Below are 54690 nucleotides of genomic sequence, written 5' to 3' on the forward strand. Positions count from 1 at the left end.
AAGGTCGTCGTCATCACCAAGGTCGGTTCGGACATGGGGCAGGGCAAGAGGGACCTGTCCGCCGCCTATATCGAAAAGGCCGTCGACGCCTCCCTGAAGCGGCTGCAGGTCGATACCGTCGATCTCTATCTGTCGCATTGGCCCGACCCGGCGACGCCGTATGAGGAAACGCTAGGCGCTTATCAGAAACTGCTCGACAAGGGCAAAATCCGCTATGCCGGTGCCTCCAACCTCGACGCCGCCCAACTGCGCGCCGCACTCGACGTAGCAAGCCTGCGCGGCCTGCCGCGCTACGAGGTGCTGCAGCCGGAATACAACCTCTACGACCGCTCGTCCTTCGATGGTCCGCTGCGCGATCTGTGCGTGGCCGAGGACATCGGCGTCATCACCTACTTCAGCCTCGCCAAGGGATTTTTGAGCGGCAAGTACCGCAGCGAGTCCGACCTCGGCAAAAGCCCGCGCGGTGGCGGTGTGAAAGGCTATCTCAACACGCGCGGCATGCGCATCCTCTCAGCGCTCGATGCCGTGTCGGCCAGACATTCGGCCAGGCCGGCGGAAGTGGCGCTGGCTTGGGTGATGGCGCGGCCCGGCGTCACCGCTCCGATCGCCAGCGCGACGACGCTCGACCAGCTCGACAGCCTGGTGCGGGCCGCGTCGTTGCAGCTCAGCCCGGACGATATCGCCGAGCTCGACAAGGGCAGCGCATAGCCGCGCACGATCGTTCAAGACCGGCGCCGCTGCCTTGCCCTACCGTCCCTGCATCGTCACAGGATGCAGGGACGTCGCATGGCCGGACAGGGTCTTCTCGATCAGCAGCTATGGCAGCAATTGCTGGCGCTTGTGCTGGGATCGGCCATCGTTATGGGCAGTCCGGGGCCGGCGACGATAAGTGTCACCGCGATCGGCGCCGCGTTCGGCCTGCGCGATTCGCTCCGTTATGCCTCGGGAATCGTTGTCGGCACGGTCCTCGTGCTTTTGGTGGTGGCGACGGGCATCATGGCCGTTCTCACCGCGCTGCCGAAGCTCGCAGCGCTGTTGGCGGTCGCCTCGGCAGCCTACATCCTCTATCTGGCGTTCAAGATAGCGACGGCGCCGCCACTGGCGGCACGCGTCGGTAGGGCAGCGCTTCCCACTTTCCTTGGCGGGTTCCTTCTGGCCATTGCCAATCCGAAAGCCTATGTGGCGATTGCCGCCGTGTTTGCTGGCGCGTCGCCCGGCACCGGCGGTCTTGCTATTTCAGCCAAGCTGGCGGTCCTCGCCTTGATGATCGTTGCCATTCATCTCTTGTGGCTTCTCGCCGGCACGGCTTTTGCACGTTTGCTGCGCAAACCGCTGGCGTCGCGGATCATCAATCTGGTGTTTGCCGTGACGCTGATTGCAACAGCCGCCCTGGCTGCCTTACCGTGAGCCCTTCTGGCGTTCGCGGCGGGGTGTCTCAGCCTTTCAATTCACGTTTCGCGTCCAGCTCACCAAGCCTTTTCACCGCCGTCGGCGGCATCGGCGGCGGGTTCGGCGTCTGCGACGCCTCGACGAGGAGCTGGTCGCAGGCGGCTTCCGTCTCCCCGATCAACCGGTGCATGAATTCTTCCTTGCCGAGGCCCGGCGGAATCGGCGGCAGGAAGCGCGCCTTGATCGTACCGGGATAGCGCAGGAATTTGCGGCGCGGCCAATAGAGGCCGGCGACGTGAGCGACGGGCACTACTGGAATGCCAAGTTGCGCATAAAGTTCGACGATGCCGTATTTGTAGACCGGTTCGTCACCCGGCGCACGGCGCGTGCCCTCGGGATAGATGATGAGCTGGCGCGGATTGCGCGCCAATTCCTGTTTGGTCGCGGCGATCACCATCTTCAATGCCTTCGAGCGGCTGCCGCGATCGACCGGAATCATCCGCATCTTCAAGATGTACCAACCGAAGAACGGGATCCAGGTCAGCTCCCGCTTCAATATGTAAACGGGATCGTCGAGATACGACAGGAAAGCGATCGTGTCCCAGAAGGACTGATGCTTCGGCGCCAGGATGAAGGAGCCTTCAGGCAGGTTTTCCTGGCCGGTGATCTCACTTCTGGTGCCGGCGACCTTGTCGTAGAGCCACATGCTGGTGCGCGACCAGAATTTCGGCACAAACCAGGCGCGATGGCGCGGCGACAGAAAATAATACGGAGTCCAGAGGATCATCTGGACGATCAAGTTGAGGTAGAAGGCGAGATTGAACGCCAGCGAGCGGAAATAGAGCATACAGCAAGTGCCCGGTGAGGAGGTGTGCGTTGGTTACACCAAGCGCCGGCAAAAAGGAAACGCTGCGAGGCGGGCAATGAGCCGGTGTCCGCTCCTTTGCTCTGGATTTACCACGTCGACTGTGCCAGCCGCTCCTTCAGGCGCGGGGCGGCGAAATCGAGAAACGCACGCAGTTTCACTGGCAGCAGACCCTGGCCGGCATGCACGAGGCTCACCGGCCATGGGTCCGGCTCAAACTCCTGCAACACCGGGCGCAGCGTACCCGACCGGACGGCGGGGGCGATCTGGTAGGAAAGCAGCCTCGTCACGCCGACGCCGGCAATCGCCGCATCGATTGCTGCCTCAGCCGTGTTGACCCGTAACCTGGAGCGGACCGGCACGCTGAATTCAGTCTTGCCGGTGGCGAAGCTCCAACTGGCGGCGGTGAGCCCTTCGAAGGTGATTGCACTGTGTCCTGCAAGGTCTTGCGGCGTTTTCGGTGTGCCGTGCTCGGCGAGATAGGCCGGGCTCGCGCAAACGACGCGGCGGATTGAACCCAGGCGGGTGGCGATCAGGCTCGAATCGGCAAGCTCGCCGATGCGGATGGCGAGGTCGACGTGCTCTTCGACCAGCTGGGTTATCCGGTCGGCGAGTGTAAGCCGCACACTTACCTCGGGATAGACGGAGAGGAAGCCGGTGACGACCGGCAGCACATGCAGGCGGCCGAAGACTATCGGCGCAGTGACGATCAGTTCGCCGGTCGGGGCGCTGTATTCGCCGGCGGCCATTCGCTCGGCCTCGCCGATCTCATCGAGAATGCGACGACAGGCGGCGAGATAGGCGTGGCCTGCATCGGTCAGCGACAGCTGCCGTGCCGAGCGGTTCAACAGCCGTGCCTTCAGGTGCTTTTCCAGGTCCGAAACCTTGCGGCTGACCGTCGTCAGCGGAATGCCGAAGCGACGCCCGGCAGCCGAGAGGCTGCCTGTCTCCGCCGCGGCAACGAAAAGCGACATGGACTGGAGGCGATCCATAGCTCTACCGAAAAATTGCCCTTCCGAAAAACGGAAGGATAGGTTGCACATATGGCGTCTGCATCTCGAAGACGGAAGGCCCTATTCTCGTAGGCGAACAATGCAGCGCAACGCGGCGCCTAAGGAGATCTTCATGAACGCTCACACCAGCGATGTCGCCTTCACCCCGACGGTGAAGGCGATCCAGGCCCGCAAGGGCTCGCGCCAGGCCTATGCCCGTGTCGAGGAGCGTGGCGGCTGGCAGGCGGCAATCACGCCCGATCTCGCCGCCTTCATCGAGGCGCAGACCAGCGTCTTTCTGTCGACCGCCAATGCGGACGGGCAGCCTTACATCCAGCATCGCGGCGGGCCTGCCGGTTTCCTCAAGGTGCTCGACGAACGGACGATCGGCTTTGCCGATTTTTCCGGCAACAGGCAGTTCATCACCCAGGGCAACCTCAGCGACAACCCACAGGCTTTCCTGTTTCTGATCGATTATGCGCACCGGCAGCGCATCAAGATCTGGGGCAAAGCGCAAGTCGTCGAGGGCGATGCCGAGCTGACGGCAAAGCTGATGCCGCAAGACTATAAGGCGCGACCCGAGCAGGTCATCCTGTTTACGGTTTCGGCTTGGGATTCAAATTGCTCGCAGCACATCCCGCAGCGTTTCGAAGCGGCCGACGTGGCGGCGGCGCTGGGCGAACGCGACAAGCGCATCGAACGGCTCGAACAGGAGATCGCACGCTTGCGATCGGATGCAGCAGCCAGGGAATAAGAGCTAGGGAATAAAAAGTGCCGGTGCCGTTCAGCTTCCGCCTGCGGCGTCGGCCAGCGCGACGCTCTCGGTTTGCTTCACCGGCATGATGCCGCGCGCCAGCGCCAGCAGGTATTTGTTATATTCGGTGAACAGCACACGCAGCGCTTCCGGCTTGGTCAGCCAGCCGCCATTCTCGAGGTTGGTGTTGACCACCGGATAGGGCTCGAGCCTTGCGCCGTGCAGCAGCCGGCCCATTTCCAGCAGGCTGCGCGGCATGTGATAATTGTTGGTGACGAGAATGACGGTGCCGTAGGCATGGTCCTCGACCCATTTGGCGCTTTCCTCGGCATTGCCGATCGTGTCGAGCGCAGCGCGGTCGATGTCGACGCAGCATGAAAACAGCCTCTTGTCGCCACCGGTCGCGGCTTGAAGCTGGCGGCGGCTGGCGGAAGGATGGACGCCGCTGATCAGCAGCCGCTCGCCCTTGCCTGACGCAAGCAGGCCCATAGCAGCGTCGAGTCGCGACTGGCCGCCGGTCAGCACGATGATAGCGTCGGCCCTTGCCGGATTGGCGGGCGTCGTCAGACGGCTGACGGTATTGGCGAACCAGCCGAAGCCGGCGACAAACAACGCCACAAGGGCGAGCAGAAGGAGAGCCGAGAGGCGCAAGGAGCGGGCTGCCAGCAGCCGCCCATGTTTGGCGGATTGATCCGGCTTGGCAAATTCATCAGGCCCGGCGAATTCATGCGGACGCGCAACCAGCACTGGCATGCACCCAGCGGTATCGGTCGAGTCCCGAACGTCCATCATGAAATGGTTAATCCCGAAATACGGCCTTTGGTAGGAAAAAAATGCAATTTTCGTGACGAGGCGTTTTCATCCGTGATCGATCTTTCCTTTAGCCGGCGTCCGGCTGGCGAATATCGATGTCGCTGAGATAGGTAACCACGGTGAAATGGGAGGTTGCCGCCGTCAGCGCGCCGATCACCAGCACCATGACAGCGACCCCGAGATAACCCGCCGAGCCGATGGCGAAATTGCCGAACAGGGCGGTCGCCTGGTCGGCCTGCGGTGTCGCCATATTGCGTGACGACCACCAGGAGAAGACGATGAAGACGAGGATCGCCGCGGCGCCGCCTGCCGCGGCGCCCTTCATGCCGGTGACCAGAAAATGCCGGCGGAATTCGCGCGCGATGAAGCGCGCCTCGGCGCCGACGAAATGCAGCACCTCGATGATGTGGCCGTTGCCGGCCATGGCGCCGCGCGTCGCGAATACAACGGTCAGCACCGTCGCAGACAGCATCAGCGCCAGCACTGCGATACCGATCGTTACCGTGGTGCGGGCCATAGCAACCAGCCGGTCGACCCAGGTGCGATGATCGTCGAGCGAGGCGCTCGGCAGCTTCGGCGTGATTGCCGCACGCAGTGCGGCGAAATCGGGCGGACTGTTCTCGTCAATGGTGATGATGATCAGGCGCGGCACCGGCAGCTCATCGATGTTCAGGCCCGAGCCCAGCCAAGGCTCGAGCAGTCGGGCCGTTGCTTCGCGATCGACGATCCTGGCGCTTTTCACGCCAGGGAACTCGCCGGCGATCTGCGAGGCAAGCGCAAGTGCGGCCTCCATGTCGAGGCCATCGACCGGCTTGATCTGGATGGTCGCTTCGCGCGAGATCTGGTTCTCCCAGACGGAGGCGGTGTCACGCACCAGCGTGACTGCGCCAAACGTCAGGCAGGACAGAAACGTCATGATGGCGATGACCAGCACCAGCGCCCGGCCGGCGATGTTCTGCGCCGGCACGATCGGCGCCATCTTGCGCTGGACGCGGGGCTTTGCTGCCGCGGCGTCCTGACCCTCGAAATGTTCGACGGAGAGCTCAGTCATAGATGTCCAGCCTTCCGCCGGCCAGGATCATTCGCCGTGCGTCGACCTGTTCCATCAGGCCGAGGTCGTGTGTGGCGATCACCACGGCGGTCCCCAGCCGGTTGAGCTCGATGAACAATCGCAGCAAGCGTCGCGCCAGCGGCGGGTCGACATTGCCGGTCGGCTCGTCGGCGAGCAGGATCTCGGGCTGCTCGATCAACGCGCGGGCGATGGCGGCGCGCTGCTTCTCGCCGCCAGACAGCACCGGCGGCAGCACATGCATGCGCTCGCCGAGGCCGACCCATTTCAGCAGCTCGGTGACGTCGGTGCGGTAGGTCGCTTCCTCGCGGCCGCGTACGCGTAGCGGCAAGGCCACGTTCTCATAGGTGGTCATATGGTCGAGCAGACGAAAATCCTGGAACACCACGCCGATGCGCCGTCTCAGATGCGGCAATTCGGTGCGCGAGATGCGCGAACGGTCCTTGCCGAAAATGGTGATCAGGCCGCGCGTCGGCTTCAGCGACATGAACAAAAGCCGCAGCAACGTCGTCTTGCCGGCGCCTGAAGGTCCGCTCAGGAACTGAAAGGAGCGCTCCGGAATGTGCAAGGAGATGTCGCGGAGAATCTCCGGACCCATGCCATAGCGGAGGCCGACATTTTCGAAGCGGATCACTTTCGACGACCTGAAATTCTTGGCGGCAAGATGCCAGCCCTTTCTGTGGTAAGACCATCGGCCGGCATGGTTAACCGACGGTTAATTTGGCGGCTTTTCGAGCGAGTCCCAGGGGTTCCGGTGGGGAAGCGTTAACCATTTCCGTTTACCCAAAAGAAACGAACAGCGAACAGGTGCTGTAGTGTCAGGCCATGATGGCTGAGGATCGAACCGCGCGCCCGGTTTCCGGCGAAATCATGACCGATCCGGCCGCCGGGCCGGAACGCATCATGCATGACGTGACCGCCGACGTCATCGATGCCGACTATGAGGTGCTGCCCCGCCATTTTACACGTCCAGACTTTGCGCCGCCGCCTGCCCGCATGATTTCCACGCCTTCCATCGAAGGCATGGACATGTTGCGCAAGCCCGAAACCGCCGTCGAACGGCCGTTGTGGGTGCACGGTGGGCCGATCTTCTGGATTGTCGGCGTCGGTGCCGCCTTTGCCGCCTTCTGGATGTCGGGCGGCCATGCGCTGATTCGTTAGAACGGCGCCGGAAAATCAACGGGTCACCAAGTAAACGATTCGCGACGCGCTGGGGCATCCGACCGTTCGCGGGCGTCCTGCGAAAGATTGGCCTTGCCAGCCGGCTCGACATGCCTAGAAACGGGGTTGAAGACCGTTTCGGTCGGCTTCGCCTACAAGGCGATCATTTCTGGAAGGGCAGCCAATGCCAGTCGTGCGCGGCAAGGACATCGAAGTCCTGTTTTCAGCGTCCGCCATTGCGCGGCGGAACCTGGAACTTGCCAAGGAGATCGCCGGGCACGACTACCACGACCTTCTGGTAATCTCGGTGCTGAAAGGATCATTCATCTTCGCCGCCGATCTTATCCGTGCCATGCACGATGTCGGCCTGTCGCCGGAGGTCGAGTTCATCTTCATCTCCAGCTATGGCGCCGGCACGACCAGCGGTGAGGTGAGGGTGCTGCGCGACATCGACAACGAGGTCGCCGGCCGCGACGTGCTTCTCATCGACGACATTCTGGAATCCGGCAAAACGCTGAGTTTCACCCGCGACCTCATGCTGTCGCGCGGCGCGAGGAGCTGTGCCATCGCCGTGCTGCTCGACAAGCGCATGCGCCGCCAGACCACGCTCAACGCCGACTATGTCGGCTTCGACTGCCCCGATTATTTCGTCGTCGGTTATGGCATGGACGTCGCCCACGCGTTTCGCGAATTGCCGTTCGTCGGCATCGTCAAGGGCGACGCTTGAGGTCTTTTGATAATTCTACTCCGGCGGCCACCTGACGCAGTTTTGAGCGCTTCCGGTGCTCTCGGAGTCGACAGTCCGCTCCGCTCCGGTTCTCGAAAACCACGCCATCTGACTCGCCAGAGCGAATTCTGAAAAGGCCTCATCGACCCTCAGCGCCTTCAGGAAACATCAACTTTTCCTCGCCAAATATCCTGCCCATGGCAAAGCTCCTGATCGTCGAGGACGATGAATCCGTCCGCAGCCTCGCCGCCCGTGCGCTCGAACGCGCCGGGCATAATGTCACTGTTGCCGCCGATGGCGCGCACGGTCTTTCTCTGATCGGGGCGGCGCAGGGGGGCTACGACCTTGTGCTGTCCGACATCCGCATGCCGGAGATGGACGGCATCGAGATGGCCAAGGCGGCAGCGGCGCTGTTCCCGGCGGTGAAGATCGTGCTGATGACCGGCTATGCCGACCAACGCGAGCGCGCCGAGGAATTGGACGGCATTATTCTCGACGTCGTGCAAAAACCGTTCGCGCTGGCTGAAATCCGCGCCCGCGTCGAACAGGCGCTCGCCTGCTTCGCCTAAAGCCCAAGGTCAACCGCCTTCAGGCAGGGTCGCAGGTCGCCGCAATGGCTGGCTCGCCGCTCCGGCGCCGGCCGGCATTGAGCGCAAAAAGCCCGGCGCCGATGATGAGGGCTGCGCCGGCCGCCGTCGCTGGTCGCGGCATTTCGGCAAAGAACAGAAAACCCCATAGCGGCGACCAGATGATACCGGTGTATTCGAAGGTGGCGACGCTGTTGGCGGGCGCCAGCCGGTAGGCCTGCGACAACAGGATCATTCCGGCCGAGGCAACGAAGCCGCATGCCCCCATCTTGAGGAGATCCGGCGTCGCCGGCCAGGCCCATGGCCGGACGAGGAACTCGAGGCTCGGATGCACGGCGTGGTCAATGCCTGCCAGCCAAAACAATGCCGCTACCAAGGCCGCGCCGACCAGATAGGCGCCGTTCTGATAGAACGCCATGACGGTCGAGGATTCGGTGTCGCCGATCTTGCGCGCCATCAGCTGCGAGAAACCGTAGAGCAGAGCCGAACCTAGCGACAGCAGCGCCGCCCAGTCGAACAAGCCGGCGCCTGGGCGCACCATCACCAGCACGCCGAGCATGCCGACCAGGACGGTGGCGAGCGCCTGCCAGGACACGCGTTCGCCGAGATAGGGGCCGGCCAGCGCCATGATGAACAGCGGCGCCATGAAATAGAGCGCCACCGCGTCAGCCAGCGGCAGGGCGGCGATTGCCAGATAGTAGGCCGTGTAGGAGGTGAACTGGATGAAGGCGCGCATCGTCAGCATGCCGAACCGCTTCGACAGGATTGCCTGCAATCCGACATCGGCGTGGACGAGGAAAACCAGGATCGGCAGGGCGACGATCGAGCGGATCGCCATCACCTCGGTGACCGGATAGTGGCTCGACACCGCCTTGACCAGCGGGTCCTGCAGCGAAAAGACCAGTACGCCGAGACAGAGGCTGAGGATGCCGAGCACAAGCCGATTCTGCATAGGCGCTCCTGTCCCCGCGTGCGCGGCCGAACACAGGCCTGCATCCGGGTAAAAAGAACCCGCCGCCATTTCGGGCAGCGGGTACGAGTGAGGACTTTTGATTGGTCCGCGGCCGATTTCGCGGCCGCATATCCAATGGGTAAGGCGAACTATTGTCCGCCGTTTGACATGTTGCAAACGAATTGGAATGATGCCAGCAATCAGATTTTCTTATGGCGGGCACATGCGACCCAATCTCGACAGCGACCTGTTGCGAACCTTCGTGGCGGTCGCCGACAGTGGTAATTTCACCAAGGCGGCGGAGCGGGCCGGGCGCACCCAGTCGGCGGTCTCGATGCAGATGAAGAAGCTTGAAGGCATGATCGGCGACAGCCTGTTCGAGCGCGGCTCGCGCGGTGTGGCGCTGACACGGCGCGGCGGCGAGCTCATCGCCAACGCCAGGCGCATCGTTTCACTGCTCGACGAGACGGCGGCATCGATGGTCGCGGCGCCGCTTGGCGGGCCGGTGCGCATCGGTATCCCGGAGGAATATGGCCACGCGATCCTGTCGCGCGCGCTCGGCGCCTTTGCCAAGCGCCATCCTCAGGTCGACATCACCGTCCGCTACGCGCATTCCGGTGCGCAGATCGCGGCGCTCGCCGCTGGCGAGCTCGATCTGGCGGTGGTGTTCGAATGGCAGGATCTGTCGGGCGGTGAGGTGCTGATGCATGACCCGACCGTATGGGTGACGTCAGAGCTGCATCACATGCATGAGGAGCGGCCGGTGCCGATCGCGCTCTACAACCGTGCCGGTTGGTGCAAGGATTTCGCGATAAAGTCGCTGGAACAGCGCGATCTCGCCTATCGTGTCGCCTACACCAGCGATACCAATGGCGGCCTGCGGCTCGCCGTCACCTCCGGGCTGGCGATTGCGCCGATCTCGCGCAGCAACATTCCGGCCGGCTGCCGCGAGCTTACGACCGCCGACGGGTTCGGCGACATCGATTCCTCGAACGTGGTGCTGCGGCGCAACCCGAACGCTTCCGGCGAGGCCATCGACGGCATGGAAGAGGCGATCCGCGAGGCGTTCACCAACCGTTAAAGAATGCCGCTCAGTCCGGCGGTGGCGGCCACCACGGACCGCGCGCGGCGATCTTCCGAATACAGGCAGCCTTACTTCAGCTCCAGCAGCCGCTCCAGATAGCTGCGCTCGATATCGGGGCTGAGTGCATTGCCGAGCCGCTTGCGGATCGCTTCGAGGATTTGGCGGGCACGCTGCACGTCGATCTCGTCAGGCACTCTCACCGAACTCCCGTCATCGGGACCCTCGCTGGTGCGGGGCCGCCCGAGCGGGTCACGGTCGGCATTCTGCTGTCGTCCGCCCTGGCCGTTGCCGCCCTGGTCGCCTTGCATCGCCTGCAATTGCTTCATCATGTCCTTGGCGCCCCTGCGCAAGGCTTCCAATGCGCGGCCCTGGTGACCGACGGCCTGGTCGCCTTCGCCCTCGCCGAGCGCCTGTTCGGCATTGCCCATGGATTTGCCGGCCTCGCCAAACCCCTCATTGGGGTCGAGGCCCATGCCTTCGAGGCTCTTCCTCAATTGATCGAGCTCGCTCTGCAGCTTGCCCTGGCCTTCCTGCAACTGCTTCATCGCATCGGCGAATTCCTGCGGCGTCATCTGCCCCGGCCGGCCGAGCGGATCGCGGTCGTCGCCCAGGCCGGGCTTGCCCTGTTCGTCCATCGGGCCCGGCTCACCGTTCTCGCCGAGCTGCTCGTCGCGGTTCTGCCCGCGCTGTTGCTGGCCACGCTGCATCTGGTCCATGCGGAAGGTGTCGTTCATCATCTCCTGCTGGCGCCGCATGATCTCGCCCAGCTTATCCATCTGCTGACGCATCTCGCTGTCCTGCTGACCGCCTTGTTGCTGGCGGCCTGCCTGCAGATTGTTCATCATGTCCTGCAGCTCAGACAGCAATTGCTGCGCCTGGTCGCGATTGCCGGATTTCGCCAGGTTCTCGATCTGGTCCATCATGCGGTCGATGTCGCTCTGGCGCAGTTCCCGGCCGTTCTGCTGCATCTGTGGCGCATTCGGATTCTGCTGCGCCCGCGCCGCGAATTCCTGCAGGAACTGGTTCATCGCCTCGCGCAGTTCCTTCATCGCCTTCTCGATCTCCTGGTCGCTGGCGCCGTTCTTGATCGCATCCTGCAGCGCCTGCTGCGCCTGGCGCAGCCGCTTCTCGGCCGCCGACAGATTGCCTTCCTCGATGCCGAGCGCGATCTCCCAGAGGTAAGCGACCTCGTCGCGCAATTGGTCGTCGCTGTCAGCCATCTTCAGCCGGGTGCGGGCGCTCATGATGGCGAGGTAGTGCGTCATGTTGTCGAACGTGTCTTCGGGCCTGAGCGTGATCGCATCCATTAGGTCGAGCACCCGGTCCTTGGCATAGGCGTCGAGCGCCAGCATGCGGCGCTGCTCGACAACAGCCCGCGCCAACGGGTTGGAGAATGGCCGCTCCGGCATCACCAGCGTCTTGGTTTCGCTGGTCGCCGTGTGTCCGGCACCGTCGGTGGCGACAAGCGACAGCTTGACGTTACCACCGGCCCAGACATGGTCGGTCAGGTCCTTCGTCGTCTTAGCGGCATTCGCCTTCCCGCCGCGGCGCGGCAACGTCAGCGGCATTTCCGGCGGGCCATAGAGCGGATGCGCGTTGGGTGCCTGCGGATCGGCCAATGCGAAAACGGCCTTGGCGGAGGCCGCGCCATAGTCATCGTCAATCTGGTAGTTGAGTTCGAAGGCGCCGTTGACGGCGCGCTTCGGCTCGCCGACAAAGCGGATCTGCGGCGGCTTGTCGGGAATTATGGCGAAGGCCCAGCGGCCGAGCTCGCCGTCGCCGGACTGCAGCGTCAGCGTGCCGTCGGCCGTCAACTTGCCGCTGAACTGGCGCACGGTGGAAGGCGTTGCCGGAGCTGCCTCAGTCTTGGCGGCTTGCGGCCCGGTCGGATCGATGGCGCGGGTGTTGCCGCCGGTGTCGGCGTAACTCAGCGTTTCCTCGCCCGAACCGCCGGTGACGCGCAGCGACACATCGCTGCCCTCCGGAACGGTGAAGGTCGGCGCCGTTTGAGTGGCGTTGTTGGCAAGGACTGGGACGTTCAGGAATATCGGCGGCCTGCCGGTATAGGCCGGCGGCGTCACCCAGGCATCAATGCGCGGCGGCACGACGTCGCGGGCGGCACGGGCAACAAAGCCGTCGCCCAGCCTGCCGCCCGACGGCCCGAAGGAGAAGGCAAAGGCAGTGACCAACAAAAGCGCGGCAACGGCGCGCAACGCCCACGGGTCGCGTTCCGGCACGCGTGTGCGCGGCACGTCGCCGCCAAGCTCGCCCAGCCGGTCCGCCATGCGCCGCTGATGCTCGCGCCACAGGGCTTGCGAAAAAATGCTTTCCTTGCCGCTCGGGCGATCGGTCTGGACCTGCACCGGGCTGTGCAGCAATCGGTTGGCCGCCTCGATGCGGCGGTCGACCTCGGCACTGGATGGCGTGCGGAAGAAACGCAGCGGATAGAGTGCGGCAAGCGCTGCGACGCCGAATGCCGTGATAAGACCGATCCGCGCCAGATCGGGCAAAAATGGGAACAGGCCGAGCCACGAAATGCTGAGGAACAGGCTGGCGACGATGATCAGCGGCAGCACCAATGGCCAGCCGCGTTCGACGATTATCGAGACCTGCGTCCCCAGCCGGCTCAAGGCAAGGCGCCTGGCCAGACTGCGATCGCTGGTGAAAATGGGTCGTTGCGTCATCGGCCCTTCCTGGCCGGGCGGGATAGCCCAGGCCTCACGAGTCTATCGCATGGGCCCGAAAAGTCGATTTCCGGGAAGCACGATGCGAAGACCTAAAATCTTAGCGCGTACTTCGTGCGTCCAAGCGGATGCACATCGCCCTAAGGATACCAACAAACACGGCGAAGGCGAGGCGGTTCCCCAAAACGTGAACAATAATGCCCCGGATATTGTCAGAATTTCGCCGGATTGGCGTTTGCGCCGCAGATCAGTACGGCAACGCGCTCGCCTGCAACCGGTGCGTAGCGGCCGGACAGGAGCGCCGCGAAGGCGGCCGCACCGCCCGGCTCGGAGATGATTCGCACGCGGTCCCACAGCGCCGCCTGGGCGGCGATAATGTCGTCGTCGCCGACCAGGATCGAGCGCTCGACGAATGCCTCGGCGATAGGAAACATCATTTCGCCGACACGCTTTGGCGCGAGCGAATCGGCGGCGACGCCCTCAGCCGGCGCGTCGACGGGTCGGCCCGCCGCGAACGCGCGATGAAGCGTCGGCGCACCCTCCGGCTCGACCGCGATGATCCTGATGCGGCCGGAAAACCAGGCGGCGATGCCGCCGATCAGGCCGCCGCCGCCGACAGCAACCAGCAGGGTGTCGAGCTTCGGCAGGTCGGCCTCGATTTCGAGGCCGAGCGTGCCCTGCCCGACCAGCGTCTCCTCCTGGTTGAAGGCGTGGATCTGCAGCGCGCCGGATTTTTCGGCGAAGCTCTCGCTGGCGGCCAGCGCCTCGGCATAACGGGCGCCGCCGACGACCAGCTCGGCGCCGTAGCCACGGATGCGGTCCAGCTTGGCCTGCGGGCTCACTTCGGGAACAAAGATGGTCGCCTTGTGGCCGAGTCGCATGGCGGCATAGGCGACGGCGGCGCCGTGATTGCCGCCCGATGCGGCAACGACGCCGGCCGCAGGAACCGGCCGTTCGAGGAGATTGGTGAACGCACCACGCGCCTTGAACGAGCCGGAATGCTGCAAGCACTCAAGCTTCAGGTCGACCGGCAGAGCCGGGCGGCCGAAATCGGCCATGTCGACGCGCAGCACCGGCGTGTGGCGCACGAAGGGCCGGATGCGGGGTTCCATCGCCGCAATGCGCTCGCGTGTGATCGTGTGGCCGTGCAGCATGCTTTCACTCCCAGAGCTGACATTCAGAGTTGACATTACTTAGTAACTTGGCAAAGTAGCTAAATGCAAGAGGTCGACGTCTTCAAAGCGATTGCCAACGAGCGTAGGCTGCAGATCCTCGATTGGCTCAAGGACCCGCGCTCGCATTTTCCGCCGCAGGCGGACGGCGATCTGGTCGACGACGGAGTCTGCGCGCTGCTGATCGCGGAAAAGCTGGGGATCACCCAGGCGACGCTCAGCGAACATATGCGCGTGCTCACCCAGGCAGGGCTTTTGCGCAGCAAGCGCATCAAGCAGTGGACATTCTATCGCCGGAACGAGAACAGGATCGCCGAAACCAGGGCGCTCATTCAGCACCGCCTGTAGCTGCAGAGTTCTACTCCAACCAGTCCGGCACCGAATCCAGTCCGATCAGCTCGTCATAGGTCTGGCGCGGGCGCACAACGTGGAAGCGGTCGCCGTCGACCAGCACTTCCGGTACCAGCAGCCTGGTATTGTAGGTGCCGGCCTGGACGGCGCCATAGGCGCCGGCGGTGGCGACAGCGATCAGGTCGCCGGATTTCAGCCGGGGCAGGTCACGGTCGAGCCCGAGATAGTCACCGGTCTCGCAAACCGGGCCGACGACGTCGACCTTCATGCGCGGTGCTGCGGCCGGCTGCTGCGCCACCGGCTTGATGTCGTGGAAAGCGTCGTAAAGCGTCGGCCGGATCAGGTCGTTCATCGCGGCGTCGACGACGAGGAAGTTCTTGGCGTCGCCCTCCTTCACGAAGATTACCTCCGAGACCAGGATGCCGGCATTGCCGACGATCAGCCGGCCTGGCTCGAACATCACTTTCAGCCCGAGTTCGGCGACGACATGCTTTCTGACGATCCGGGCATAGGCATCGGGCAAAGGCGGCGGGTTGTTGTCGACGCGGTAGGGAATGCCAAGGCCGCCACCGACATCGATGTGCTCGATGGCATGACCGTCGGAGCGCAAGGCGCCGACCAGCTCCACCAGCAGCGCAAAGGCCTCGTCGAAGGGCTGCAATTCGGTGATCTGGCTGCCGATATGGGTGTCTATGCCGGTGACCTTGATGCCCGGCAGCTCAGCCGCGCGCGCATAAACCTTTCGTGCCTGCTGCCAGGGAATGCCGAACTTGTTCTCGGCCTTCCCAGTCGAAATCTTGTTGTGCGTCCTGGCGTCGACATCCGGATTGATGCGCAGCGAGATCGGCGCGATCTTGCCCAGCGCGGTCGCGCGGGCCGACAGCAGCTCCAGCTCCGGTTCGGATTCGACGTTGAAACAGAGAATGCCGGCCGAGAGCGCAAAATCCATTTCGCGCGCGGTCTTGCCGACGCCCGAAAACAGGATCTTGCTTGCCGGAATGCCGGCCGCCAAAGCGCGGCGCAATTCGCCCTCCGAGACCACGTCGGCGCCGGCGCCGAGTCTTGCCAACACCTTCAGCACGGCCTGGTTCGAATTCGCCTTCATGGCATAGCAGACGAGGGCGTCGAGCCCGGCAAAGGCCTCTGTGAAGACGCGAAAATGCCTGGTCAGCGTCGCCGTCGAATAACAATAGAACGGCGTGCCGACGCTGGCGGCGATGTCTGATATCGCCACGTCCTCGGCATGCAGCGCGCCGTCGCGGTAGTCGAAATGGTTCACGAGATTGGTCCGAAAAATCAGAGCAGCGGGTCGAGGATGAATTTCTTGTCCTCAACAGGTTTTTCCGGCTCCGGCGGCAAAGGTTGCTTGGCCTTCTCGGCGTCCTTGCGGGCCTGCACGGCGGCCGCGTAGGGCGTATCAAGCGCAGCCTTCCTGCCGCAGGCCGCAACGGTGGCCATTGCTGCCAACAGCGTCAGCGTCACCAAAATCCTGCTTCCGGTCATCGTGCCATCCGTCCGAAACTTTTGCCCGCAGCCGCTTCTAGCCGAGTTTTGCGGCCATTGCACCCCGCGTCTTACGCCTTGGCGAGCCGCTTTTTCCAGTAGCGGATCTGCTTGCGCACCTCGGACGGCGCGGTGCCGCCGAAGCTCGTGCGGCTCTTTACAGAATTCTGCACGGCAAGGACCGAAAACACGTCGGCGCTGATACCGGGGTGAATGGACTGCAGATCCTCCAGCGAAAGCCTGTCGAGCCCGATCTTCCTGTCCTCGGCCAGCGCCACCGCCCGGCCAGTGATATGGTGCGCCTCGCGGAACGGCAGGCCGAGCGTGCGCACCAGCCAGTCGGCGAGGTCGGTCGCAGTCGAATAGCCGGCGCCGGCGGCCTTTTTCATCGCCGCGGTGTTCACCGTCATGTCGCGCACCATGCCGGTCATTGCCGCCAGCATCAGGTCGAGCGTCTCGGCCGCGTCGAAGACGGATTCCTTGTCTTCCTGCATGTCCTTGCCATAGGTCAGCGGCATGCCCTTCATTACTGTCAGCAAGCCGACGAGGTGCCCGGTGACGCGGCCGGTCTTGCCGCGCACCAGTTCGGCAGCGTCGGGATTCTTCTTCTGCGGCATGATCGACGAACCCGTCGAGAAACTATCCGACAGCCTGACGAAGCCGAATTGCGGCGTCGACCAGATGATGATCTCTTCAGCCAGTCGCGACAGATGCGTCGCGCAGATCGCTGCTACGCCCAGGAACTCGAGCGCGAAATCGCGATCCGAAACGCTGTCGAGCGAATTGCGCATCGGCTCGCGGAAGCCAAGCGCCTTCGCTGTCTCGTGCCTGTCAATCGGAAAGCTGGTGCCGGCAAGGGCGGCAGCGCCGAGCGGGCTTTCATCCATACGCTCAATCGCATCGCGGACGCGAGACAGGTCGCGCGCAAACATCTCGACATAGGCCATGCAGTGGTGGCCGAAGGTCACCGGCTGCGCCGCCTGCATGTGGGTGAAGCCCGGCATCACCGTTGCCGCATGCTCCTCGGCGCGATCTAGGAACGCCGTGATCAGCCCCTTCAGCGCCTCGGCGACGCGAAAGCACTCGTCCTTGACCCACAGCCTGAGGTCGACCGCCACCTGGTCATTGCGCGAGCGGGCGGTATGCAGGCGGCCAGCTGCGGGCCCGATCAAATCGGCCAGACGGGCCTCGATATTCATGTGGATGTCTTCCAGCCTGGTGGAGAACTCGAATGTGCCGGCCTCGATCTCTGCCAGGATCGTGTTCAGCCCGTGAGTGATTTTTTCTTGATCGGCCGCCGAAATAATGCCCGTTTGCGCCAGCATCTGGCAATGGGCGATCGAGCCGCGAATATCCTGCGCATAGAGTTTGCGGTCGAACGAGATCGACGCGTTGATCGCTTCCATGATTGCGGCCGGACCCGAGGCAAAACGTCCGCCCCACATCTGGTTGCTGGCCTTCTTGTCGTTCATCGCTATAACCCGTGCTCCGGAGCAGTTTTTCAAAAATGGCAGACGGCAATAGATTTTTCCCGGCTTTGCGTCTCATCCTCGCCGCTTTGGTTGCGGGCGTGCTGGCCGGCGCGGTCGCGGTATATGTCAGGGAAAGCAGTTCTGGCAACAAGGCGCCCGCGCCAGTGGCCGCCGGCGGCGGCAAGGACGACGCCGCCTGCGTCGCCAAGACCGACCGTGCCAAGAAGATCGCCGCCGCTGCTACCGGCCAGGTTGCCGCGCTTTTGCCGGCGGATCCGCCGCAATCGCTGAAAAGCCTTGCCTTCAACGGCCCCGACGGGGAGCCGACGATGATCGCCGATCATGCCGGCAAGACGGTGCTGCTCAATCTGTGGGCGACATGGTGTGCGCCTTGCCGCGCCGAAATGCCGGCGCTCGATGCGCTGCAGAAGGAGATGGGCAGCGATGCGTTTCAGGTTGTTGCCGTCAACGTCGATGCCGGCGACGATGCCAAACCGAAGAAATTCCTGGAGGACACCGGCGTCAAGTCGCTCGGCTACTATCGCGATGCCACGATGGCGCTGTTCAACGACGTCAAGACGCGCGGCCTGGCGCTAGGTCTGCCCGTCACCATGCTGATCGATGGGCAAGGCTGCCTCATCGCCCATATGAACGGCCCGGCCGAATGGTCGGGGCCGGATGCCAAGCGTCTGGTCGAGGCGGCGCTTCAGCCGGGATAGGCTCAGACCGTGCGCAGGCGCGGCTTGAGCACGGCAATGCTTGCGCCGCGTCGGCTGGCTGTGCGGATTGCCGGAGCAGCCACGCCCGTCAGTTCGCCGAACGTCTCGATCGGAGCCGGTTTGCCGAGGTAATAGCCTTGCCCGATCTCGCAAGCCTCGGCATCCAAGAACTGCAATTCACCCGGCGTCTCGATGCCCTCCGCAAGGACCGGTAGGCCGAGACCGCGTCCAAGCCCCAGCACGGCGCGGACGATCGCCGCGAACTGGGCGTTCTTGTCGACCGATTTGATGAACGACCCGTCGATCTTGATCTTGTCGAAGGGAAAGGCGCTAAGGTTGGACAGCGAAGAGTAGCCGGTGCCAAAATCGTCCATCGCTACATGCACGCCAAGCGCCTTGACCTGCCTCAAGGCCGCCAGCGCGCGGGGCATATCCTTCACCAGGGCTGTTTCGGTGATCTCCAGTTCCAGCCTGCCGGGTGCCAGGCCGGACCTCGCCAGTGCATCATGCACCTTGCGGCTGAAGTTCGGATTGTGAAACTGCACGGCGGAGACGTTGACGGCGACCATCAGCGGATTTGTCCAGCGAGCAGCATCGTTACAAGCCGTCGTCAGCACCCAGTCGCCGATCTGGGCGATCGCGCCACTGTCCTCGGCCACGGGGATGAAAACAGCCGGAGAAATATCACCCCGCTCAGGGTGCTGCCACCGGACCAGGGCTTCGAAGCCGATCATCCTGCCGCCGCGGATTTCCTTCTGAGGCTGGTAGACGAGGTGGAACTCCTTGCGGGCGATGGCCTGGCGCAATTCATGCTCCATCACGCGCTTGTCGCGGGCCGCGGTGCCCATGGCTATCTCGAAAAACCGGTAAGTGTCCCTGCCTTCGGTTTTGGCGCGATGGAGTGCCGTGTCGGCATGGCTGATCAGGCCGGCCTGGTCTTCGGCATCCAGCGGAAAGAAGGCGATGCCGATGCTGGCCGAGACGAGGCCGGAGCCGACCGAAACCCTGTTTTCCTCGCGGATCGCCGCCAGCAAGTCCTCGGCTATCCGGCCTGCGGCCAAGGGGTCGGGGAGGTTCGGAGCTATGATGGCAAATTCGTCACCGCCGAGACGCGCGAGCATCTGTCCGTTGCGCGGGATGCCGGAGATGCAGTGCGCGAGCTTCTGCAGCATCGCGTCACCGGCGCTGTGGCCGTAGAGGTCGTTGACTTGCTTGAACCGGTCGAGGTCAAGCAGCAGGAGCGCCAGATATCCATCCTTGCCGCCACGATCCATCGAGGCGACTTCTGCTTCCAGCCGGGAAGAAAAGCTCCGCCGATTGGCAAGCCCGGTAAGCGGATCGAAATGCGCGAGGCGGAGAATCTCTTCTTCTGCCTTCTTGCGCTCACGGATGTCGCGAACGGCAAGCACCGTATGAGGCCTGCCGCAGTAGGTGATCTTCCTGGCGATCAGCTCGACAGGAATTCTCGCGCCGTCGCTGCCCCTTAATTTCGCTTCCTGCGCCTGTTCGCCGAAGCCGGACATAGCGGCTGCGCTCTGTCCGTCGAAAAGCTCGCCGAGTTGCATCGTGTTCAGGGTGGCTGTCGCTGTTCCGGTCAGCTTCGCCATACTGTCATTGGCGCTGACGATGCGGGTGCCATCGCAAACGATCAGACCTTCCACCGCCGCATTGGCGAGATCGTGCATGCGCTCGGCCTCGAGCTTCTGGTGGCGAAAGCGCAGATCGATCCACAGCGCGGCACCTGACAGCACAAGGATTACAAGGCTGGCGACCGCTGCGGCAAAGGCCTGGGAAATGGGCTCGATGGAATGTTCGGATATTTCAATCGAGGAATCCGGAATGATCGACACCGCGGCCATCGCGATGAAATGCAAGCTGCAAATGGCCAGCGTCAAAAGCGCGGCGCCGCCGAGAGTCGCGACTGCTGACGGGCGGCGCAAAACGACCAGGAGTGCCAGTGCCGCAAGGGTCACGCCGGCCAGAAGCGACATCGCGACAAGGAGCAGGTTCCATACGACCCGGCCTTCGACCTCGAAAGCCGCCATGCCGATGTAGTGCATCGTCGCGATGGCGCCGCCCAGAATGGCACCACCGACGAGGAAATGGTCGATGCCGCGGCGCAAGGTGGCGACCCACATCCCAAGCGCGGTCAGGATGACGGCGGCGGCAAGCGAAAAGGCGGATAATCCCGGATTGTATGCGTTCGGTATTCCCGGCGTAAACGCGGTCATGGCGATGAAATGCGTCGCCCATATGCCGAACCCGGTCGAGGCCGCGGCGATCATCAGCCAGACAAGCCGGTTTCGCTCGGTCGATCGGCCGACATGCTTAAGGAGATTAACTGCTGAGAAACAAGAAATTCCACAGACGAGTGCGGCGAGCGCAACCAGTCTCAGGTCGTGCTGATTTACGATACAATTATAGACCGTCAGCATCCTGGTTCACTCGGTCAAAACTAACAGGGGAGGTGTGACGGATTAGCTCTTGGAGATTTTAACGAATAGTTAACCCGTAGGCCATGAGGCGGGTCTTTTCGGGGGAAAACCGATGCCGCTGCGCCGAAAAGGCGGTGATGTCGTTTCTGACGCCCGGTTTCGGTAGCGAGTGCACTTTAGGAAGGAATGGTGTTCATTGATCGGCAACAAAACCGTTGTCCGATTGTCATCAGCGCCACATATTGCCTTTGCGGAGGTGCCCCTTTCGCCAATGACAAACGGGAGATGAAACATGAAGTTCTTCGGCTTTGCGGCCGGTATCGCCGCCACCGTGACCCTGCTTTCCACCACCTCCGCCTTCGCCGTCACGCAGATCAGCTGGTGGCACGCCATGACCGGCGCCAACGCCGAGGTCGTCGCCAAGATCTCCAAGGATTTCAACGCCAGCCAGAGCGAATATGAGCTCGTTCCGGTGTTCAAGGGCACCTATCCGGAGACGCTGAATGCCGGCATCGCTGCCTTTCGTGCCGGGCAAGCGCCCGATATCCTCCAGGTGTTCGACGTCGGCACCGGCGTGATGATGGCGGCCGAGGGTGCGATAAAGCCGGTGGCCGATGTGATGACCGGCGCCGGGATGACTTTCGACAAGAGCCAGTATCTGCCCGGCATCGTCGGCTATTATTCCAAGCCGGACGGCACCATGCTGTCCTTCCCCTACAACTCCTCCTCGCCGATCCTCTACTACAACAAGGACATCTTCCAGAAGGCAGGCCTCGACGTGAACACTCCGCCCAAGACCTGGAACGAGGTTTGGGAAGCCGCCAAGAAGATCAAAACGAGCGGCGCCGCCTCTTGCGGCTATACCTCGACCTGGCTGACCTGGATCCATCTGGAGAATTTCGCGGCGTGGAATGACGTGCCTTGGGCCACCCAGCAGAATGGCCTGGCCGGCGGCGACGTCGAACTCAAGATCAATGCGCCGATTTTCGTCAACCACTTCCAGGCGCTCGCCGACCTGGCCAAGGACGGCACGTTCAAATATGGCGGACGCACCTCCGAAGCCAAGCAGATATTCCTCGCCGGCGAATGCGGCATCTTCACCGAATCGTCGGGCGGCCTCGGCGATATCGTCAAGTCCGGCATGAACTATGGCATCGGCCAGCTTCCCTACGACAGTGACGCCAAGGGTGCCCCGCAGAACACGACGCCGGGCGGTGCCAGCCTATGGGTGTTCGGCAACAAGTCGGACGAGGAATACAAGGGCGTTGCCGCCTTCTTTGCCTATCTGTCCAAGACCGATGTACAGGAATACCTGCACCAGAAGTCGGGATACCTGCCTGTGACGCTCGCCGCGTACGAGGCGACCAAGAAATCAGGCTTCTATGACAAGAACCCCGGCCGCGAGACACCCATCCTGCAGATGATCGGCAAGTCGCCGACCGACAATTCGAAGGGCGTGCGTCTGCCCAATCTGCCGCAGGTGCGTGATATCCAGAACGAGGAGCTGGAGAAGATGCTGGCCGGCCAGCAAACCGCCCAGCAGGCGCTCGACAATGCGGTCGCGCGCGGCAACGCCGCGATCAAGGAAGCCCTGGACAACTAACGAGATCGTCTCGGTCAGTCGGTTGGAATATCGCCCACGCGAGCGCGCGTGGGCGATGCCTGGATAGCGAGGGAAATCAGCCTGTCTCCACGCGTCGTCTTTCCCAACAAGATCCTGCCCTACCTGCTGGTGGCGCCACAGCTCGCCATAACCCTGGTTTTCTTCTACTGGCCGGCTGGTCAGGCGCTTTACCAGTCGATGCTCAGGCAAGACCCGTTCGGACTGAAGAGCAGGTTCGTCTGGTTTGCCAATTTCCGGAAGGTGCTGGCCGATCCGGCCTACCTCAACTCGATCAAGGTCACGGTGGTGTTCTCGCTTGCGACCGCGATCGTTGCCATGGTTGTGGCCCTGCTGCTCGCGGTCATGGCCGAGAAGGCCGTGCGCGGCAAAGGCCTCTACCGCACACTGTTGATATGGCCTTATGCCGTGGCGCCGGCGATCGCCGGCATGCTGTGGCTGTTTCTGTTCAACCCTTCGATAGGCTCGTTGGCCTATTTGCTGAGAAGCCTCGGCATCGCATGGGACCCACTGCTCAACGGCACCCACGCCATGATCCTGCTGGTGTCGGCGGCTGCCTGGAAGCAGATCAGCTACAATTTCCTGTTCTTCGTCGCCGGCCTGCAGGCGGTGCCGAAAACGCTGATCGAAGCGGCGGCCATGGACGGCGCCGGCGAAACCAAGCGCTTCTGGACCATCGTCTTCCCGCTGCTTGCGCCGACAACGTTTTTCCTGCTGGTCGTCAACACCGTCTATGCCCTGTTCGACACGTTCGGCATCGTTCATGCCGTCACCGGCGGCGGGCCTGGCAAGACGACCGAGACGCTGGTCTACAAGGTCTACAATGACGGCTTCGTCAATCTGATCCTGGGCGACTCGGCGGCGCAGTCGGTCATCCTGATGGCCATCGTCATCGCGCTCACAGCGATCCAGTTCCACTATGTGGAACGCAAAGTCCACTACGGCTGAGGGCAGCGATGATCGGCCAGTCCCCGCTCCGCACCTTCATCGCCCATGCCGTGCTCATCCTCGGCATATTGATCGTGGCTTTTCCGATCTACTACACCTTCGTTGCCTCGACGCACACGCTGCAAACGATCCTCAGGCCGCCGCTGCCGCTCTTGCCGGGCGGCCAGCTATGGAACAACTACAGCGAGGGGCTGTTCGGCGGCATCGGCCGTATCGGCGGGGTCAGCGTCGGCAAGCTGCTCCTCAACACCACGATCATGGCGCTCGGCGTTGCGGTCGGAAAGATCTTCATCTCGATCCTGTCGGCCTACGCGATCGTGTTCTTTCGCTTTCCGCTGCGCATGACCTTCTTCTGGCTGATCTTCATCACCTTGATGCTTCCAGTCGAGGTGCGCATCCTGCCGACCTACAAGGTGATGGTCGATCTCGGCATGATCGATACCTATGCCGGCCTGATCGTCCCGCTGATCGCCTCAGCCACTGCAACGCTGCTGTTTCGCCAGTTCTTCATGACCATACCGGGCGAATTGGTCGAGGCGGCGCGTGTCGACGGTGCCGGGCCATGGCGCTTCTTCTTTGATATCCTCCTGCCGCTGTCGCGGACAAACATCGCCGCGCTGTTCGTGATCCTCTTCATCTATGGCTGGACGCAGTATCTTTGGCCGCTGCTCGTCACCAACAGCAGCGACATGAACACCATCGTCATCGCGCTGAGAAAGATGGTTTCCTTCGCCGATGCCGACACCCAATGGCACCTCGTGATGGTCACGGCAATGCTGGCTATCGTGCCGCCGATTCTCGTCGTGGTGATGATGCAACGCTGGTTCGTGCGCGGCCTGGTCGAATCCGAAAAGTGAGACTCTGATGGCGACCGTCGATCTGAAGGACGTGAAGAAGGTCTATCCCAGCGGCGTCGAAGCCGTGAAGGGCGTCTCCATCGCCATTCCCGACAAGGAGCTTTGCGTGCTGGTCGGGCCGTCAGGTTGCGGTAAGTCCACGCTGCTGAGGATGATCGCCGGGTTGGAGACCATTTCGGCCGGTACAGTCGCCATCGACGGCAAGGTGGTCAACGCCATCGGCCCGACCGAGCGCGACATCGCCATGGTGTTCCAGAATTACGCGCTCTACCCACATATGAAGGTCTATGACAACATGGCCTATGGCCTGCGCAACCGCGGCACGCCGAAGGACGAGATCGATAGCAGGGTACGCTCGACGGCCAAGGTGCTGGAGCTTTCGGCGCTGCTCGACCGGCGCCCGCGCGAGCTTTCAGGCGGTCAGCGCCAGCGCGTCGCCATGGGTCGCGCCATCGTGCGCAACCCGAAGGTCTTCCTGTTCGACGAACCACTGTCCAACCTCGATGCGAAATTGCGCGGGCAGATGCGCATCGAGATCAAGAATCTGCAGCGCTCGCTTGGCGTCACCTCGGTTTATGTCACGCACGACCAGCTTGAGGCGATGACGCTGGCCGACATCCTCGTCGTCATGAACGCCGGACTGGTCGAGCAGACCGGCGCGCCGCTTGATGTGTACGAGAAACCGGCCTCGACCTTCGTCGCTTCGTTCATAGGCGCACCGCCGATGAATCTGCTGGCGCTCACAGGGGCCTCCCCAAGCTTGGTATTGGCCGACGGTACGGTGATTGGCTTGGCGCCTCGACAGGGCAAGGCGGTGACACTGGGCTTTCGTCCGGAGGACGCCGATATCACCTTCGCGGCAGAGGCGCCGGCCGGCGCGCTCGCGCTGCCGGCGACAGTGGAAGCGGTCGAACCGGTCGGTGCCGAAAGCTTTCTCCATTGCGTGGCAGCCGGCAGCCGCATCGTGGTGCGCGTCTCAGGCCGCGCCAGCGCCAAGCCAGGCGACCGATTGCGCGTCGTGGCCAGGTCCGAAAAGCTGCATTGGTTCGATCAAGCGGGCAAACGGGTCGATTGAAATCGGCCTTGCGCAAAACCGTTCAGGCAAACACATGCGCCTTGCCCGACACGGTCAGCCGCACGATCTCGCCGACCGCAGGCGCGTCCATGCCCGGCTTGCGCAGGATCAATGGCGTGTTGCCGATGGCGGCGGCGTCGGGCGGATCTGGGCTGTTCAAGAGACGTACGGCGATCGTGCACATCGAGCCCGCGAATTCGGATTCCGTGACCTCGCCGAACAGCATGTCCGGCGTGCCGGACATGCCTTCACGCGAGGTTCGTTTCAGCAGCACCTGCTCGGGCCGCAGCATGATACGGGCGATGTCGCGCCGCTCGGTGCTGTCGACGGCGATGCGGCCGAGCGGCGAGGTGGCGAAGCCATCAGCGATCCGGGCCGGCAAGACGATGGCGTCGCCGAGGAACTCGGCGATCATCCTGTCCTTCGGCCTGAAATAGAGCTCGCGCGGCGTGCCGACCTGCGAGAATTTGCCGTCGCGCATCACCGCGACCTGGCCGGCGAATGACAGCGCCTCGGCCTGATCATGGGTGACCAGGATGGTGGTGATGCCGGCGGTTTCAAGGAGCTCGGCCACGGCCTTGCGCATCGAGGCGCGCAGGCCGGTGTCGAGCGCCGAGAACGGCTCGTCGAGCAGCATCAGCCGCGGCTTCATGGCCATGGCGCGGGCGAGCGCGACGCGCTGCTGCTGGCCGCCGGAGAGCTCATGCGGGCGGCGCCTCAGGATTCCTTTGTCCAGTCCGACGACATAGGCGAGCTCGGCGATGCGCTCACTGCGCTTTTCCTCGTGACGCCCCATGCCGAAGCCGATATTGGCGGCGATGCTCAGATGCGGGAACAGAGCGCCGTCCTGCGCCACCAGCCCGATGCCGCGGCGATGCGCCGGCACGGCCGTGTCGCCATCGGCCAGCACCTCGCCATCGAGCACGATGCGGCCCTGGTCCGGCGCCTCGAAGCCGGCGATCAGCCGCAGCAAGGTGGTCTTGCCGCAACCGGATGGCCCGACGATTGCCGTACGGCTGCCGCTGACCACGCTGAGGTCGACGCCGGCAAGTGCTGCGACAGGCCCGTAGTGCTTGTGGATGCCGCTCAGCTCGAGAAAGCTCATCGCCCGGCCATCCGCTTCGACTGGACGTAGAGCAGCCAGGTCAAAGGCAGCGACATCGCTACCATGATCAGGGCATAAGGCGCCGCCGACGCATAGTCGATCTCGCCGCTATAGGACCAGAACGCCATGGCCAGCGTGCGGGTGCCGTTGGGTGCCAGCATCTGGGTTGCGGTCAATTCGTTCATGATACCCAGCGCGACCAACGCCATGCCGGCTGCGGCGCCCGGCGCCGACAGGCGGATGGTCGTCGACCACAGCGCCTTGAGCGGCGACCGGCCTAGGCTCGAGGCGGCGCGTTCGAGCTCGACTGGCGCCTGTGCGATCGACGCCCTGAGGCTAATCAGGGCGCGCGGCAGGAACATCAGCGCATAGGCGACCAGGATGGTGAACAGGGTCTGGTAGAGCGGCATGGCGATACGCACGGCGATGGTGACCAGCGCCAGCGCGATGACGACGCCAGGCAACGCGCCGACGATATAGTTGCAGCCCTCCAGGACGCGTTGCAGCCTTCCCGGCGCGCGGATCGAGATCCACGCCATCGGCATTGCCGCGACGGTGGCGAGCAGCGCGCCGGCAATCGCCAGGAACAGCGTCTGGCCAAGCGCCAGACCGATCTCGTCGAGCCGCCAGACATTGGCGCCGCCGGCCACGAGCCAGCGGCCGATGGTGGCGAACGGCACGCCGAGCGCCAGCAGCGTGGTAATGGCGGGCAGCAGCAGGCAAGGAATGGTGGCGCGCCCAAGGCCCGTGCGCTGCTGCTGGCGCGCAGCACCCGAACCGACGCGGGCATAGCGCTCTTCGCCGCGCACCAGCACCTCCAGACCGAGCAGCACAAGGCAGCAAGTCACCAGCACGCCGGCCAGCATGTTGGCGGCGGGACCGTTGAAGGTCGACTGAAACTGGTCGACGATCGCGGTGGTGAAGGTGTCGAAGCGGATGAAAACGTAAAGGCCGTATTCGGCCAGGAGGTGCAGGCCGACCAGCAGCGAGCCGCCGCAAATGGCGAGTCGGAGCTGCGGCAGCACGACACGCCGGAACACGCGCCATGGGCCAAGCCCGAGGGCCGCTGCTGCATCTTCGAGAGCGGGATCGAGCCGGCGCAAAGCTGCCGCTATCGGCAGATAGAGGAACGGGAAATAAGCGATGACGGATACAAGCACGCCGGCCCACAGGCCGTGCAGTCTGGGCGCCATGGTGATCCAGGCGTAACTGTGGACGAAGGCGGGAATGGCGAGCGGCGCCACCGACAACCAGGCCCATAGGCGGGCCCCCGGCAGATCGCTGCGCTCGGTGAGCCAGGCCAGCGCCACCGACAGCACGATCGAAATCGGCACGGTCAGCACCACCAGCAGACTGGTGTTGACCAGAAGTTCGCCGACGCGCGGCCTGAACACCAGCGCCGCCACGGTTTCCCAGCCAGTCTGAACCGCCACCCAGACGATGAAGGCAAGTGGCAGCAGCGCGAAAAGCGAGACAAAGACGGCAGCCAGCGCAATCCATGAGACCGACCAACGACGTGCCCGCACGGCCGTGGTATCGGCTGGCAAGCCTGAAGGTGCGAGATCGATCGCCGACTGCATCAGATCAGACGTTGTGCCGTTTCCGCCCGAAGGCGGAAACAATCGTCGGCGAATGCGGCGAGCAGCTTGTGGTCATGGACAAATGCCATCTTGAAAACAGAGCGCTCCCGCGGAAAGCGAATTCCCACAGGAGCGCAGTCGGTTGCCCTTTTAGGATGAACGCCGGCTAAAGCAAGCCGGCCGCCGTCATCAGGTCGGTCACCTTCTTCGAGTTCAGCGTCGTCGGGTCGACTTTCGGCGCCTGCAGATCGGCCAGCGGCACCAGCTTCGGATTGGACTCGGCGCCCTTGCCGACTGCGTATTCGAACGAATCGCCTGTCTTCAGTACGTCCTGGCCGCCCTTGCCGGTGACCCATTTCAGGAAAGCCTGCGCTTCCTTCGGGTGCTTGCTCGAGGCCAGCACGCCACCGCCGGAAACTGAGACGAAAGCGCCGGGATCCTGGTGCTTGAAATAGTGCAGCTCGACGTTCTTGCTGTTCTCGCCGGTCTTGGCCTGATCGCCGTAATAGTAATAGTGATAGATCACGCCGCCTTCGACCTCGCCGGCATTGACCGCCTTCATCACCGTGCTGTTGCCCTTATAGGCGGTAAAATTCTCCTTCATCGCCTTTAGCCATTCGGCCGTCGCTGCCTCACCCTTGAGCTGCAGAAACGCGCTGACGATCGCCTGGAAATCGGCGCCGGAGGGCGATGCGGCCCAACGGCCCTTCCAGCTCGGATCGGCGAGATCGAGAAGCGATTTGGGCAGCTGGTCGGCGGCCAGCTTGGTCTTGTTGTAGGCAAAGACCGTGCTGCGCGCGGCGACGCCGACCCATTTGCCGCTCGCCGGCTGGTACTCCTGCGGAACCTGGGCCAGCGTCTCGGTGTCGACCGGTGCGAACAGGCCGGCCGCCTCGACTAATGCCATGGCCGGCGAATTCTCCGTCAGGAATACATCGGCGGGCGAAGCGGTGCCTTCCGCAACGATCTGATTGGAGAAATCGCTGTCGCCGCCATTGCGGACGGTAACCTTGATGCCGGTTTCCTTGGTGAATCCCTCCGCCCAGGCTTTGGTCAGGTTTTCGTGCTGGGCGTTGTAGACGACGATGCCCTCGTCCTCTGCTATTGCCGGGCCGGCGATCAGGCTGATTGCAAGTGCTGTCGCACCGGCAAGGGCGGAAAGAGCATATTTCATGGCGTCGTCCTCGATTTCGATGGTCGTTGGCTTGGCACGCTGCACCTACCAATACATGACTAGCGCAGTCAACATTGCTGGCCCACTCAATTGCTCAAAAGGGCAAACTTTCGTGATGCTCAGCTAATTTGCCTTGGACATTATTTCGCCGGCCCCGTAACAAATCAGCGCCGAGACGCGAATATCGGGGAGTGAACTCTTGTGAGCGGCAAGGACGAAGCCGAGCTTTCACGGCTGCTGCGGGCCGCGATCGCTGGAGACGAAAGGGCCTATGCCGACTTTCTGCACCGGATCGCCGCGCTCGTTCGTGGCTTTGCCCGGCGCAAGATCGTGCAGGGTGGGGTGGATCCCGAGGATATCGTGCAGGAAACCTTGCTGGCCATTCATGTGAAACGACACACCTGGCGCCATAATGCGCCGGTGCTGCCTTGGGTCTATGCAATAGCCCGCTTCAAGCTGATCGACGCGTTCCGGCGGCGCGGCCGGCGGATCGAGGTCGAGATCGACGAAATCGCCGAGACCTTCGCCGAGCCGGAAGCGGAGACGGTAAGCGAGCGCGACGTCAACCGGGCGCTCGACAGCCTGTCGCCGGCACAGCGTTCCGTCGTCTCGGCCGTATCGGTCGAAGGCCGTTCGATCGGTGAGACGGCGGCCAAATTCGGCATCAGCGAGACGGCTGTGCGGGTGTCACTGCACCGCGGGCTTGCCGCCATTGCCAAACGGTTCGGGGCGAGGCGGGAACAAAAATGAGGACCGAAGATCTCATCAAGGCGCTCGACGCCGATGCCCGCAGCAAGGCGCTGCCGCTAGGCGCCGCCTGGTGGCTTGCCGCCGGTGCGGCCATGGTGATCGCGGCCGCGGTTTTCTGGCTGACGATCGGCCCGCGCCCCGACATTGCGATCGCCATGCACACGATGCGGTTCCTGTCCAAATTCGTCTTCACGATCGCTCTTGCCGCCAGCGCCTTTGTCCTGGTGCGTGCGCTGTCGATGCCCGGTGCATCGACGGGCCGGGCGGCGAGCTGGATGGTCGCCGCGCCGCTGCTGGTGATTGTGGCCGTGATTCTCGAACTCTTCACCGTGCCTGCGTCGGACTGGGGCACACGCCTGGTCGGGACGAACATGGTCATCTGCCTGATCTTCATTCCGTTGATCGGGATCGGCCCGCTTGCCGTCTTTCTCGCGGTCCTGCGCCATGGCGCGCCGACAAGGCCGGTGCTTGCCGGTGCGGCCGCGGGCCTGCTTGCCGGCGGGCTGGCGGCGACCTTGTATGCGGCGCATTGCTTCGACGATTCGCCGCTTTTCGTCGGCACCTGGTACACGATTGCGGTCGCCATCCTTGCCGTGCTCGGGGCGCTCGGCGGACGACTTTTTGTGCGCTGGTAGCGATAAGAATCAGCGTGTCGGAACGGGATGCTCGCCGCGATAGTCGTAAAAGCCGCGCCCGGTCTTGCGTCCGAGCCAGCCGGCCTCGACATATTTGACCAGCAGCGGGCAGGGGCGGTATTTCGAATCCGACAGTCCGTCATGCAGCACCTGCATGATCGACAGGCAGGTATCGAGCCCGATGAAATCGGCAAGCTGCAGCGGCCCCATCGGATGGTTGGCGCCGAGCTTCATGGCGGTATCGATGGCGTCGACCGAGCCGACACCTTCATAGAGCGTGTAGATCGCCTCGTTGATCATCGGCAGCAGGATGCGGTTGACGATGAAGGCCGGGAAATCCTCCGAGACGGTGATCGTCTTGTCGAGCTGCTTCACATAGGTTTTTGCCGCCTCGAAGGTCTGGTCCTCGGTGGCGATGCCGCGCACCAGTTCGACCAGCTTCATCACCGGAACGGGATTCATGAAATGTATGCCGATGAAGCGTTCCGGCCGGTCGGTCTGCGAAGCCAGCCGTGTGATCGAGATCGATGACGTGTTCGTCGCCAGGATGGCCTCGGGGTTGAGCTGCGGGCAGAGCTGGGCATAAATCTTGCGTTTGACCGTCTCGTCCTCGGTCGCTGCTTCGATCACCAGATCGGCGCCCGCAAGGTCGGCCATGGCCGGCGCCGCCGAAATGCGCGCCATCGCTTCATTGCGCAGCGTTTCCTCGAGTTTGCCGGAGCCGACCTGACGGGCCATGTTGCCGCTGATCGTAGCGATGCCCTTTTCGATGCGGTCGGGCGAAATATCGTAAACCAGCACCTTATAGCCCGCCAGCGCCGACACATGGGCGATGCCGCCGCCCATCTGGCCCGCGCCGATGATGCCGATCGTCTCGATCTTGCTCATTACCCGATCCCGTCGAGGCCTTTGCGGCCCGTTTTTTGTGCAGTGCAAACTAAAAGGGCGGGGCGACTTCGTCTACCCCACCCCTCGGAATTTAATACGCTTTGGCAGAAGGCGTCAAAGCGCCTTTTGCAGTTCCGGCAGAATGACGAAGAGATCGCCGACGAGACCGTAGTCGGCGACCTGGAAGATCGGCGCCTCCTCGTCCTTGTTGATGGCAACGATCACCTTCGAATCCTTCATGCCGGCAAGGTGCTGGATGGCACCGGAGATGCCGACGGCAATATAAAGGTCGGGCGCTACAACCTTGCCGGTCTGGCCGACCTGCCAGTCGTTCGGCGCATAGCCGGCATCGACGGCGGCGCGAGATGCGCCAACCGCCGCACCGAGCTTGTCGGCGACCGGCAGGATGACCTCCTGGAACTTTTCGGAGGAGCCCAGCGCACGGCCACCCGAGATGATGATCTTGGCCGAGGTCAGCTCTGGACGGTCGGTCTCGGAGAGCTTGTTCTCGACAAAGCTCGACAGGCCGGGATTGGCCGCCGCCTGAACCGTCTCGACCGGCGCGGAACCACCCTCGGGTGCTGCCTGGAAGGAAGCGGTGCGCACCGTGATGACCTTCTTGGCGTCACTCGACTGCACCGTCTGGATGGCGTTGCCGGCATAGATCGGCCGCTTGAAGGTGTCGGGCGACAAGACTTCGATGATTTCCGATATCTGGGCGACATCGAGCAGCGCCGCCACGCGGGGCGCGACATTCTTGCCCGACGAGGTCGCCGGCGCGATGATTGTCTCGTATGGCTCAGCAAGCGAAACGACGAGTGCCGCCAGCGGTTCGGCGAGACGCTCGGTCAGTTCGTCAGCGTCGGCGAGCAGCACCTTGGTAACGCCCTTGAGCTTGGCGGCTGCGTCCGCTGCCGGCTTGGCATCTTTACCGGCAACCAGCACATGCACGTCCGAACCGATCTGCAGCGCCGCCGAAAGCGCCTTGGCGGTCTGGTCGGAAAGCGCAGCGTTGTCGTGTTCGGCAATCAGAAGAATAGCCATGATGTTTTCCTGACTTTCGTCTTCGAGGCTCCTGAAATCCGGTCAGGCCGAGTCGAAAACGGTTGGTTTCGAGAACCGGAGCGGAGCGTACTTCAGTACGTGGGCGCCGGAAGCGGAGACACCGGCCGTTTGCCGGCCGGCCTCATCGGAATTCCTTAGAGCACGCCGGCTTCGTTCTTCAGCTTGTCGACCAGTTCGGCGACGGTCTTGACCTTGACGCCCGCCTTGCGGCCGCCCGGCTCCTCGGTTTTGATCACCTTCAGCCGCGGCTTGACGTCGGCGCCGTAGTCGGCAGGGCTCTTCTCGTCGAGCGGCTTCTTCTTGGCCTTCATGATGTTGGGCAGCGACGCGTAGCGTGGCTGGTTCAGCCGCAAATCGGCGGTGACGATTGCGGGCATCTTCAGTTCCAGCGTCTGCAGGCCGCCATCGACCTCGCGCGTCACCGTGGCCTTGTCACCGTCGAGCACGATCTTGGATGCGAAGGTGCCCTGCGCCCAGCCGAGAAGTGCGGCCAGCATCTGGCCGGTCTGGTTGGAATCGTCGTCGATCGCCTGCTTGCCGAGAATGACAAGGCCGGGCTGTTCTGCCTCGACGACGCCCTTCAGCACCTTGGCGACGCCCAGCGGCTCAGTCTGCTCGTCGGTCTTGACCAGGATGGCGCGGTCGGCGCCCATGGCGAGCGCCGTGCGCAAGGTCTCCTGTGCCTGCTGCGGCCCGATCGACACGACGATGATCTCTTCGGCCTTACCAGCTTCCTTCAGCCGGATCGCCTCTTCCACCGCGATCTCGTCGAACGGGTTCATCGCCATCTTGACGTTGGCGAGTTCCACCGCCGAACCGTCCGCTTTCACCCGGACCTTGACGTTCGCATCCACAACCCGCTTCACGGGCACAAGGATCTTCATTTGCCTGTCACCTCTTTCACGATAGTCTCTCACGCTCGTCGGACGCGCTATAGCAGCGTGCACCTCTTCAGAGTTGTCGAAAGCCGACATTCCGGACGGAATTCTGGTCTTCGGCGCGCCAGTAGGGTGGCGCTTGCGTAGTTGCGGCGACCCCGCGCGTCAATATCCGGGCGCACTCGGATCCTCGGCGAAGCACTCAAATCAGTTCAGTCCGGACCGGAAACGCTTCCCCGGCCCCAGCGCGGCGCCTGCTGCGCAGGTTGTGGTTCGCTTGGCGCCGGCTCTACGGCAACGGGCACATGGCCGGCGACCACCACAGTCTCTTCATCCGCAGCGGCGAGCAGCGGCACGCCGCGGCTGCGCAAGACAAGCACCAGCACGGCTCCGGCGATGATGCCGCCGATATGGCAGGCCCAGGAGACCTGATCCTCGCCTCCCTGGGCAAACATGAAGATCTGGAACAGGATCCACAGGATGAGCGGGATGAAAGCCGGGATACGCAACGGGATGCGGGCGAAGGCCAGCACCCACACCTTCACGCGCGGATAAAGGATCAGATAGGCAGCGACGACACCGGCGATGGCGCCCGACGCGCCGATCAGCGGCACTTGCGAATCCCAGGCCACCAGACCCTGGAAGAAAGCGCCGGCAATGGCGCAAAGCAGGTAGAAGATGAGGTAGCGGATGTGGCCGAGTGCATCCTCGACATTGTCGCCGAATACCCACAAGAAAAGCATGTTGCCGCCGAGGTGGAAGATATCCGCGTGCAGGAAGGAATAAGTCAGGTAGCTCAGGCTCTCGGGAATGACGACGAATTGCGGATCGAGCTCGACGCTGTCATGCACGACCGACGGGATGAAGCCGAGGCCCAGCACCGCGGCGTTGGAGAAGTCCTCACCGCCAAGCGTGGTGACAAGGTAGATCAACACATTGAGCGCGATCAGGCCGATGGTCACATATTGCAGCTTGATGTGCCGCAGCCTGTTGGTGTCGTAAAGCGGGATGAACATCGGGTCCCCAACTCGGCGGATTTCAGCGGTTCTTGCCAGGAACCCATAGCACGTCGGCGTTTCCGTTGTCATTGACCGCGCGCGCGGCAACGAACAGGAAGTCCGAGACGCGGTTGATGTACCTTATTGCCTCGCGGTTGACGGGCTCGTTTGGGTCTTGCGACAGCGCCACCATGATGCGCTCGGCGCGGCGCGCGACCGTGCGGGCGAGGTGAAGGGCGGCGGCGGCCGGCGTGCCGCCATTGAGCACGAAGGATTTGAGCGGCTGCAGATTTTTGTTGAGGAGGTCGATGTCCTGTTCGACGCGGTCGGTCTGCGAGGCTACGATGCGCAGCGGCTCGTAGTCCAGCGGCTTGCCATTATCGGGGACTGCCAGATCGGCGCCGAGATCGAAAAGATCGTTCTGGATGCGGCCGAGCATCGCATCGATCGCCGGATTTACTGCCGCTGTATGGATGCGGGCCATGCCGATGCAGGCATTGGCCTCGTCGACCGTGCCGTAGGCGTCGATCCGAAGGTCGGATTTCAGCCGCCGCTCGCCGGAGCCGAGACCGGTGGTGCCGTCGTCGCCAGTGCGGGTGTAGATCTTGTTGAGCTTGACCACGGGGTACCTCCCGACTGGTGCTGCGTCACTTACGGGTGAAATACACCGCCAGCATGATCAGCACCAAGGCCACGAACTGCAGGAGCACGCGCGTCTGCATCAGCTTGTTGGAGGTCATGCTGGAGCCGCCGCGCATCATGTTGATGAGGCCGCGCATCAGCACGATCACCACTGCGACCATGACAAGAACGGCGAGGATGTTGAAGACGGTTGCCATGGTGTGTTCCAGTTGGATTGCGTTCAGGCGCGTTTGGCGAGCAGACGGTAGAGTGCAGATGCCGGCAGGATGCGTTTAAGGATCGCGCCGATCCTGGCCGGCACTGTTACCACATAATGCGGGCGCGGGCGCCGCGACAGAAGCGCATGGTGCAAGGCGGCATAAACCACCTCCGGCCCGGGCTTCAGCCGCGATGTGCTGCCGCCGGCCCGCAGCCGTTTGAGTTGCGCCGCATAGGCGAGGCGATGAACGGAATTCTCGTGATCGATATTCGCCAGGAACCACGCGAGGCTGTTGCTGGCGATCTTCGATTTTACCGGCCCCGGCTCGATCAGCGAAACATGGATGCCGCTACCCCGGAGTTCTTGATAGAGGGACAGCATCAGCCCTTCGATAGCGTGCTTCGATGCCGAGTAGGCGCCGCGAAAAGGCACCGGCGCGAGGCCGAGGATCGATGAGCAATGAACGAGACGACCATGGCCCTGGCGGCGCATCACCGGTACGACGCGGCGAGTGAGATCATGCCAGCCAAAGACATTGGCCTCGAACTGCTGCCGCAAAGCCTCGACCGGCAGGTCCTCGACGGCGCCGGGCTGTCCGTAGGCGCCGTTGTTGAAGAGCGCATCGAGCCGGCCGCCGGTCCGTTCCAGCACCGACGTCACCAGCGCCTCGATCGATCCGGGCTCGGTATAGTCCAGATAGAAGGCCTCAATGCCGTCGGCCTCGAGCGCGGCGATATCCTCGGGCTTTCGGGCCGTTGCGAACACCCGCCAGCCTTCCTTCTTAAGAGCATGGGCGCAATAGGCGCCTATACCGGAAGAGGCACCTGTGACAATGATGGTGCGCAACTCTTTTCCGGGAGGAATGGTGGTTTGACCTAGGGTTGTCATTTACTGCAAACCCTTCCCATATTCGCGGCGTCCGGACAATCGAAGGGAACGCGGTTCTTGTTGCGGAAGATCGTAGCCCTTAAACGCGTCCTCTATGACGCGCTCGGCCATTTCAACACCGACGACGGCTGGGCAATGGCCAGCCATCTGGCGATCACCGCGCTGATGGCGCTTTTTCCTTTCCTGATCTTCGCTACGACGCTGGCGAGTTTTTTCGGCGCGCAGGCTTTCGCCGACACCGCCGTGCACCTTGTGTTCGACACATGGCCCGAGCAGATCGCCAAACCAATCGCGCGCGAAGTGCTCAACGTGCTTACCGTTAGGCGCAGCGACCTGTTGACGTACGGTATCGTGCTTGCCGGATACTTCGCCTCGAACGGCATCGAGGCGCTGCGGACTTCGCTCAACCGTGCCTATCGTGTCTCGGAAACGCGGGGCATCATCTACCGGCGGGTGCAGAGTATCATCTTCGTGCTGATCGCGACGGCGGGGTTTTTGGCGATCAGCGTGCTGCTGGTCTTCGCGCCATTGCTGGCCCGGCTGGCCGAGTCGCATTTCGAATGGATAAAACCCTATATGGGCACGATCACGCTGTGGCGTTACGTCATCGCCTCGGTCGTCATCATCGGCGGCCTGTTCGCCGTGCATTTCTGGTTGCCGGCCGGCAAGCGCCGCTTCGTCTCCATCGTGCCGGGCATCATCTTCACGCTGATCGGCTGGCTTATCGGATCGACCATCTTCGCCGCCTATCTCGATCATTTCTCGTCCTATGTGACGACCTATGCCGGCCTCGCCTCGATTATGATCGCCGTCGTATTCCTCTATATCGTCTCGGCGATTTTCATCCTCGGTGGCGAGCTCAACGCTGCGATCAGCCGCTATTTAGAGGCGCGTGCGAGAGTCGGCTGAGTTAAGCATGATCTTTTCCGAAAACCGGTTCCCACTTTTTGGGATCATGCTTTTGGCGGCTGAGCGGTCGCCAGCCCGACGCCGAGCGTCGCGATCGCCATGCCGGCGATCTGGAGCGGGCTCAATTGCTCACCGAACAACGCCCAGGCGATAACCGCGGTGACGGCCGGCACGAGGTAAAACAGCGAGGCGACCTTCGATATCTCGCCGTCGCGGATCATCACCATCAACAGGAAGATGGCGCCGATCGATAGCACCAGCACGAGCCAGGCCATGGCGAAAATCAGTTCGCCGTTGACGATGACCGTTCGGGTCTCGAAGGCGAGCGAGGCCAAGACCATCACCGATGCGCCGCCGACATATTGCCAGAACGTGGCAGCCACCAGATCACCGCCGGAGGCGAAGCGCTTCTGCCAGATCGTGCCGGCGCTCATGCCGAGCACGGAGACCAGCGAGGCGCCCAATGTTTCGGCCGTCACCCCGCCGCCGAGCGCGCCGAGCTTCGGCCAGAGCACGATCACCACGCCGATCAACCCGAGGCCGAGACCGGCCCAGTGGCGCGGCAGGATGGCCTCGCCCAGAAGCCGACCGGCGAGCACTGCCGTGATCAGCGGCTGCAGGCCGACGATCAAGGCTGAAAGCCCAGCGGGCATGCCCCGGTGGATGGCCCAGAACACGCCGCCGAGATAGACCCCATGCATCAGGATGCCGGCGCCGGTCGCGTGCAGCGCCTCGTCGCGGGTGGCGCGGCTCGAACCAAGTGCGGCCATCAAAGCGACAAGCAGGATTGCGGCCAGGACAAAGCGCGCGGCCAGGAAAGTAAAGGGCTCCGCCCACGGCATGGCATAGCGCGCGCCGATGAAGCCGGTCGCCCACAGGACGACGAAAGAGGCGGGGATGAACCGCTTGAGGCTGTGCATTTTCAGGAGGCCGCGGTGAATTCGGGTGAGGGATCGACTGCGGCGACTGCTTAATGCCGTTCGGGCCGGCAAGCAAAACCAAACGGTTGATCCATAGAGTCATTTGAATTGAAGGAGCGCCATTGATGGCCGTCAGCTCGCCGGTCTAGCTAGAGACCGACCAGCCGCCTAACATCGTCGGGCGAGGCGCCCGCCGCACGCTGGGCGGCAAGGCTGGTATCGCCAAGACTCTTCGAGAGTTTTCGTCCGTCCGGGCCGAGGATCAGGCGATGGTGAAAATAGGCCGGCTGCGGCAGGCCAAGCAGCTGCTGAAGCAGCCGCTGCACGCTGGTCGCGGAATAAAGATCCTGGCCGCGCACGACATGGCTGACGCCCTGCAGCGCGTCATCCACGGTGACGGCGAGGTGATAGCTGGTCGGGATTTCGCGGCGCGCCACGACCACATCGCCCCACTCCTGCGGATGGGCTTCGACACGACGCGCGGCGGAGAGCGTCTCGTCCGTGTATTCGGCCCATGACAGGTCCTTGCCGGCGCGCTCTATTGCCGCATCGATGTTCAACCGCCAGGCAAATGGCACATTTTCAGCGATGCGCCGTTTGCGTTCGCTCGGCGGCAGCGCCTTGTCGGCGGCGGGATAGAGCGGCACGCCGTCCGGGTCGCGCGGCCAGTCGCGGCCGCGCTTTTCGCTGTCGGCGATGAAGGCGCGGATCTCACTTCTGCTCATGAAGGCCGGATAGACAAGCTCCGCTTCGATCAGCCGCTCGAGCATCGCCCGATATTCGGCAAAATGCTCGGACTGGCGGCGCACCGGCTCCTCCCAGCCAAGCCCCAGCCATTTCAGATCGCGAAAAATGCCTGCCTCGAATTCCGGCGTGCAGCGCGTCGTGTCGATGTCCTCGATGCGCAGCAGCAAGCGTCCGCCCACCGCCTTTGCCAATTTCTGATTGAGCAGCGCCGAATAGGCATGGCCGAGATGCAGTTCGCCGTTCGGGCTCGGCGCGAAGCGGAATGTCAGCAGTGTCATTGTCCGGCGGGCAATCGGGTTGTGCGGCGCTTTCGCCAATTGCTACTTTGCGCCGGCAGCGTCGTGCGTCCAGAGGGACACGTGACGAACGTGCGGCACTTTTGATTTTGGAATAAGCAGACATGCAACGCATCGCCAGCCTCGACGACATTGCGCAAGGGCTGGATAGGCTATGCTTGCTCGACCCACGCCTGGAAAAAGTGCGCGGCATGGCCGGCGAGGTGCCGCTCAGGCTGTCGGAGCCGGGGTTCAGGAGCCTTGCTTCCATCGTCGTTTCGCAACAAGTGTCCCGCGCGAGCGCCGATGCCATCTTCGGCCGCCTGACGGAACTGCTCGATCCGCTGACGCCGCAGGCGATCCTTGCCGCCGATGAGGCGATCTTTCGCAACGCGGGACTATCGCGGCCCAAGCAGCGCGGACTGATTGCCGTCGCCCAGGCGGTGGCCGACGGGCTCGACCTCGATCACCTCTGCCGGCTCGATGCAAGCGAGGCTATCGCGGCCATGACCAGGGTGCCGGGCATCGGCCCGTGGACGGCTGAAGTCTACCTTTTGTTTGCCGCCGGACACCCGGACATCTTTCCGGCGCGCGACGTTGCATTGCAGAGCGCGGTCGGCCATGCGCTCGGCATCGACCCGCGTCCGCCGGAGAAAATGCTGATCCGGCTTGCCGAATCATGGAGCCCGTGGCGCGGTGTCGCATCGCGGCTTTTCTGGGCTTATTATCGCGAATTGAAGGGCAGGGATGCCGCGCCTCCGGCCTGAATCCGCAAAAAAGCATTGAAATCATGCGTTTTTGAGACCCGGCATGATCGACAATCCGCTTCACATCCCTGTCATGTCGGGCTTACAGTATCCGCGTCGACCGGTTCTAGGGTGAAGGAGGTCAACGACGTGACGGTTGCCGTATCTCCGGATGGGCTTCCAGCGCTGGTGCTGAATGCGGATTACCGTCCGCTCAGCTATTATCCCCTGTCGCTCTGGTCCTGGCAGGATGCCATCAAGGCGGTGTTCCTCGAGAGGGTGAACATCGTCGCCGAATACGAACACGCCGTCTCTTCGCCGACCTTTTCGATGAAGCTGCCGAGCGTCGTCAGCCTGAAGGCTTACGTGAAGCCGTCGAGGCATCCGGCGTTTACCCGTTTCAACGTCTTCCTGCGCGACCGTTTCCAGTGCCAATATTGCGGCACACCGGACGATCTGACGTTCGACCATGTCATTCCGCGCCATCGCGGCGGCGCCACGACCTGGGAGAATGTCGTCGCTGCCTGTTCCCCCTGCAATCTGAGGAAGGGCGGCATGATGCCGGCCCACGCCAAGATGTGGCCGCTGCAGAAGCCCTACCAGCCGACGGTGCATGATTTGCATAATAACGGCCGGCTGTTCCCGCCCAACCATCTGCACCAAAGCTGGATGGATTATCTGTACTGGGATGTCGAACTCGAACCATAGAGTTCGGCAGAGATCCGCCATGCCGGTCGCCTGACGCAGCTTTCTGCGCTTCCGGCCTTCGCCGGCCGAAGCATTCATGAGCGGTCGTGGCGTGGTAGTGCACTCCGGCCTGACGAATTTCTGAACGAATTCTGCGTTGTGCCACTCAGTCGCGGGCAAAGGCGCCGCGGAACGCGACGGCGGCGAGGACAAAGCTGGCGATGGCATTCCAGCCCGCCAGCGACAGGCCGAGGATGCGAACCGCCGCCTTGTCGCAGGAAGGCGGGACGAATTTGTCGAGCGCGTCGAGCACGCCCTTGCCGCCGGTGTCCACCGGCCCGGCGGCTGCGCTGCAATCGGTCGGGCCCGGCCACCACCCCCATTCGACGCCGGAGTGATAAACGCCGAGATAGACGCCGTAGAGCATCAGCAGGCCGCCAATGGCTAGCAGGCCACGGCTTACCCAGGCTGGCGCCCGAAGCGCCGACGCAAGCACCGCCAGCAGCATCAAGGGCACGCCGACGTAGTAAGGCGTGCGCTGCTCGAGGCAGAGCTTGCAGGGGATGTAGCCGCCGAGATACTGGAAGGCCAGCGCCGAGCCGACCGTGGCGGTCATGGCGACGGCGAGAAACAGGGCGGTGCGCAGCCGCTGGCGTCCGGTATCGGCATTCACGGTCGCTGTCATCGGGCTCAGTCCGTTCGGTTCAGACGGCGTATTTGACGACGATATAGAGCAAAATCAGGGCAGCGGCGCCGGCGCCCGCAATCTGGCCAAGGCGCTTTTCGATGAAGTGGCGGATCGGCTCGCCATAGCGGCGCAACAGCCACGCGAGAAACAGGAAGCGAGCACCGCGCGCCACGATTGCCAGCACGATGAACAGCAGCAAAGGAACACCGATGACGCCCGACAGGATCGTCACAACCTTGATCGGCGGCAGATGGGCGAGGCCGGAGGTGACCAGCATCAGGATGATGAAGCCGACACCCGATGAGACGCGCATCGCCTCGAACTCGTCATATTTGCCATAAAATTCGAGGATCGGCCGCGCCACCGCATCATAGGCATAATGGCCGATGAACCAGCCGGCGATGCCGCCCAGCACCGAGGCGACGGTGGCGACCAGCGCGTAACGATAGGCGCGATCCGGCCGCGACAGCGCCATCGGCAGATAGAGGACGTCGGCCGGCACCAGGAACACCGAGCTCTCGACGAAGGCGATGAAGGCCAGCCACCATTCGGCGGATTTGCTCGCCGCCAGCGACAAGGTCCAGTCGTAAAGTCCGCGAAGCATCGGCACTCCTAATGCACGCCCAAACCAGAAGTGGTCTTGGGATCACGACATGTACAAACAAGACTTGGAAGCGCCCCGCATCAACCTCGTCGGACAAGGTGCGCTTCAATGACATGCGCCGCCTGTCTAGAAAGATTTTCCGCGCTGCACAATGGCAGCTGCTTCACGAAATCGAAAGGCTGAGGCTTGAGCGAGCCCAGATGTCGGGATTTGGCCAGTTGACGAACAGGCCTCCAACCGTATAGTCCGCGCCCATCCAGGCCGCCCGGCCTGAGCCCCTATGGCGGAATTGGTAGACGCGCTCGACTCAAAATCGAGTTCCGCAAGGAGTGCTGGTTCGATCCCGGCTAGGGGCACCACTTTTTAAATTCCGACGCGGCTTCTTATTAAACCTAATGGCGTGGGTGGGATCGTCCGCGACGCCCTCGACGGCCACCGAATGGTTGCGTCTTGCCTGTTGCCGCAAGCTGCCCAAGCTTCCGCTGAACGGTGCGCGGACCAGCCCCAAGCGCAATCTGGCGTTCCTCACCGCACGCGATCAGGCGTGCCGCGGTCCCGCAAAAAGACGTTGCCGCAAAGTCGATCGCTGCCCGACAGACATGTTTCCTCCCGCGAACTACCCACCAGACCCGGCCCACAGATGCAACCTCGGGAGGTGAGATATGCGGTAACATTATGGCACGATGCGAAACAGCTTCGTCTTGGATCGTGCTGCGGGCCGGAGCCGCCGCCGTGCCTAGCGCAGGGCCGCCACGACGTCGGCGAAGTCGGCCCGCTTGCCATTGCCGGCGCGACGCAATTGCACCTCGACCGGCTTGCCGTCGGATTGGTCGCAGTAGACGATGGGTCCGGGCCGCACCCATTTGTCGCCCCACTCGGTCAGCGCGATAATGACCGTTTTGAATTCCAGCCCCTTCCGGGTCAGGACATAGTCGGCCTGCTCGCCGGCGGCACCCGGGCGACGGTCCATCAGGCCGGCCTCGACGAAATCCTCGAGGCGCTTGGCCAGGATGTTGGTGGCGATCCCCAGGCTCTTCTGGAATTGCGAAAAGCGCGTGCAGCCGCCGAATATCGCGTCGCGCAGGATCAACAGGCTCCAGCGCTCGCCGACCAGTTCCAGGGCGCGTGAGGCCGAGCAGTTTTGTTTTTCATAGAGACGACCAAGCATGGAGTGAACATACCCTATTGACTTGCATCATGCAAGTATGCATTGTGCTTGCATGATGCAAGCGACAGAGGTCGAGAGAGCGTCGCTCCACTTCATCGCCCGAGATTTCGGGTGTCCATCAACCAATCAGATCCAGACAGGAGATATGTCATGAAAAAGGAAGAAGATTACACGACGTCATTTGTCGTCGAGCAAAGCCCGGAAGAGGTTTTTGCCGCGGTTATCAATCCGCGCGCCTGGTGGTCGGAAGACATCGATGGCGATACCAACAAGCTAGGTGCGATATTCTACTATCATTTCAAGGATATCCACCGCGGCACATTCAAGGTCACGGAGCTCGTGCCTGGCAAGAAGGTCGTCTGGCACGTCGTCCAGAACTACTTCAACTTCGTCAAGGATGCGACCGAGTGGACCGGCACGGACGTGGTCTTCGAGATCGCGCCGACTGATAAGGGGACCGAACTGCGTTTCACCCATGTCGGGCTGAAGCCGAGTGAAGAATGCTACGATGTCTGCCATGACTCGTGGCGCTTCTATGTCGCGAGTCTTCGCGACCTGATTTCGACGGGCAAGGGGCAACCCAACAAGGGCGAAGAGAACGCCAACCCAACGGTTGTGCCGCAAAACGAGGACCTCGGCGCCGTCGAGCGCAAGGCGGCAGGCGATGGCGCCGAGATGATCGTCATGACGACGGCAGCGGCGAAGCCCGGCATCGAAAGCAAGGTGCGGAATGCCCTGCGCGACGTAGCGGGGGCGGCCCGCAAGCAAAGCGGGTGCATCGACTATAGCGTCTTTTGCTCGGAGGCAGAGCCCAACGTTACCATCTGCGTCGAGCGCTGGGCATCGAAGCAGGAGCGCGACGCTTTTCTACGCTCGGCGGACGCGAAGAATTTCGTTTCGGCCATCACCGGCGCCTTCCTGGAGCGGCCTTCGCCGATCTCCTACACGACATTGGAAGTCGGGTCCTAGTTGCAAGGGTTCGCCCGGCGATAGCGCCGGCTGCCCTGGAGCAATGCACGGGGGAGACGGCGTCCAAGCGTGGAACAGAAAACCATAGCCTACTTGCATGATGCAAGAACGAATGGCTTGCATTCATGCAAGAGGAGGAGAGATCGCCGTGCCGAAATCGATGGAAGTCACAAACAAAGCCGTTCTCGTGACCGGAGCCAACCGCGGCCTCGGCAAGGCGCTGGTCGAGGAAATATTGAGACGGGGTGCCAAGCGCGTCTATGCCGGCGCGCGCAAACCGCTCGCCCACGCGGATCGGCGCGTCACGCCGCTGATCCTGGACGTGACCGATGCGGTGCAGATTGGGGCGGCTGTCGAGCGGATCGGGTCTCTCGATATCCTCATCAACAACGCCGGCATCGGGCTCTACGACGATCTTGGCGATCGCGCCGCGCTTGAGCGACACCTCGCCGTCAACCTGCTCGGCGTGCATGGCGTAACCCACGCATTCCTGCCGCTGCTCACGCATTCGCGCGGCGCCGTGGTCAACATCCTGTCGGAAGCGGCTCTCGTTCCCTTCCCGATTATTCCGTCTTACTCACTGTCGAAGGCCGCCGCGTTTTCCATGACGCAATCGCTACGTGCTCTCGCCGGCGCTCGTGGCGTGAGCGTTCATGCAGTCCTGTCCGGTCCCATAGACACCGACATGAGCAGAGACGCCGATATACCGAAGAGCTCCGCGGAGAGCGTCGCGAAAGGTATCCTGGACGGCATGGCGCGAGGGGAGGAGGAAATTTTCCCTGATCCAAAATCGGCATCCATGGCCGAGAGCTGGCGCGGCAGCGCGTTCAAAGCGCTCGAACGCCAAATGGCGGCTTTCGTCCAAGCCATGCCCACCAAGCCATAGGCGACCGCCGCCATCGATAGGCTGCCAGCATTTGCAATTCAGCGTCCCACAGTGGAGCGGAACGTCATGCTGTTGAACGCAACTTCCCCGGTTTTCACCAGCGGATCACGATGACTTTGTCGGTCCCGTTGGCGAGTTCGACAGCTTCGGTGCCATCCGGTTTGCGGCTTTGGATTCTGGCGCTCTCGACAGCTTCAACGCCAACAACGTTGACTGCAAAGGCTTCATCGATTTCGGCGGCACAGACCAAGGTGTCCGGCGGCAGGTCCTTTACTTGGTCCAACAACTCGCGAAGCTTCATGGTCGAATCTCCTTGGCGATAGCAGGAATGAGCAGCACGCTTTCGCCGCACATTCGGAACCATGTCCCTTGAGAAAGGTTCCCGATGAGGTGGAGATGCCGCAGAATGGGACGAGCGCGGCGATCCGCCCGTCACAATGATGTGAACGCGCCGTGCGAAGCATCTGTCTCAAATCCCTGTCCCTAATGCTGCCGGCGCAATTCCTTGTTGATCATGCCGCCCATCGCTAGACCGATCGCCATCACCGCAAAAGTCGCCGCGATAGATCGCTTCGGCAGCACCGTCTCCCAACCTGGCGTCAACCGCTTCGGCACGAAGCCATAATCTGTTGCCGCGGCAATGGCCGCTGCCGCCAACGCATCGCGAAATATCAGAAGCGACGGACGCGGCGGCCTCGAGGCGAGCCATAGTTCGAAAAGGAATGCCCAGAAGATGGAGGAAGCGTGATGCGTGCCATAGCCGACGAGCGTGTGCGCCACATCACCGCGCCGCACGGACGCGGCCTGTTCGCCGTAGAGCCAGTGGCTGGTCGCATTCGTGGGCTGCAGGGCGCCTTTGCCTTCCCGCCTTGCAAGCAGGGCCAGCGCAGCTGTCGTGGCGAAGCTGACGATCGTACCCGAAACGGCTGCGGACAATCCTGTCTGGATCAGGCTTTTCACTTGGTCCTCCGTCGTTTCGCGGTCGGCTCCTTGGAACGCCTTTTGTCAACCCGCGGCAGGGTCGAGTCGTGATTGCCAAACGGCGAAACGAGTCCGAAGGTTCCGGGAACGGGCTTTTGGTTGGACGTTATCCCAGGAGCGTCCTCCGGGATAACGCCTTTGAGGTCCGGCTGCCTTTCCTGGTAGGCTCGGATCGTAGCCCGGCCGCTATTACATCGGCCCCGGCACCATCTTGGTCGGCTGCTCAGGCATCGGAAACGGATAGTTGTCGCATTTCACGTCCGGGTTCGTCGGGCTGAACATTCCGAGCGGGTTGTCCTTGAACAGCCAGGCGTGAAGGTCGTAGTGGTGGAACTCCTTCGGGATGAGCGGGTAATGCCCCTCCATCGGCCCCTGGAATGTCTGGCCGAAGAGCTTCGGCGGCTCCTTTGTGTCCGGCGTCAAGGGCACGAGCCATTCCGCGCCGACCAGGCGCAATTCGCCGCCGACCGGCTCATAGATCAGCACATTGGGGCGCGTCGGATCCGCGGTCGGGCCGACAGTCGTGACGTTGACGAAATGGATGCCCATCGCGCCCTTCGGGTAGTCCATCGCCCCCTCTACCTTTTCGCCGCTGTAGAAAACGCATCCTACCGTCGATAGATAAAGCTCGCGAATGGCAACCTTGTAGTCTTCATACCTGGACAGCGATTTACGCAGGGCATCGATCTCGGCTTTGTCGGGTTCGGCCGCCCGGGGAGCGGCGGCGTTCAGACACGCGCCAATGAGACCTGCCAAGGTGAGGATACCGACACGCCTGAGGTGAGTTGTTTTCATCATGCATTCCTCCCAGATTTTTTTCTTCTGGCCGTGCAGGACCGAGGCGGCAGTGATGCTGGACGCGCGGCCGTAATTGATCGCCTCATCCCGGTTGGGACTGCGTCGATGCTAATCCTTTCCGCTGATCGGGAGAATTAACCCTGACGACCTAGGCCCGAGAGAGCCGACGGTGCAGAGACGGACGGTCGGGCCCACTTTGGACCCCATGCACTAGCGCCGGCGCAGCAGGCTCCTCATCCGGTTGCGCAGCAGGCGCGCCATGTTGCGGGTCTCGCGATAGAGGTGAAGCTGCGACGCGGCCTGGCGGGCGGGGCGGTCGGCATCCGGCGTCAGCCCGATCACCAGCGTGCCCATCGGCCTGTGTTCGCTCCACAGCCGGCTCATCACCGGATGGTCGGGCACCGCGCAGGAATCGGTCATCATGATGTTGGGGTCGTCGAGATGCTGTCTGGTCACCTCGATCATCAGCAGCGTGCCCGGCGAATAGGCGGCGAGCGTCTCGTCATAGGCGGTCTTCCAGGTGTAGGCGACGCCGGCCTCGACGAAGACGATCAGGCAGGCGACGGTGCGGCCGTCGAGCGTCAGCGAATGGATGCGGCAGAGATCCTGCTCGGCCAGCCGGTGCACCGCTTCGCGGGCGAAGGCGGCGCGGTAGCGGTCGATGGCCATGGCGGTGCGCTCGCGGCCTTTCCAGCCGGCAGCCTCCAGCGTCAGGAAATTTTCGATGGCGTGGCGGATCTCGTCAGGCCCGCGCGCCACGACATGCTGCAGCCGGCCGAGGTCGGCGAGGCGGCGCTTCAGGCGGCGGAACTCGCGATAATGGTGGGCGCGCAGCGAAGCTTTCAGATATTCCTCGCCATCGAGCGCGCTTTCGAGCACCGGGCGCTCGGCCTTGCCGGTGGTGACCAGCGTCAGGCCGCGCGTTTCGGCGACGCTGGCGAGCAGGCTCGCCACCGGGCCATCCAGCCTTATGTCGGGCAGCACGAAGACCTTCGGCAGCTTGAGATGCGGCCTGGACAGCATCGAAAAGAAATCCTCGATGACGCCGATCGGATCGTCGCGGTCGACCAACGGCGTGCCGATCGGGCCGAACGGGCTCGACCAGGTGCGCATGACGGGAACGCCGAGCGGCATCACCGGTCGCTCGACCGAGAACGGCACCAGCAGGCGCAGCCGGTTGCGATACTGGTCACCGTCGCGGATGACGGCCAGCCGCACCTCGCGGTCCTCGAGCCTGGGCATGGCCGGCGCCAGGAAGCGCGGATTGAAGAAGACGTTGGGCTCGATCGTGCGGGTACAGAGATAGTCGAGCTCCTCGACCAGGTCGAAGCCGGCGGAGGCCGGATAGATGGCAAGCTTGCGCTCGGGCCGGTTGTTGGCGAGGATCTCGACATGGGCGGGATCGGCTTCGCGGGCAAGCCCGGCAAGGCCGGACACCATGGCGCCGGCCGGGCCGCCGCTGGTTTCCTCGAGCAAGGGGACGGCAGCCATCAGGCGGCTCCTTTGGCGGGCACGAAAATGACCATGACGATGCCAAGCTTGCGCCAGACCGTGAAGGACAGCGCGCTGGCCTCGAAGATCATGGCGAAGACGGTGGCCATCGCCGCGCCCCACAGGCCGAAGAGCGGGATCAGCACGACGCTAAGCGCGATGTTGAAGGCCAGCGTCATGGCGTAGACGGCGGCGCAGATATTCTGGTTGCCGCTCATGGTGAGCAGGCTTTCGCAAGGGCCGACGGCGGCCCGCGCGACGACGCCGAGCACCAGCAGGAACAGCAGCGGATAGCCGGCGGAAAATTCCGGGCCGAACAGGGTCAGCATCGGCTCGCCCAGGGCCAGCACGAGCAGCGCCATCGCCAGCGACGGCCAGAAGGTCCACGACACGGTTTCGCGGGCGAAGGCGGCGAGCTTTTGCGGCTCGCCATGGGTGAACTGCGCATAGCGCTGGGCGACGCCGGCCTTGACCGCGAAATAGACGAAATGCACCAGCGCCAGCGTCTTGACGGTGGCGAAATAGACGGCGACGTCGTTGGGATCGAGATAGGCGCCGACCATCAGCACGTCGGCATTGGTGAGCAGGAAGAAGAAGCTCTCGACCAGGAAGATCGGCAGCGAGACGATGAACCATTGGCCGAAATGCAGCTTCATCGGCCCGGCCGGAATTCTTTTGTCGATGCGCGAGGTGACGCCGACGAGCTGACCGAGCGTGGTGGCGTAGGTGGCGGCGATGGCGGCGAAGATCGCCGTTCTGGCATCGGGCGCGTAGCCCGCCAGCAGCATCAGCGCCATGAACGCCAGGATCAGCAGCGGCCGCACCAGAAAGGTCGGCGACAGCGCAAACAGCGCCCAGGAATTGGCCCGCGCCAGCCCTTGCAGAAGGTCGGACATGGCGATCATCGGCAGGCAGATGATGCCGAGGATGAACGGCACGACATAGTAGTTTTCGATATAGGCCGACAGCAGCCAGACGCCGAGCGCGCCGAGGCCGGCGATCAGCGTCGAGGCAACCAGCACGAACAGCCGGCTGGCCCGCACGATGCCGCGCAGTTCGGCCATCATGCCGCGCTCGCGATATTCGGGAATGAAGCGGATGATCGAGGTGTGGAAGCCGAGGCAGGCGAGATTGCCGACGATGACCATCGTCACCCACACGAGCACGAAAATGCCGTATTCGAACGAGCCCATCCAGCGCGCCATCAAAACCTGGCTGACGAAGGCGATGACGGCGCTGACGATGCGGACCGAAAAGGCGATCAGCGACATGCGGCCGGCCTCGCCGCGCGCGCCGGCGCTGAACAGCACGGCATCGATCAGGCCAAGCAGCGGCCTGATGCGCAGCGCAAGGCGCTGCGGCAGGAACCGCCCGGCTGTCGTCGCCGCGGAAAAGCGCACCCCGATCACACTCCGTTTTCCGCCAATTTACAGGGGCTGGGTGTAGCGGAGACACATTAAGAAACGGTTGGGTGGGCTTTCCTTCGCCCGTCTCTATGCGGGGAGAAGGTGCCGGCAGGCGGATGAGGGGCGGCGCTGGCTGCTTCATATTCATCATTCGCGCAACCCTTCAACCTGCTCGGGAGTGTCTCAGTTTGAAATCCGCGGAAACGCCTATCCCGTTTGCCCCATATGCGAAACGCCTATATGCTGAGCGGAACGCACGGCAGCAACAATGGTCTACACTGTCATCTGGTATGGAAGGCAGGGCATCGTCGACAAGGTGATCTTCGACGACGAGAAGACCGCGAAAGATCATGCAACCTCCATGTTTCAAACCCGAAAGGGTGACGATGGAATCGTGTCCGTTGAAGTTCGTAAGGACAACGGCGCTGTCGTCTTTAGCCATGCCGAGAACTAGGAATGCCAACCGGACCTAAAGGCCAGAAGCGTCCTGCCGACGTGATCGGCAATGCCGTCCACGTCATGCGTATTGCTACAGGCGAGGAATCCGATGACGTGGTTGACGACGGTAAAGACCTGCCGCGAAAGCGCTGGGCGCGAAAGGCGGCCCGAAGCGGACCGAGAATATGACGCCAGAGCGTCGCCCTAAAATCGCCAAAAAGGCTGAGCGCCCCCTCTGGCCTGCCGGCCATCTCCCGCTCAGGTGCGGAGATTGGCTAATTGCCAACGCCTCCGCTGCCCCTCATCCGCCCTTTGGGCACCTTCTCCCCGCGAACGGGGCGAAGCAAAGCAGCGCCTTACGCAAACGCCCCGTGGCAATGCTTGTACTTCTTGCCTGACCCGCAGGGGCAGGCTTCGTTGCGGCCGATCTTGCCCCAGGTGGCCGGGTTCTTCGGGTCGCGGTTTTCGGGGGCGACGATGGCGTTGGTCTCCTGGCGGACCAGGACGGCCGTGTCGCCGCCTTCGAAATCGTCCTCGCCGGTCGAGCCGTCGATATGGCTGCCGAACATGTCGGGCGCCTCTGGCGGCGGCGCTTCCGCCGCCTGGCGGACCAGCTCGACGCGCATCAGCTGCGCCGTTACCGCCTGGCGCAGATTGCCCAGCATCGCCTGGAACAGCTCGAACGCCTCGCTCTTGTACTCCTGCAGCGGATCCCGCTGCGCATAGCCGCGGAAGCCGACGACCGAGCGCAGATGGTCGAGATTGACGATGTGCTCGCGCCACAGGTGGTCGAGCGTCTGCAGCACCACGGAGCGCTCGACATACGTCATCACGTCGGGGCCGAAGCGCTCGGCGCGCTCCTTGGCGGCGGCGTCGGCGGCCTGGCTGATGCGCTCGCGGATGTCGTCTTCGGCAATGCCTTCTTCCTTGACCCAGTCTTCTACCGGCAGGTCGAGGTTGAGGAATTCGGCGATCTCGGCCTTGAGCCCGGCGACGTTCCACTGCTCGGCATAGGCGTTTTCGGGAATGTTCTTGGCGACGATCTCCTCGATGACGCCTTCGCGCATCTCGGTGATGGTCTCGGATAGGCCTTCGCCGTCCATCAATTCGAGGCGCTGCTCGAACACCACCTTGCGTTGGTCGTTGGAGACGTCGTCATATTTCAACAGGTTCTTGCGGATGTCGAAGTTGCGCGCCTCGACCTTCTTTTGCGCCTTTTCCAGCGCCTTGTTGATCCATGGATGGATGATCGCCTCGTCTTCCTTGAGGCCGAGCTTCTGCAGCATGCCGTCCATGCGCTCGGAACCGAAGATGCGCATCAGATCGTCCTGCAGCGACAGGAAGAACTTTGACCGCCCGGGATCGCCCTGACGGCCTGAGCGGCCGCGCAACTGGTTGTCGATGCGGCGCGATTCATGGCGTTCGGTGGCAAGCACATAGAGGCCGCCGGCGGCGAGCGCCTTTTCCTTCAGCCGGGCGATGTCGTCGCGGATTTCTTTTTCCCGGGCCTCGCGCTCGGGGCCGGCTGGCATGTCGCCAAGCTCCTCGGCGATGCGCATGTCGGCATTGCCGCCGAGCTGGATGTCGGTGCCGCGGCCGGCCATGTTAGTGGCGATGGTGATGGCGCCGGGTTTGCCGGCCTGGGCGACGATCGCCGCCTCGCGCTCGTGGTGGCGGGCGTTCAGCACCTCGAAATCCTTGAAACCCTCCTTGCGCAGGCGCTCGGCCAGTTGCTCGGATTTCTCGATGGAAGTCGTGCCGACCAGCGTCGGCTGACCCTTGGCGCGGGCTTCCTTGATCTCCTTGACGATCGCCTTGTATTTCTCCTCGACCGTCCGGTAGACCTCGTCGTCTTCGTCGATGCGGATGACCGGCAGGTTGGTCGGGATCTCGGTGACGTCGAGATTGTAGATGTTGGCGAATTCTTCGGCCTCGGTCAGCGCCGTGCCGGTCATGCCGGCGAGCTTCTTGTAGAGGCGGAAATAGTTCTGGAAGGTGACCGAGGCGAGCGTCTGGTTCTCCGGCTGGATCGCCACATGCTCCTTGGCTTCGAGCGCCTGGTGCAGGCCCTCCGAATAGCGGCGGCCGGGCATCATGCGGCCGGTGAACTCGTCGATGATGACGATCTCGCCGTTGCGGACAATATAGTCCTTGTCCTTCTGGAACAGCCGGTGCGCCTTCAGCGCGTTGTTGACGTGGTGAACGATGGCGACGTTCTCGACGTCATAGAGCGACTCGCCCTTGAGCAGGCCAGCATCGCGCAGCATGTTCTCCAGCTTCTCGGTGCCTTCCTCGGTGAAGATCGAGGTCTTCTGCTTCTCGTCGATCTCGTAGTCCTGCGGTTGCAGCTGGACGATGAAGGTATCGATGGTGTTGTACATTTCCGAACGGTCCTCGAGCGGACCGGAAATGATCAGCGGCGTGCGGGCTTCGTCGACCAGGATCGAATCGACCTCGTCGACAATGGCGTAGCTATGGCCGCGCTGCACCATCTGGGCGCGCTCGTATTTCATGTTGTCGCGCAGATAGTCGAAGCCGAGCTCGTTGTTGGTGGCGTAGGTGACGTCGGCGGCGTAGGCGACCCGGCGCTCCTCGTCGGACAGGCCATGGACGATGACGCCGACCTTAAGGCCGAGGAATTTGTAGACGCGGCCCATCCATTCGGAGTCGCGCGTGGCCAGATAATCGTTGACGGTGACGACATGGACGCCATTGCCGGCGAGCGCGTTGAGATAGACCGGCAGCGTCGCCACCAGCGTCTTGCCTTCACCGGTCCGCATCTCGGCAATACCGCCATTGTGCAGCACCATGCCGCCGATCAGCTGCACGTCGAACGGGCGCATGCCGAGCACGCGGCGGGCGGCCTCGCGCACGGTAGCGAAGGCCGGCACCAGAAGGTCGTCGAGGCTGGCGCCGTTGGCGATGTCCTGGCGGAATTTGTCGGTGCGGGCCTGAAGCTCGGCGTCGGAGAGCGCCCGCATCTCGTTTTCCATGGCATTGATCGCCTCGACGCGGGGCCGGGTCGATTTGACCCGACGATCGTTGGAGGAGCCGAAAACCTTACGGGCGAGACCGCCGAGACTGACCATCCAATGGCCCTTTCGATAGCATTCCAAGTCGTTGCGACAGGCGCCGGCTGGCCCCATCAAATCCACGTGAACGCGGACAAACGCAAAAAGCGCCCGGAAAACGGTTCTGGACGCAAAGTCGTTGGACAGATAAGAGGGGGCTCATTCGATGTCAACGCCGCGCTCGCCCTGTCGACCGCGCCAAATTCCGCCACAATCCTGCTGGTCTGGAAGCCATTCCGCTCTAGCTACCCCGCTTTGGAGATAATCGTAATGTCCTTGTTGTTCCGCCGTGCGTCGCTCGCCAGCCTTGGTCTGGCATTCGGCCTCTCGGCCCTCTCGCTGTCGCCGCTGATGGCACAGGAAGCCGCCCCTGCCCAGCCGGCAGCACCCGCCCCGGCGGCCAAGCCGGTCGATCCGAACGCCGTGGTCGCCACCGTCAACGGCCAGACGCTGACCGAGGCAGACCTTGGGCTTGCCGAGGGCGAGCTGTCGCAGCAGTTCGCGCAGCTTCCGCCCGAGCAGCGCCGCGCGGCGGCACTGTCGGCGGCGATTGAAATCCGCGTCATGGCGGCTCAGGCGGTGACCACCGGCCTCGACAAGGATCCCGACTTCCAGCGCCGCATGGCCTTCCTGCAGCAGCGCGCGCTGCATGGCGAAATGGTCGAGAAGGGCGTCATCGACAAGGTTACCGATGCCGAGGTCCGCGCCCGCTACGACCAGGAAATCGCCAACACGCCGCCCACCAACGAGGTGCACGCCCGTCACATCCTCGTGAAGACGAAGGAAGAGGCCGACGCCATCATCAAGCAGCTCGACGGCGGCGCCGACTTCCAGAAACTCGCCAACGAGCACACCAGCGATCCGAGCGGCAAGACCAGCGGCGGCGATCTCGGCTGGTTCGGACCTGGCCAGATGGTGCCGGAGTTCGACAAGGCGGCGTTTGCGCTGGCGGTCGGCAAATACACCGAGCAGCCGGTGCAGTCGCAGTTCGGCTGGCATGTCATCAAGGTTGAGGACAAGCGCACCAAGCAGCCGCCGGCGTTCGACCAGGTCAAGGACCAGGCGCGCCAGGCGGTCATCCGCGACAAGTATTTCGCGCTGGTCAAGTCGCTGCGTGCCAACGCCAAGGTCGACATCCCCGATGCGAACCTGAAGAAGACGGTCGACGCGTTGGAAAGCGCCAAATAAGCCAGATTGGGCTACGACAGGGCGCGCTGCCGCCCTGTCGCTTCTATTTGGTAGGGCGAGCGAGGATGCGTCGACGCCGCCGCCGGACCGCCGTGGCGTCGCCGGCATCCTCAGCGACGATGCCCTTCAAGATATAGCCGACCGCCCTGCGTAAGATCGCCTCGTCCTCGTCCAGGCGGTCTGTCAGAAGGTGCGCCCAGGCAAACGACGCGACGAGGTCGGCGACGACAGTGGCATCGACATCGGTTGCCACCTCTCCCCTTGCCTTGGCGCGTTCGACCATCTGGCCGGTGTGGATACGACGCCCTCTCGCGTATTCGGCAAGGGCGGCGGCGGCTTTTTCGTCCGACTGCGCCTCGGCGATCAGCGATCTGAACACGCTGCCCGACGATGTGTCGCGCCAGTGCGCGAACAAGCTCTTCAGGAAGCCGACGAGATCCTCCGCAAGGCTCCCGGTATCGGGATTGTCGACGCGCTTTTGCCGCTGGTAAACGTCGAGCAGCAAGGCGGCCTTGCTTGGCCACCAGCGATAGATCGTCGGTTTTCCGGCGCGTGCGCGGCGCGCCACCGCCTCGATCGAGAAGCCGGAATAGCCGGCTTCGACCAGCACCGCCTCGGCGGCATCGAGAATGGCATCGGCGCTTTCGGGGCTGCGCCGTGCGCCGGCTGACCTGCGTCCGGGATCG

56 protein-coding genes and 1 tRNA gene (2 of these 57 running past the window's edge) are annotated in these 54690 nt (G+C 63.1%); 23 read left to right on the plus strand and 34 right to left on the minus strand.

The features are described 5' to 3' along the window. A protein-coding gene (locus NKH78_RS19950) for an aldo/keto reductase (RefSeq protein ID WP_352737927.1) crosses the window boundary here: on the plus strand, nt 1–708 show its 3' portion. 240 nt of this gene lie to the left of the window's left edge; only the last 708 of its 948 coding nucleotides appear in the window; the start codon falls outside the window, past its left edge; the stop codon is at nt 706–708. Between the two features lie 78 nt (nt 709–786). Beyond that, nucleotides 787–1407, plus strand: coding sequence for a LysE family translocator (locus NKH78_RS19955; protein ID WP_352737925.1), 621 nt, complete (start codon nt 787–789; stop codon nt 1405–1407). Nucleotides 1408–1435: 28 nt separating this feature from the next. On the opposite strand, the gene NKH78_RS19960 is transcribed toward NKH78_RS19955, so the two are convergent. Next, nucleotides 1436–2236, minus strand: coding sequence for a lysophospholipid acyltransferase family protein (locus tag NKH78_RS19960; RefSeq protein ID WP_352737923.1), 801 nt, complete (start codon nt 2234–2236; stop codon nt 1436–1438). 107 nt (nt 2237–2343) lie between these two features. Further along, nucleotides 2344–3246 carry a LysR family transcriptional regulator gene (locus NKH78_RS19965; protein ID WP_352737922.1) on the minus strand — a complete coding sequence of 301 codons (903 nt, stop codon included), beginning with the start codon at nt 3244–3246 and terminating at the stop codon, nt 2344–2346. A gap of 133 nt (nt 3247–3379) precedes the next feature. On the opposite strand from NKH78_RS19965, the gene NKH78_RS19970 reads away from it, so the two are divergent. Further along, on the plus strand, nt 3380–4000 hold the full coding sequence (locus NKH78_RS19970; protein ID WP_023677920.1) for a pyridoxamine 5'-phosphate oxidase family protein: 621 nt from the start codon (nt 3380–3382) through the stop codon (nt 3998–4000). Between the two features lie 30 nt (nt 4001–4030). On the opposite strand, the gene NKH78_RS19975 is transcribed toward NKH78_RS19970, so the two are convergent. The 3 genes from NKH78_RS19975 to ftsE all read right to left on the minus strand — a co-directional run bounded on the left by NKH78_RS19975 (nt 4031) and on the right by ftsE (nt 6516). Continuing rightward, nucleotides 4031–4792, minus strand: a complete 762-nt coding sequence (locus tag NKH78_RS19975; RefSeq protein WP_352704391.1) for a YdcF family protein — start codon at nt 4790–4792, stop codon at nt 4031–4033. A gap of 88 nt (nt 4793–4880) precedes the next feature. Continuing rightward, the gene (locus NKH78_RS19980; RefSeq protein WP_352505094.1) at nt 4881–5864 is read right to left on the minus strand and encodes a cell division protein FtsX; all 984 of its coding nucleotides are present in this window, start codon (nt 5862–5864) and stop codon (nt 4881–4883) included. Then, on the minus strand, nt 5857–6516 hold the full coding sequence (gene ftsE / locus NKH78_RS19985; protein WP_023677923.1) for a cell division ATP-binding protein FtsE: 660 nt from the start codon (nt 6514–6516) through the stop codon (nt 5857–5859). The genes NKH78_RS19980 and ftsE overlap by 8 nt, the downstream gene beginning before the upstream one ends. Before the next feature lie 236 nt (nt 6517–6752). On the opposite strand from ftsE, the gene NKH78_RS19990 reads away from it, so the two are divergent. The 3 genes from NKH78_RS19990 (at nt 6753) to NKH78_RS20000 (ending at nt 8339) form a co-directional block, all read left to right on the plus strand. Then, a complete protein-coding gene (locus tag NKH78_RS19990; RefSeq protein WP_352737921.1) occupies nt 6753–7043 on the plus strand; it encodes a hypothetical protein in 291 nt (96 codons plus the stop codon). A 184-nt stretch (nt 7044–7227) separates the two neighbouring features. Beyond that, nucleotides 7228–7770, plus strand: coding sequence for a hypoxanthine phosphoribosyltransferase (gene hpt / locus NKH78_RS19995; RefSeq protein ID WP_254816654.1), 543 nt, complete (start codon nt 7228–7230; stop codon nt 7768–7770). A gap of 197 nt (nt 7771–7967) precedes the next feature. Then, nucleotides 7968–8339 carry a response regulator gene (locus NKH78_RS20000; RefSeq protein WP_352505095.1) on the plus strand — a complete coding sequence of 124 codons (372 nt, stop codon included), beginning with the start codon at nt 7968–7970 and terminating at the stop codon, nt 8337–8339. A gap of 19 nt (nt 8340–8358) precedes the next feature. Here the strand turns inward: NKH78_RS20000 and NKH78_RS20005 are convergent, their stop codons facing one another. Beyond that, nucleotides 8359–9309 carry a DMT family transporter gene (locus NKH78_RS20005; protein WP_352737919.1) on the minus strand — a complete coding sequence of 317 codons (951 nt, stop codon included), beginning with the start codon at nt 9307–9309 and terminating at the stop codon, nt 8359–8361. A gap of 223 nt (nt 9310–9532) precedes the next feature. On the opposite strand from NKH78_RS20005, the gene NKH78_RS20010 reads away from it, so the two are divergent. Then, nucleotides 9533–10390 carry a LysR family transcriptional regulator gene (locus NKH78_RS20010; RefSeq protein ID WP_352649318.1) on the plus strand — a complete coding sequence of 286 codons (858 nt, stop codon included), beginning with the start codon at nt 9533–9535 and terminating at the stop codon, nt 10388–10390. 71 nt (nt 10391–10461) lie between these two features. On the opposite strand, the gene NKH78_RS20015 is transcribed toward NKH78_RS20010, so the two are convergent. Both NKH78_RS20015 and NKH78_RS20020 read right to left on the minus strand, forming a co-directional pair. Then, nucleotides 10462–13077: a TIGR02302 family protein gene (locus tag NKH78_RS20015; RefSeq protein ID WP_352883590.1), complete on the minus strand. Its 2616-nt coding sequence runs from the start codon at nt 13075–13077 to the stop codon at nt 10462–10464. 212 nt (nt 13078–13289) lie between these two features. Continuing rightward, on the minus strand, nt 13290–14231 hold the full coding sequence (locus tag NKH78_RS20020) for a threonine/serine dehydratase (RefSeq protein ID WP_352777820.1): 942 nt from the start codon (nt 14229–14231) through the stop codon (nt 13290–13292). Between the two features lie 63 nt (nt 14232–14294). Between NKH78_RS20020 and NKH78_RS20025 the strand changes: the two genes are divergently transcribed. Next, complete coding sequence (locus tag NKH78_RS20025; protein ID WP_352737915.1) at nt 14295–14597, plus strand: ArsR/SmtB family transcription factor; 303 nt, start codon at nt 14295–14297, stop codon at nt 14595–14597. 10 nt (nt 14598–14607) lie between these two features. Here the strand turns inward: NKH78_RS20025 and lysA are convergent, their stop codons facing one another. The 3 genes from lysA to argH form a co-directional block, all read right to left on the minus strand. After that, a complete protein-coding gene (gene lysA / locus NKH78_RS20030; protein WP_352737914.1) occupies nt 14608–15879 on the minus strand; it encodes a diaminopimelate decarboxylase in 1272 nt (423 codons plus the stop codon). 17 nt (nt 15880–15896) lie between these two features. Then, the gene (locus NKH78_RS20035) at nt 15897–16103 is read right to left on the minus strand and encodes a hypothetical protein (protein WP_023677931.1); all 207 of its coding nucleotides are present in this window, start codon (nt 16101–16103) and stop codon (nt 15897–15899) included. 71 nt (nt 16104–16174) lie between these two features. Beyond that, nucleotides 16175–17575 carry an argininosuccinate lyase gene (argH, locus tag NKH78_RS20040; protein ID WP_352880597.1) on the minus strand — a complete coding sequence of 467 codons (1401 nt, stop codon included), beginning with the start codon at nt 17573–17575 and terminating at the stop codon, nt 16175–16177. Between the two features lie 35 nt (nt 17576–17610). On the opposite strand from argH, the gene tlpA reads away from it, so the two are divergent. Next, a complete protein-coding gene (gene tlpA / locus NKH78_RS20045; RefSeq protein WP_352737912.1) occupies nt 17611–18294 on the plus strand; it encodes a thiol:disulfide interchange protein TlpA in 684 nt (227 codons plus the stop codon). A gap of 2 nt (nt 18295–18296) precedes the next feature. On the opposite strand, the gene NKH78_RS20050 is transcribed toward tlpA, so the two are convergent. Further along, entirely contained in the window at nt 18297–20729 is a 2433-nt protein-coding gene (locus NKH78_RS20050; protein ID WP_352737911.1) for a bifunctional diguanylate cyclase/phosphodiesterase, read from the minus strand. Nucleotides 20730–21021: 292 nt separating this feature from the next. Here NKH78_RS20050 and ugpB point away from each other — a divergent pair, with 292 nt between their 5' ends. The 4 genes from ugpB (at nt 21022) to ugpC (ending at nt 25230) form a co-directional block, all read left to right on the plus strand. Continuing rightward, nucleotides 21022–22332, plus strand: coding sequence for a sn-glycerol-3-phosphate ABC transporter substrate-binding protein UgpB (gene ugpB / locus NKH78_RS20055; RefSeq protein WP_352737910.1), 1311 nt, complete (start codon nt 21022–21024; stop codon nt 22330–22332). An 81-nt stretch (nt 22333–22413) separates the two neighbouring features. Continuing rightward, nucleotides 22414–23298 carry a sn-glycerol-3-phosphate ABC transporter permease UgpA gene (ugpA, locus tag NKH78_RS20060; protein ID WP_352737993.1) on the plus strand — a complete coding sequence of 295 codons (885 nt, stop codon included), beginning with the start codon at nt 22414–22416 and terminating at the stop codon, nt 23296–23298. Nucleotides 23299–23306: 8 nt separating this feature from the next. Next, on the plus strand, nt 23307–24155 hold the full coding sequence (gene ugpE / locus NKH78_RS20065) for a sn-glycerol-3-phosphate ABC transporter permease UgpE (RefSeq protein ID WP_352737909.1): 849 nt from the start codon (nt 23307–23309) through the stop codon (nt 24153–24155). Between the two features lie 7 nt (nt 24156–24162). Beyond that, complete coding sequence (gene ugpC / locus NKH78_RS20070; protein WP_352737908.1) at nt 24163–25230, plus strand: sn-glycerol-3-phosphate ABC transporter ATP-binding protein UgpC; 1068 nt, start codon at nt 24163–24165, stop codon at nt 25228–25230. A gap of 22 nt (nt 25231–25252) precedes the next feature. Here the strand turns inward: ugpC and NKH78_RS20075 are convergent, their stop codons facing one another. The 3 genes from NKH78_RS20075 to NKH78_RS20085 form a co-directional block, all read right to left on the minus strand. Next, nucleotides 25253–26335, minus strand: coding sequence for an ABC transporter ATP-binding protein (locus NKH78_RS20075; RefSeq protein ID WP_352737906.1), 1083 nt, complete (start codon nt 26333–26335; stop codon nt 25253–25255). Then, nucleotides 26332–27915, minus strand: coding sequence for an ABC transporter permease (locus tag NKH78_RS20080; protein ID WP_352737905.1), 1584 nt, complete (start codon nt 27913–27915; stop codon nt 26332–26334). Before NKH78_RS20080 ends, NKH78_RS20075 begins: the two co-directional genes overlap by 4 nt. Nucleotides 27916–28081: 166 nt before the next feature. Continuing rightward, nucleotides 28082–29089 (minus strand): iron ABC transporter substrate-binding protein, encoded by a 1008-nt coding sequence (locus NKH78_RS20085; RefSeq protein ID WP_352505108.1) that lies wholly within the window; start codon nt 29087–29089, stop codon nt 28082–28084. Between the two features lie 201 nt (nt 29090–29290). Here NKH78_RS20085 and NKH78_RS20090 point away from each other — a divergent pair, with 201 nt between their 5' ends. Together NKH78_RS20090 and NKH78_RS20095 are read left to right on the plus strand one after the other, a co-directional pair. Continuing rightward, entirely contained in the window at nt 29291–29839 is a 549-nt protein-coding gene (locus tag NKH78_RS20090; protein ID WP_352737904.1) for a sigma-70 family RNA polymerase sigma factor, read from the plus strand. Continuing rightward, nucleotides 29836–30474 (plus strand): NrsF family protein, encoded by a 639-nt coding sequence (locus NKH78_RS20095; protein WP_352737903.1) that lies wholly within the window; start codon nt 29836–29838, stop codon nt 30472–30474. Before NKH78_RS20090 ends, NKH78_RS20095 begins: the two co-directional genes overlap by 4 nt. 9 nt (nt 30475–30483) lie before the next feature. Here NKH78_RS20095 and NKH78_RS20100 read toward each other — a convergent pair whose 3' ends face one another. From NKH78_RS20100 to NKH78_RS20130, 7 genes are all read right to left on the minus strand, one after another. Beyond that, complete coding sequence (locus NKH78_RS20100; protein ID WP_352476291.1) at nt 30484–31362, minus strand: 3-hydroxybutyryl-CoA dehydrogenase; 879 nt, start codon at nt 31360–31362, stop codon at nt 30484–30486. Nucleotides 31363–31476: 114 nt separating this feature from the next. Then, the gene (locus NKH78_RS20105; protein ID WP_352737902.1) at nt 31477–32406 is read right to left on the minus strand and encodes an electron transfer flavoprotein subunit alpha/FixB family protein; all 930 of its coding nucleotides are present in this window, start codon (nt 32404–32406) and stop codon (nt 31477–31479) included. Between the two features lie 155 nt (nt 32407–32561). Beyond that, nucleotides 32562–33311: an electron transfer flavoprotein subunit beta/FixA family protein gene (locus NKH78_RS20110; RefSeq protein ID WP_352883602.1), complete on the minus strand. Its 750-nt coding sequence runs from the start codon at nt 33309–33311 to the stop codon at nt 32562–32564. Between the two features lie 206 nt (nt 33312–33517). Beyond that, a complete protein-coding gene (locus NKH78_RS20115) occupies nt 33518–34321 on the minus strand; it encodes a rhomboid family intramembrane serine protease (RefSeq protein ID WP_352691033.1) in 804 nt (267 codons plus the stop codon). A 22-nt stretch (nt 34322–34343) separates the two neighbouring features. Then, complete coding sequence (locus tag NKH78_RS20120; RefSeq protein WP_254816675.1) at nt 34344–34925, minus strand: cob(I)yrinic acid a,c-diamide adenosyltransferase; 582 nt, start codon at nt 34923–34925, stop codon at nt 34344–34346. Nucleotides 34926–34950: 25 nt separating this feature from the next. After that, complete coding sequence (locus tag NKH78_RS20125) at nt 34951–35142, minus strand: twin transmembrane helix small protein (protein WP_352505113.1); 192 nt, start codon at nt 35140–35142, stop codon at nt 34951–34953. A gap of 23 nt (nt 35143–35165) precedes the next feature. Next, the gene (locus NKH78_RS20130) at nt 35166–36032 is read right to left on the minus strand and encodes an SDR family oxidoreductase (protein ID WP_352691031.1); all 867 of its coding nucleotides are present in this window, start codon (nt 36030–36032) and stop codon (nt 35166–35168) included. A gap of 57 nt (nt 36033–36089) precedes the next feature. Between NKH78_RS20130 and NKH78_RS20135 the strand changes: the two genes are divergently transcribed. Then, entirely contained in the window at nt 36090–36941 is an 852-nt protein-coding gene (locus NKH78_RS20135) for a YihY/virulence factor BrkB family protein (protein WP_254816677.1), read from the plus strand. Nucleotides 36942–36985: 44 nt separating this feature from the next. On the opposite strand, the gene NKH78_RS20140 is transcribed toward NKH78_RS20135, so the two are convergent. Together NKH78_RS20140 and gluQRS are read right to left on the minus strand one after the other, a co-directional pair. After that, entirely contained in the window at nt 36986–37861 is an 876-nt protein-coding gene (locus NKH78_RS20140) for a DMT family transporter (RefSeq protein WP_352691029.1), read from the minus strand. Between the two features lie 149 nt (nt 37862–38010). Next, nucleotides 38011–38886, minus strand: a complete 876-nt coding sequence (gene gluQRS / locus NKH78_RS20145; protein WP_352691027.1) for a tRNA glutamyl-Q(34) synthetase GluQRS — start codon at nt 38884–38886, stop codon at nt 38011–38013. Nucleotides 38887–39008: 122 nt separating this feature from the next. On the opposite strand from gluQRS, the gene NKH78_RS20150 reads away from it, so the two are divergent. Then, complete coding sequence (locus tag NKH78_RS20150; protein ID WP_254816680.1) at nt 39009–39650, plus strand: DNA-3-methyladenine glycosylase family protein; 642 nt, start codon at nt 39009–39011, stop codon at nt 39648–39650. 129 nt (nt 39651–39779) lie between these two features. After that, on the plus strand, nt 39780–40337 hold the full coding sequence (locus NKH78_RS20155) for an HNH endonuclease (RefSeq protein WP_254816681.1): 558 nt from the start codon (nt 39780–39782) through the stop codon (nt 40335–40337). A gap of 145 nt (nt 40338–40482) precedes the next feature. Here the strand turns inward: NKH78_RS20155 and NKH78_RS20160 are convergent, their stop codons facing one another. Together NKH78_RS20160 and NKH78_RS20165 are read right to left on the minus strand one after the other, a co-directional pair. Continuing rightward, nucleotides 40483–41001 carry a disulfide bond formation protein B gene (locus tag NKH78_RS20160; RefSeq protein WP_352691025.1) on the minus strand — a complete coding sequence of 173 codons (519 nt, stop codon included), beginning with the start codon at nt 40999–41001 and terminating at the stop codon, nt 40483–40485. 19 nt (nt 41002–41020) lie between these two features. Next, complete coding sequence (locus tag NKH78_RS20165) at nt 41021–41608, minus strand: YqaA family protein (protein ID WP_023721063.1); 588 nt, start codon at nt 41606–41608, stop codon at nt 41021–41023. A 274-nt stretch (nt 41609–41882) separates the two neighbouring features. Between NKH78_RS20165 and NKH78_RS20170 the strand changes: the two genes are divergently transcribed. Beyond that, a tRNA-Leu gene (locus tag NKH78_RS20170) sits at nt 41883–41967 on the plus strand. A gap of 377 nt (nt 41968–42344) precedes the next feature. Here NKH78_RS20170 and NKH78_RS20175 read toward each other — a convergent pair. Next, on the minus strand, nt 42345–42776 hold the full coding sequence (locus NKH78_RS20175) for a winged helix-turn-helix transcriptional regulator (protein WP_352456668.1): 432 nt from the start codon (nt 42774–42776) through the stop codon (nt 42345–42347). 150 nt (nt 42777–42926) lie between these two features. Between NKH78_RS20175 and NKH78_RS20180 the strand changes: the two genes are divergently transcribed. Both NKH78_RS20180 and NKH78_RS20185 read left to right on the plus strand, forming a co-directional pair. After that, nucleotides 42927–43745, plus strand: coding sequence for an antibiotic biosynthesis monooxygenase (locus tag NKH78_RS20180; RefSeq protein WP_352691023.1), 819 nt, complete (start codon nt 42927–42929; stop codon nt 43743–43745). A 148-nt stretch (nt 43746–43893) separates the two neighbouring features. After that, nucleotides 43894–44631, plus strand: a complete 738-nt coding sequence (locus tag NKH78_RS20185; RefSeq protein WP_352456666.1) for an SDR family NAD(P)-dependent oxidoreductase — start codon at nt 43894–43896, stop codon at nt 44629–44631. A 94-nt stretch (nt 44632–44725) separates the two neighbouring features. Here the strand turns inward: NKH78_RS20185 and NKH78_RS20190 are convergent, their stop codons facing one another. From NKH78_RS20190 to NKH78_RS20210, 5 genes are all read right to left on the minus strand, one after another. Then, the gene (locus NKH78_RS20190) at nt 44726–44932 is read right to left on the minus strand and encodes a hypothetical protein (protein WP_023677964.1); all 207 of its coding nucleotides are present in this window, start codon (nt 44930–44932) and stop codon (nt 44726–44728) included. A 182-nt stretch (nt 44933–45114) separates the two neighbouring features. Then, the gene (locus tag NKH78_RS20195) at nt 45115–45591 is read right to left on the minus strand and encodes a hypothetical protein (protein ID WP_352691021.1); all 477 of its coding nucleotides are present in this window, start codon (nt 45589–45591) and stop codon (nt 45115–45117) included. Nucleotides 45592–45801: 210 nt separating this feature from the next. Then, the gene (locus tag NKH78_RS20200; RefSeq protein ID WP_352646629.1) at nt 45802–46410 is read right to left on the minus strand and encodes a hypothetical protein; all 609 of its coding nucleotides are present in this window, start codon (nt 46408–46410) and stop codon (nt 45802–45804) included. Between the two features lie 210 nt (nt 46411–46620). Next, complete coding sequence (locus NKH78_RS20205) at nt 46621–47901, minus strand: GNAT family N-acetyltransferase (protein ID WP_352691019.1); 1281 nt, start codon at nt 47899–47901, stop codon at nt 46621–46623. After that, a complete protein-coding gene (locus tag NKH78_RS20210; protein WP_352691049.1) occupies nt 47901–49301 on the minus strand; it encodes a lipopolysaccharide biosynthesis protein in 1401 nt (466 codons plus the stop codon). The genes NKH78_RS20205 and NKH78_RS20210 overlap by 1 nt, the downstream gene beginning before the upstream one ends. Before the next feature lie 274 nt (nt 49302–49575). Here NKH78_RS20210 and NKH78_RS20215 point away from each other — a divergent pair, with 274 nt between their 5' ends. Beyond that, the gene (locus NKH78_RS20215) at nt 49576–49761 is read left to right on the plus strand and encodes a hypothetical protein (protein ID WP_031194557.1); all 186 of its coding nucleotides are present in this window, start codon (nt 49576–49578) and stop codon (nt 49759–49761) included. 340 nt (nt 49762–50101) lie between these two features. On the opposite strand, the gene secA is transcribed toward NKH78_RS20215, so the two are convergent. Further along, nucleotides 50102–52834, minus strand: coding sequence for a preprotein translocase subunit SecA (gene secA, locus NKH78_RS20220; RefSeq protein WP_352691017.1), 2733 nt, complete (start codon nt 52832–52834; stop codon nt 50102–50104). Between the two features lie 252 nt (nt 52835–53086). Here secA and NKH78_RS20225 point away from each other — a divergent pair, with 252 nt between their 5' ends. Next, complete coding sequence (locus NKH78_RS20225; protein ID WP_352691016.1) at nt 53087–54004, plus strand: peptidylprolyl isomerase; 918 nt, start codon at nt 53087–53089, stop codon at nt 54002–54004. Between the two features lie 43 nt (nt 54005–54047). On the opposite strand, the gene NKH78_RS20230 is transcribed toward NKH78_RS20225, so the two are convergent. Next, a protein-coding gene (locus NKH78_RS20230) for a TetR/AcrR family transcriptional regulator (RefSeq protein ID WP_352737899.1) crosses the window boundary here: on the minus strand, nt 54048–54690 show its 3' portion. Its footprint extends 14 nt past the window's final position; the window shows 643 of its 657 coding nt (coding positions 15–657); its start codon lies beyond the right edge, outside the window; it ends in the stop codon at nt 54048–54050.

Origin of the sequence: Mesorhizobium sp. M0910, assembly GCF_040319465.1 — a bacterium.
In the GTDB taxonomy this organism is placed as follows: Bacteria; Pseudomonadota; Alphaproteobacteria; order Rhizobiales; family Rhizobiaceae; genus Mesorhizobium.

Bases quoted from the DNA above. Each gene is read 5' to 3' on its own strand.
- NKH78_RS19955 (WP_352737925.1), top strand. From the start codon at position 787: ATGGCCGGACAGGGTCTTCTCGATCAGCAGCTATGGCAGCAATTGCTG.
- NKH78_RS19960 (WP_352737923.1), bottom strand. From the start codon at position 2,236: ATGCTCTATTTCCGCTCGCTGGCGTTCAATCTCGCCTTCTACCTCAAC.
- NKH78_RS19965 (WP_352737922.1), bottom strand. From the start codon at position 3,246: ATGGATCGCCTCCAGTCCATGTCGCTTTTCGTTGCCGCGGCGGAGACA.
- NKH78_RS19970 (WP_023677920.1), top strand. From the start codon at position 3,380: ATGAACGCTCACACCAGCGATGTCGCCTTCACCCCGACGGTGAAGGCG.
- NKH78_RS19975 (WP_352704391.1), bottom strand. From the start codon at position 4,792: ATGATGGACGTTCGGGACTCGACCGATACCGCTGGGTGCATGCCAGTG.
- NKH78_RS19980 (WP_352505094.1), bottom strand. From the start codon at position 5,864: ATGACTGAGCTCTCCGTCGAACATTTCGAGGGTCAGGACGCCGCGGCA.
- NKH78_RS19990 (WP_352737921.1), top strand. From the start codon at position 6,753: ATGACCGATCCGGCCGCCGGGCCGGAACGCATCATGCATGACGTGACC.
- hpt (WP_254816654.1), top strand. From the start codon at position 7,228: ATGCCAGTCGTGCGCGGCAAGGACATCGAAGTCCTGTTTTCAGCGTCC.
- NKH78_RS20000 (WP_352505095.1), top strand. From the start codon at position 7,968: ATGGCAAAGCTCCTGATCGTCGAGGACGATGAATCCGTCCGCAGCCTC.
- NKH78_RS20005 (WP_352737919.1), bottom strand. From the start codon at position 9,309: ATGCAGAATCGGCTTGTGCTCGGCATCCTCAGCCTCTGTCTCGGCGTA.
- NKH78_RS20010 (WP_352649318.1), top strand. From the start codon at position 9,533: ATGCGACCCAATCTCGACAGCGACCTGTTGCGAACCTTCGTGGCGGTC.
- NKH78_RS20015 (WP_352883590.1), bottom strand. From the start codon at position 13,077: ATGACGCAACGACCCATTTTCACCAGCGATCGCAGTCTGGCCAGGCGC.
- NKH78_RS20020 (WP_352777820.1), bottom strand. From the start codon at position 14,231: ATGCTGCACGGCCACACGATCACACGCGAGCGCATTGCGGCGATGGAA.
- NKH78_RS20025 (WP_352737915.1), top strand. From the start codon at position 14,295: ATGCAAGAGGTCGACGTCTTCAAAGCGATTGCCAACGAGCGTAGGCTG.
- NKH78_RS20035 (WP_023677931.1), bottom strand. From the start codon at position 16,103: ATGACCGGAAGCAGGATTTTGGTGACGCTGACGCTGTTGGCAGCAATG.
- argH (WP_352880597.1), bottom strand. From the start codon at position 17,575: ATGAACGACAAGAAGGCCAGCAACCAGATGTGGGGCGGACGTTTTGCC.
- tlpA (WP_352737912.1), top strand. From the start codon at position 17,611: ATGGCAGACGGCAATAGATTTTTCCCGGCTTTGCGTCTCATCCTCGCC.
- NKH78_RS20050 (WP_352737911.1), bottom strand. From the start codon at position 20,729: ATGCTGACGGTCTATAATTGTATCGTAAATCAGCACGACCTGAGACTG.
- ugpB (WP_352737910.1), top strand. From the start codon at position 21,022: ATGAAGTTCTTCGGCTTTGCGGCCGGTATCGCCGCCACCGTGACCCTG.
- ugpE (WP_352737909.1), top strand. From the start codon at position 23,307: ATGATCGGCCAGTCCCCGCTCCGCACCTTCATCGCCCATGCCGTGCTC.
- ugpC (WP_352737908.1), top strand. From the start codon at position 24,163: ATGGCGACCGTCGATCTGAAGGACGTGAAGAAGGTCTATCCCAGCGGC.
- NKH78_RS20075 (WP_352737906.1), bottom strand. From the start codon at position 26,335: ATGAGCTTTCTCGAGCTGAGCGGCATCCACAAGCACTACGGGCCTGTC.
- NKH78_RS20080 (WP_352737905.1), bottom strand. From the start codon at position 27,915: ATGCAGTCGGCGATCGATCTCGCACCTTCAGGCTTGCCAGCCGATACC.
- NKH78_RS20085 (WP_352505108.1), bottom strand. From the start codon at position 29,089: ATGAAATATGCTCTTTCCGCCCTTGCCGGTGCGACAGCACTTGCAATC.
- NKH78_RS20095 (WP_352737903.1), top strand. From the start codon at position 29,836: ATGAGGACCGAAGATCTCATCAAGGCGCTCGACGCCGATGCCCGCAGC.
- NKH78_RS20100 (WP_352476291.1), bottom strand. From the start codon at position 31,362: ATGAGCAAGATCGAGACGATCGGCATCATCGGCGCGGGCCAGATGGGC.
- NKH78_RS20105 (WP_352737902.1), bottom strand. From the start codon at position 32,406: ATGGCTATTCTTCTGATTGCCGAACACGACAACGCTGCGCTTTCCGAC.
- NKH78_RS20110 (WP_352883602.1), bottom strand. From the start codon at position 33,311: ATGAAGATCCTTGTGCCCGTGAAGCGGGTTGTGGATGCGAACGTCAAG.
- NKH78_RS20115 (WP_352691033.1), bottom strand. From the start codon at position 34,321: ATGTTCATCCCGCTTTACGACACCAACAGGCTGCGGCACATCAAGCTG.
- NKH78_RS20125 (WP_352505113.1), bottom strand. From the start codon at position 35,142: ATGGCAACCGTCTTCAACATCCTCGCCGTTCTTGTCATGGTCGCAGTG.
- NKH78_RS20130 (WP_352691031.1), bottom strand. From the start codon at position 36,032: ATGACAACCCTAGGTCAAACCACCATTCCTCCCGGAAAAGAGTTGCGC.
- NKH78_RS20140 (WP_352691029.1), bottom strand. From the start codon at position 37,861: ATGCACAGCCTCAAGCGGTTCATCCCCGCCTCTTTCGTCGTCCTGTGG.
- gluQRS (WP_352691027.1), bottom strand. From the start codon at position 38,886: ATGACACTGCTGACATTCCGCTTCGCGCCGAGCCCGAACGGCGAACTG.
- NKH78_RS20150 (WP_254816680.1), top strand. From the start codon at position 39,009: ATGCAACGCATCGCCAGCCTCGACGACATTGCGCAAGGGCTGGATAGG.
- NKH78_RS20160 (WP_352691025.1), bottom strand. From the start codon at position 41,001: ATGACAGCGACCGTGAATGCCGATACCGGACGCCAGCGGCTGCGCACC.
- NKH78_RS20165 (WP_023721063.1), bottom strand. From the start codon at position 41,608: ATGCTTCGCGGACTTTACGACTGGACCTTGTCGCTGGCGGCGAGCAAA.
- NKH78_RS20175 (WP_352456668.1), bottom strand. From the start codon at position 42,776: ATGCTTGGTCGTCTCTATGAAAAACAAAACTGCTCGGCCTCACGCGCC.
- NKH78_RS20180 (WP_352691023.1), top strand. From the start codon at position 42,927: ATGAAAAAGGAAGAAGATTACACGACGTCATTTGTCGTCGAGCAAAGC.
- NKH78_RS20190 (WP_023677964.1), bottom strand. From the start codon at position 44,932: ATGAAGCTTCGCGAGTTGTTGGACCAAGTAAAGGACCTGCCGCCGGAC.
- NKH78_RS20200 (WP_352646629.1), bottom strand. From the start codon at position 46,410: ATGATGAAAACAACTCACCTCAGGCGTGTCGGTATCCTCACCTTGGCA.
- NKH78_RS20205 (WP_352691019.1), bottom strand. From the start codon at position 47,901: ATGGCTGCCGTCCCCTTGCTCGAGGAAACCAGCGGCGGCCCGGCCGGC.
- NKH78_RS20215 (WP_031194557.1), top strand. From the start codon at position 49,576: ATGGTCTACACTGTCATCTGGTATGGAAGGCAGGGCATCGTCGACAAG.
- secA (WP_352691017.1), bottom strand. From the start codon at position 52,834: ATGGTCAGTCTCGGCGGTCTCGCCCGTAAGGTTTTCGGCTCCTCCAAC.
- NKH78_RS20225 (WP_352691016.1), top strand. From the start codon at position 53,087: ATGTCCTTGTTGTTCCGCCGTGCGTCGCTCGCCAGCCTTGGTCTGGCA.